At 66.6% G+C, this 56641-nt stretch carries 54 protein-coding genes (1 of these 54 cut by a window edge); 28 read left to right on the top strand and 26 right to left on the bottom strand.

Features of this window, described 5'->3' with window-relative positions; genetic code table 11:
• Positions 1-371, bottom strand: partial view of a DUF1707 SHOCT-like domain-containing protein gene (locus FS507_RS13935; RefSeq protein WP_145943391.1) — the 5' portion only. It extends 232 nt beyond the left edge of the window; only the first 371 of its 603 coding nucleotides appear in the window; it begins with the start codon at positions 369-371; its stop codon lies off the left edge, out of view.
• Between the two features lie 56 nt (positions 372-427).
• Here FS507_RS13935 and FS507_RS13930 point away from each other — a divergent pair, with 56 nt between their 5' ends.
• From FS507_RS13930 to FS507_RS13910, 5 genes are all read left to right on the top strand, one after another.
• A complete protein-coding gene (locus tag FS507_RS13930) occupies positions 428-1588 on the top strand; it encodes a glycoside hydrolase family 76 protein (protein ID WP_145943390.1) in 1161 nt (386 codons plus the stop codon).
• Positions 1589-1684: 96 nt separating this feature from the next.
• Positions 1685-2722 carry a class II fructose-bisphosphate aldolase gene (gene fbaA, locus FS507_RS13925; protein WP_145943389.1) on the top strand — a complete coding sequence of 346 codons (1038 nt, stop codon included), beginning with the start codon at positions 1685-1687 and terminating at the stop codon, positions 2720-2722.
• Positions 2722-3195, top strand: coding sequence for a DUF3151 domain-containing protein (locus tag FS507_RS13920; RefSeq protein WP_145943388.1), 474 nt, complete (start codon positions 2722-2724; stop codon positions 3193-3195). The genes fbaA and FS507_RS13920 overlap by 1 nt, the downstream gene beginning before the upstream one ends.
• On the top strand, positions 3196-4185 hold the full coding sequence (locus FS507_RS13915; protein ID WP_145943387.1) for an endonuclease/exonuclease/phosphatase family protein: 990 nt from the start codon (positions 3196-3198) through the stop codon (positions 4183-4185).
• Positions 4186-4386: 201 nt separating this feature from the next.
• Positions 4387-4815 (top strand): hypothetical protein, encoded by a 429-nt coding sequence (locus FS507_RS13910; protein ID WP_145943386.1) that lies wholly within the window; start codon positions 4387-4389, stop codon positions 4813-4815.
• Positions 4816-4828: 13 nt separating this feature from the next.
• Here FS507_RS13910 and FS507_RS13905 read toward each other — a convergent pair whose 3' ends face one another.
• A complete protein-coding gene (locus tag FS507_RS13905; RefSeq protein WP_313958079.1) occupies positions 4829-6352 on the bottom strand; it encodes an MFS transporter in 1524 nt (507 codons plus the stop codon).
• The gene (locus FS507_RS13900) at positions 6349-6984 is read right to left on the bottom strand and encodes a TetR/AcrR family transcriptional regulator (RefSeq protein ID WP_222121434.1); all 636 of its coding nucleotides are present in this window, start codon (positions 6982-6984) and stop codon (positions 6349-6351) included. The genes FS507_RS13905 and FS507_RS13900 overlap by 4 nt, the downstream gene beginning before the upstream one ends.
• A 93-nt stretch (positions 6985-7077) precedes the next feature.
• Between FS507_RS13900 and FS507_RS13895 the strand changes: the two genes are divergently transcribed.
• Both FS507_RS13895 and FS507_RS13890 read left to right on the top strand, forming a co-directional pair.
• The gene (locus FS507_RS13895; protein ID WP_145943384.1) at positions 7078-8343 is read left to right on the top strand and encodes an FUSC family protein; all 1266 of its coding nucleotides are present in this window, start codon (positions 7078-7080) and stop codon (positions 8341-8343) included.
• A gap of 55 nt (positions 8344-8398) precedes the next feature.
• The gene (locus tag FS507_RS13890; RefSeq protein ID WP_260853493.1) at positions 8399-8875 is read left to right on the top strand and encodes a GNAT family N-acetyltransferase; all 477 of its coding nucleotides are present in this window, start codon (positions 8399-8401) and stop codon (positions 8873-8875) included.
• 4 nt (positions 8876-8879) lie between these two features.
• On the opposite strand, the gene FS507_RS13885 is transcribed toward FS507_RS13890, so the two are convergent.
• Positions 8880-9782 (bottom strand): hypothetical protein, encoded by a 903-nt coding sequence (locus FS507_RS13885; RefSeq protein WP_145943383.1) that lies wholly within the window; start codon positions 9780-9782, stop codon positions 8880-8882.
• A 108-nt stretch (positions 9783-9890) separates the two neighbouring features.
• Here FS507_RS13885 and FS507_RS13880 point away from each other — a divergent pair, with 108 nt between their 5' ends.
• Genes FS507_RS13880 through FS507_RS13870 form a run of 3 tightly spaced genes read left to right on the top strand, consistent with a single transcriptional unit; the run spans position 9891 to position 12075 of the window.
• Positions 9891-11177: an adenylosuccinate synthase gene (locus FS507_RS13880; protein ID WP_145943382.1), complete on the top strand. Its 1287-nt coding sequence runs from the start codon at positions 9891-9893 to the stop codon at positions 11175-11177.
• The gene (locus tag FS507_RS13875) at positions 11177-11704 is read left to right on the top strand and encodes a GNAT family N-acetyltransferase (protein WP_145943381.1); all 528 of its coding nucleotides are present in this window, start codon (positions 11177-11179) and stop codon (positions 11702-11704) included. Before FS507_RS13880 ends, FS507_RS13875 begins: the two co-directional genes overlap by 1 nt.
• The gene (locus FS507_RS13870; RefSeq protein WP_145943380.1) at positions 11704-12075 is read left to right on the top strand and encodes an MGMT family protein; all 372 of its coding nucleotides are present in this window, start codon (positions 11704-11706) and stop codon (positions 12073-12075) included. Before FS507_RS13875 ends, FS507_RS13870 begins: the two co-directional genes overlap by 1 nt.
• A 151-nt stretch (positions 12076-12226) precedes the next feature.
• Here FS507_RS13870 and FS507_RS13865 read toward each other — a convergent pair whose 3' ends face one another.
• The gene (locus FS507_RS13865; RefSeq protein WP_145943379.1) at positions 12227-13228 is read right to left on the bottom strand and encodes a zinc-dependent alcohol dehydrogenase family protein; all 1002 of its coding nucleotides are present in this window, start codon (positions 13226-13228) and stop codon (positions 12227-12229) included.
• 78 nt (positions 13229-13306) lie between these two features.
• Between FS507_RS13865 and FS507_RS13860 the strand changes: the two genes are divergently transcribed.
• The 3 genes from FS507_RS13860 to FS507_RS13850 all read left to right on the top strand — a co-directional run bounded on the left by FS507_RS13860 (position 13307) and on the right by FS507_RS13850 (position 16856).
• On the top strand, positions 13307-14116 hold the full coding sequence (locus FS507_RS13860; RefSeq protein ID WP_145943378.1) for a hypothetical protein: 810 nt from the start codon (positions 13307-13309) through the stop codon (positions 14114-14116).
• On the top strand, positions 14080-15099 hold the full coding sequence (locus FS507_RS13855; protein WP_145943377.1) for a nucleoside hydrolase: 1020 nt from the start codon (positions 14080-14082) through the stop codon (positions 15097-15099). The genes FS507_RS13860 and FS507_RS13855 overlap by 37 nt, the downstream gene beginning before the upstream one ends.
• A gap of 137 nt (positions 15100-15236) precedes the next feature.
• A complete protein-coding gene (locus tag FS507_RS13850) occupies positions 15237-16856 on the top strand; it encodes an AMP-binding protein (RefSeq protein WP_145943376.1) in 1620 nt (539 codons plus the stop codon).
• A 107-nt stretch (positions 16857-16963) separates the two neighbouring features.
• On the opposite strand, the gene FS507_RS13845 is transcribed toward FS507_RS13850, so the two are convergent.
• The 4 genes from FS507_RS13845 to FS507_RS13830 are packed head-to-tail and all read right to left on the bottom strand — an operon-like array spanning position 16964 to position 20727.
• Complete coding sequence (locus FS507_RS13845) at positions 16964-18004, bottom strand: phosphotransferase family protein (protein WP_145943375.1); 1041 nt, start codon at positions 18002-18004, stop codon at positions 16964-16966.
• Positions 18001-19230, bottom strand: coding sequence for an acyl-CoA dehydrogenase family protein (locus FS507_RS13840; RefSeq protein WP_145943374.1), 1230 nt, complete (start codon positions 19228-19230; stop codon positions 18001-18003). Before FS507_RS13840 ends, FS507_RS13845 begins: the two co-directional genes overlap by 4 nt.
• 41 nt (positions 19231-19271) lie before the next feature.
• Positions 19272-20036: an SDR family oxidoreductase gene (locus tag FS507_RS13835; protein WP_186314691.1), complete on the bottom strand. Its 765-nt coding sequence runs from the start codon at positions 20034-20036 to the stop codon at positions 19272-19274.
• A 31-nt stretch (positions 20037-20067) separates the two neighbouring features.
• Positions 20068-20727: a TetR/AcrR family transcriptional regulator gene (locus tag FS507_RS13830; RefSeq protein ID WP_145943372.1), complete on the bottom strand. Its 660-nt coding sequence runs from the start codon at positions 20725-20727 to the stop codon at positions 20068-20070.
• Between the two features lie 70 nt (positions 20728-20797).
• Between FS507_RS13830 and FS507_RS13825 the strand changes: the two genes are divergently transcribed.
• Together FS507_RS13825 and FS507_RS13820 are read left to right on the top strand one after the other, a co-directional pair.
• Complete coding sequence (locus FS507_RS13825) at positions 20798-21553, top strand: histidine phosphatase family protein (protein ID WP_145943371.1); 756 nt, start codon at positions 20798-20800, stop codon at positions 21551-21553.
• Between the two features lie 77 nt (positions 21554-21630).
• Positions 21631-22446: a histidine phosphatase family protein gene (locus tag FS507_RS13820; protein ID WP_145943370.1), complete on the top strand. Its 816-nt coding sequence runs from the start codon at positions 21631-21633 to the stop codon at positions 22444-22446.
• Here the strand turns inward: FS507_RS13820 and nhaA are convergent.
• The 5 genes from nhaA to FS507_RS13795 form a co-directional block, all read right to left on the bottom strand.
• Positions 22443-24248 (bottom strand): Na+/H+ antiporter NhaA, encoded by a 1806-nt coding sequence (nhaA, locus tag FS507_RS13815; RefSeq protein ID WP_145943369.1) that lies wholly within the window; start codon positions 24246-24248, stop codon positions 22443-22445. The genes FS507_RS13820 and nhaA overlap by 4 nt on opposite strands.
• A gap of 101 nt (positions 24249-24349) precedes the next feature.
• Entirely contained in the window at positions 24350-26224 is a 1875-nt protein-coding gene (locus FS507_RS13810) for a BCCT family transporter (RefSeq protein ID WP_145943368.1), read from the bottom strand.
• A 48-nt stretch (positions 26225-26272) separates the two neighbouring features.
• Entirely contained in the window at positions 26273-27052 is a 780-nt protein-coding gene (locus FS507_RS13805) for an SDR family NAD(P)-dependent oxidoreductase (RefSeq protein ID WP_222121433.1), read from the bottom strand.
• Positions 27049-27648 carry a TetR/AcrR family transcriptional regulator gene (locus tag FS507_RS13800; RefSeq protein ID WP_186314690.1) on the bottom strand — a complete coding sequence of 200 codons (600 nt, stop codon included), beginning with the start codon at positions 27646-27648 and terminating at the stop codon, positions 27049-27051. The genes FS507_RS13805 and FS507_RS13800 overlap by 4 nt, the downstream gene beginning before the upstream one ends.
• Before the next feature lie 55 nt (positions 27649-27703).
• A complete protein-coding gene (locus FS507_RS13795; protein ID WP_145943366.1) occupies positions 27704-28177 on the bottom strand; it encodes a PAS domain-containing protein in 474 nt (157 codons plus the stop codon).
• Between the two features lie 249 nt (positions 28178-28426).
• On the opposite strand from FS507_RS13795, the gene FS507_RS13790 reads away from it, so the two are divergent.
• The 6 genes from FS507_RS13790 to FS507_RS13765 all read left to right on the top strand — a co-directional run bounded on the left by FS507_RS13790 (position 28427) and on the right by FS507_RS13765 (position 33306).
• A complete protein-coding gene (locus tag FS507_RS13790) occupies positions 28427-29068 on the top strand; it encodes an ABC transporter permease (protein ID WP_038553267.1) in 642 nt (213 codons plus the stop codon).
• Positions 29065-30210: an ABC transporter ATP-binding protein gene (locus FS507_RS13785; RefSeq protein ID WP_145943365.1), complete on the top strand. Its 1146-nt coding sequence runs from the start codon at positions 29065-29067 to the stop codon at positions 30208-30210. Before FS507_RS13790 ends, FS507_RS13785 begins: the two co-directional genes overlap by 4 nt.
• Positions 30211-30212: 2 nt before the next feature.
• On the top strand, positions 30213-30980 hold the full coding sequence (locus FS507_RS13780) for an ABC transporter permease (protein ID WP_260853491.1): 768 nt from the start codon (positions 30213-30215) through the stop codon (positions 30978-30980).
• Positions 30981-30987: 7 nt separating this feature from the next.
• Positions 30988-31980, top strand: coding sequence for a glycine betaine ABC transporter substrate-binding protein (locus FS507_RS13775; protein ID WP_145943364.1), 993 nt, complete (start codon positions 30988-30990; stop codon positions 31978-31980).
• Positions 31981-32004: 24 nt separating this feature from the next.
• Positions 32005-32427, top strand: coding sequence for a DUF1801 domain-containing protein (locus tag FS507_RS13770; protein ID WP_145943363.1), 423 nt, complete (start codon positions 32005-32007; stop codon positions 32425-32427).
• Positions 32428-32529: 102 nt separating this feature from the next.
• Positions 32530-33306: a MarR family winged helix-turn-helix transcriptional regulator gene (locus FS507_RS13765; protein WP_145943362.1), complete on the top strand. Its 777-nt coding sequence runs from the start codon at positions 32530-32532 to the stop codon at positions 33304-33306.
• Between the two features lie 106 nt (positions 33307-33412).
• Here FS507_RS13765 and FS507_RS13760 read toward each other — a convergent pair whose 3' ends face one another.
• The 5 genes from FS507_RS13760 to metE form a co-directional block, all read right to left on the bottom strand.
• Positions 33413-34468: an endonuclease domain-containing protein gene (locus tag FS507_RS13760; protein WP_145943361.1), complete on the bottom strand. Its 1056-nt coding sequence runs from the start codon at positions 34466-34468 to the stop codon at positions 33413-33415.
• A 152-nt stretch (positions 34469-34620) separates the two neighbouring features.
• Positions 34621-35304, bottom strand: a complete 684-nt coding sequence (locus FS507_RS13755) for a LutC/YkgG family protein (RefSeq protein ID WP_145943360.1) — start codon at positions 35302-35304, stop codon at positions 34621-34623.
• Positions 35301-36800 carry a lactate utilization protein B gene (locus tag FS507_RS13750; protein WP_260853490.1) on the bottom strand — a complete coding sequence of 500 codons (1500 nt, stop codon included), beginning with the start codon at positions 36798-36800 and terminating at the stop codon, positions 35301-35303. The genes FS507_RS13755 and FS507_RS13750 overlap by 4 nt, the downstream gene beginning before the upstream one ends.
• Positions 36797-37621 (bottom strand): (Fe-S)-binding protein, encoded by an 825-nt coding sequence (locus FS507_RS13745; RefSeq protein WP_145943359.1) that lies wholly within the window; start codon positions 37619-37621, stop codon positions 36797-36799. Before FS507_RS13745 ends, FS507_RS13750 begins: the two co-directional genes overlap by 4 nt.
• A gap of 487 nt (positions 37622-38108) precedes the next feature.
• Positions 38109-40460, bottom strand: a complete 2352-nt coding sequence (gene metE, locus FS507_RS13740) for a 5-methyltetrahydropteroyltriglutamate--homocysteine S-methyltransferase (RefSeq protein WP_145943358.1) — start codon at positions 40458-40460, stop codon at positions 38109-38111.
• A gap of 432 nt (positions 40461-40892) precedes the next feature.
• Here metE and FS507_RS13735 point away from each other — a divergent pair, with 432 nt between their 5' ends.
• A complete protein-coding gene (locus FS507_RS13735) occupies positions 40893-42623 on the top strand; it encodes an NAD(P)H-hydrate epimerase (RefSeq protein WP_145943357.1) in 1731 nt (576 codons plus the stop codon).
• A 257-nt stretch (positions 42624-42880) separates the two neighbouring features.
• A complete protein-coding gene (locus FS507_RS13730; RefSeq protein WP_145943356.1) occupies positions 42881-43165 on the top strand; it encodes a hypothetical protein in 285 nt (94 codons plus the stop codon).
• A 23-nt stretch (positions 43166-43188) separates the two neighbouring features.
• On the opposite strand, the gene FS507_RS13725 is transcribed toward FS507_RS13730, so the two are convergent.
• Positions 43189-43503, bottom strand: coding sequence for a HigA family addiction module antitoxin (locus tag FS507_RS13725; protein ID WP_145943355.1), 315 nt, complete (start codon positions 43501-43503; stop codon positions 43189-43191).
• A gap of 331 nt (positions 43504-43834) precedes the next feature.
• On the opposite strand from FS507_RS13725, the gene FS507_RS13720 reads away from it, so the two are divergent.
• On the top strand, positions 43835-44629 hold the full coding sequence (locus FS507_RS13720; RefSeq protein ID WP_145943354.1) for an ECF transporter S component: 795 nt from the start codon (positions 43835-43837) through the stop codon (positions 44627-44629).
• On the top strand, positions 44626-45318 hold the full coding sequence (locus FS507_RS13715) for an energy-coupling factor transporter transmembrane component T (RefSeq protein WP_145943353.1): 693 nt from the start codon (positions 44626-44628) through the stop codon (positions 45316-45318). The genes FS507_RS13720 and FS507_RS13715 overlap by 4 nt, the downstream gene beginning before the upstream one ends.
• Here FS507_RS13715 and FS507_RS13710 read toward each other — a convergent pair.
• On the bottom strand, positions 45311-45766 hold the full coding sequence (locus FS507_RS13710) for a hypothetical protein (RefSeq protein ID WP_145943352.1): 456 nt from the start codon (positions 45764-45766) through the stop codon (positions 45311-45313). The genes FS507_RS13715 and FS507_RS13710 overlap by 8 nt on opposite strands.
• Positions 45763-46530: a class I SAM-dependent methyltransferase gene (locus FS507_RS13705; RefSeq protein WP_145943351.1), complete on the bottom strand. Its 768-nt coding sequence runs from the start codon at positions 46528-46530 to the stop codon at positions 45763-45765. The genes FS507_RS13710 and FS507_RS13705 overlap by 4 nt, the downstream gene beginning before the upstream one ends.
• A 31-nt stretch (positions 46531-46561) precedes the next feature.
• Between FS507_RS13705 and FS507_RS13700 the strand changes: the two genes are divergently transcribed.
• Positions 46562-47155 carry a GNAT family N-acetyltransferase gene (locus tag FS507_RS13700; RefSeq protein ID WP_145943350.1) on the top strand — a complete coding sequence of 198 codons (594 nt, stop codon included), beginning with the start codon at positions 46562-46564 and terminating at the stop codon, positions 47153-47155.
• Between the two features lie 24 nt (positions 47156-47179).
• Here the strand turns inward: FS507_RS13700 and FS507_RS13695 are convergent, their stop codons facing one another.
• The 3 genes from FS507_RS13695 to FS507_RS13685 all read right to left on the bottom strand — a co-directional run bounded on the left by FS507_RS13695 (position 47180) and on the right by FS507_RS13685 (position 52666).
• Positions 47180-47635 carry a hypothetical protein gene (locus FS507_RS13695; RefSeq protein ID WP_145943349.1) on the bottom strand — a complete coding sequence of 152 codons (456 nt, stop codon included), beginning with the start codon at positions 47633-47635 and terminating at the stop codon, positions 47180-47182.
• Positions 47636-47783: 148 nt separating this feature from the next.
• Complete coding sequence (locus FS507_RS13690) at positions 47784-50099, bottom strand: YhgE/Pip domain-containing protein (protein ID WP_145943348.1); 2316 nt, start codon at positions 50097-50099, stop codon at positions 47784-47786.
• Positions 50096-52666 (bottom strand): YhgE/Pip domain-containing protein, encoded by a 2571-nt coding sequence (locus FS507_RS13685; RefSeq protein ID WP_145943347.1) that lies wholly within the window; start codon positions 52664-52666, stop codon positions 50096-50098. Before FS507_RS13685 ends, FS507_RS13690 begins: the two co-directional genes overlap by 4 nt.
• An 89-nt stretch (positions 52667-52755) precedes the next feature.
• Between FS507_RS13685 and FS507_RS13680 the strand changes: the two genes are divergently transcribed.
• Both FS507_RS13680 and FS507_RS13675 read left to right on the top strand, forming a co-directional pair.
• Positions 52756-54756: a fructose-specific PTS transporter subunit EIIC gene (locus FS507_RS13680; protein ID WP_145943346.1), complete on the top strand. Its 2001-nt coding sequence runs from the start codon at positions 52756-52758 to the stop codon at positions 54754-54756.
• Between the two features lie 37 nt (positions 54757-54793).
• The gene (locus tag FS507_RS13675; RefSeq protein WP_145943345.1) at positions 54794-55945 is read left to right on the top strand and encodes an ATP-binding cassette domain-containing protein; all 1152 of its coding nucleotides are present in this window, start codon (positions 54794-54796) and stop codon (positions 55943-55945) included.
• Here FS507_RS13675 and FS507_RS13670 read toward each other — a convergent pair whose 3' ends face one another.
• On the bottom strand, positions 55946-56431 hold the full coding sequence (locus FS507_RS13670) for an Hsp20/alpha crystallin family protein (RefSeq protein ID WP_145943344.1): 486 nt from the start codon (positions 56429-56431) through the stop codon (positions 55946-55948). It lies immediately after the preceding gene.
• Positions 56432-56641: the final 210 nt, after the last annotated feature.

Here is a 56641-nt window from a genome sequence, read left to right as displayed (position 1 = left end):
ACCAGGGTCACCCCCAGGATGGCGCCGTCGATGGACTGCACCAGGTTCCCGCGTTTACGCAGGCTCTCCACCTCTGCGGCCTCCGGGTCACGCGGGGCCAGACCTGTACCGGCCCGGTCGACGACCGCCGCGTCCTGCCCCGGCACGGCGACCGCCGCCCCGTTTTCGTCGAAGGGTAGCCCGCCGGGGAGGTCGGTGAACAGGGGACGTATGTCGCCGATCGTCTTCGCTCCAGCGACGGCGCCGGACCGCTCGTTGAACTCGTGCTCGTCCAACCGACCGTCCGCGAAGTGCGTGCCCAGGGCACTCATCGCGTGGATCCGGTCGTTGTCGCTGAGGCGTAACCCGTCCGCACCATCGGCACTGTTCATGTGGTCAGGCTACCAATACGTGCGAAGAGTGACGGTGTGCAGGCACAATGTGAGCTATGCAGGAACGTTGGGATCATCGCGCCGATCTTGCCGAGCAGGCAATCACCGACCGCCACGGCGGACGGCTCTGGGGTGTGCCGCGAACCAACCTTGCTGTCGTCGCGTGGCCGCCGACCACCCGCGACAAGCTCTTCTACCACTGGCACTACTGGTGGCAGGCGCACTACATCGACTGTCAGGTGGACGCCGCCCTGCGTCGCAGCACCCGGCTGCGGCTCAGTTTCATCCGGCGCACCATCCGCGGCATGCGCATCCGCAATTTCGGGCGGCTCACCCGTAACAGCTACTACGACGACAAGGCGTGGCTCGCGCTCGCCCTGGAACGCGTCGAGCGTCTCGACCGCTACGGCAAGGTGCGTTACCGCAGTGCCCTGGAGCACGACATCTTCGACGGTGTCGACAGTCTCACCGGGGTCATGCCGTGGCGCGTGGGGGAGACGTTCTACAACGTCCCGACCAATGGTCCGGTCGCGATCCTCGCTGCCCGTACCGGACGGGTCGAGCTGGCCGAGCAGCTCGTCGACTGGGTCCACGCCAACCTGATCAACACCGACGGTCTGGTCATGGACGGGCTCAAGATGAAGCTGTCCGGGCCGGAGACGGTCCCGGAGATCCACGCCTACTGCCAGGGCGTGATGATCGGCGCGAACCTCGAGCTCGCCCGTGCGCAACGTCGCGCCGCCGGCATCGACATGGACGCCGTCGATCCTGTCGGCACCCAGGCGCTGACCCGCGTCCACCGTCTCGTCGAGGCGGTCTCCCACCACATGACCACGCCGAACTGGTCGTTGGACTGGAAGGCCCGGGGCGGCGACAACGGGTTGTTCAAGGGCATCCTCGCCCGGTACCTCGCCCTCGTGGCCACCTCGCTGCCCGGCGACGACCGGGCGAGTGCGGCGACACGGCGTCTCGCCCGCCGTATCGTCCTGCGCTCGGCGGAGTCGGTGTGGCGCTACCGTCTGGAGATCGACGGGTTGCCGGTGTTCCCCGCATCCTGGGGTGGGGACGCCGTCCTGCCACAGTCCGGTGGGCTGATGGGCGCTGCGCTGTCGGGCTCGGTGGCCGCGGCGGAGATCCCTGAACGTGACCTCTCGGTCCAGCTCTCCGGCTGGATGCTCATGGAGGCGGCGGCCGCCGTCACCCGCGACAGTGAGTGACGACTGACCGGTGGCAACTGACAGATCGGCCGGAGCACGGCATACTTGAACTGAGAACGCGGAACCCGCCCGTCGACCCCACACGGAGGAACACTCATGCCCATCGCAACACCCGCCGTCTACCGCGACATGCTGGACAAGGCCAAGGAGGGAGGCTTCGCCTACCCGGCCATCAACTGCACCTCGTCGGAGACCATCAACGCGGCCCTGAAGGGATTCGCTGACGCTGAGTCGGACGGCATCATCCAGTTCTCCACCGGTGGCGCGGAGTTCGGTTCCGGTCTCGGTGTGAAGAACATGGTCGCCGGTGCCGAGGCACTGGCACACTTCGCCCACCACGCCGCCAAGCACTACGGCATCAACGTCGCCCTGCACACCGACCACTGCCAGAAGGAGAAGCTCGACACCTACGTCCGACCGCTGGTCGAGATCTCCCGCAAGCGTGTCGAAGCCGGCGAGAACCCTCTGTTCCAGTCCCACATGTGGGACGGTTCCGCCATCCCGATCGACGAGAACCTCGAGATCGCCAAGGACCTGCTGCCCAAGTGCGCTGAGGCGAACATCATCCTCGAGATCGAGATCGGCGTCGTCGGTGGTGAAGAAGACGGTGTCGAGGCGAAGGCCGGCGACAACCTGTACACCACCGCCGAGGACTTCGAGAAGACCGTCGACGCCATCGGGGCCGGTGACCAGGGTCAGCGTTACCTGCTGGCCGCCACGTTCGGCAACGTCCACGGCGTGTACAAGCCCGGCAACGTGAAGCTGCGCCCCGAGGTCCTGGACATGGGCCAGAAGACCGCGGCGAAGAAGCTCGGCCTGTCCGAGGGCGCGCAGCCGTTCGACTTCGTCTTCCACGGTGGCTCCGGCTCCGAGAAGGAGAAGATCGAGGAGGCACTGCGCTACGGCGTGATCAAGATGAACGTCGACACCGACACCCAGTACGCCTTCACCCGCCCCATCGCCGGCCACATGCTCGGCAACTACGACGGCGTGCTGAAGATCGACGGCGAGGTCGGCAACAAGAAGGTCTACGACCCGCGCTCCTACCTGAAGAAGGCTGAGGCCGCGATGAGCGAGCGCGTCGTCGAGGCCTGCACCGACCTGCACTCCGTCGGAACCACGGTGTCGAAGTAATGGCGGAGCAGATCCGTAAGGGACGCGACCTCTTCGGCGCCGAGCACCCGGAGGTGCGCCTCCCCGTCGAGTTGGCGACGGCGGTCACCGGGTCGGAGTCCCTCGAGGAGCTCGAGACCCTGGCTGTGGCGAACCCCAAGGATTCAGGCGTGTGGGCTGCATTGGCCGCCTACCACCTGTCCCAGGGCAGCGCGGAGGGTGCGGGCACCGAGAAGGTCACCGCCTACGCCTGCGCGCGCACCGGCTACCACCGCGGGTTGGACGCGCTGCGCTCCAACGGCTGGCGTGGCACCGGCCCGGTGCCGTGGTCCCATGAGCCGAACCGGGGTGTGTTGCGCGCGGTCATGATGCTCGCGACCGCCGCCCGCACCATCGGCGAGGAGGACGAGTACATCCGCTGCCTCAATCTCGTCAATGACTGTGACCCGGGCGCCGCCGACGCCATGTCCACCGGCTCCGACCCCCAGTCGTAAGTGACGGTGCGGCGACTGCTGCGGTCCGTCCCGGCGGTCGCTTTCGTCCTGTTCCTGGTGTGGACCTCTACACCGCTGTGGCGCGTCACCGGTGCCCTCCCCGACCGCCTCGCCCGGTTCGTCCCCGCGGCGCAGGCGGTCTTCGCCGTCGGTGCACTCGGCGCACTTCTCTGCCTGATCGTGGTGTGCTGGCAGGCATGGCGTCGTCGCTCTGCAGCGCCGGCGGTACTCGCCGTTCTGCTCACCGCGGCTGTCGTCACGCCTGTCGGAATCGTCACGGCCCAGTCCGGGACGCCGGAGGAGGGGACCTCGGGGGAGTCAGGGGAGACACTGCGGGTGATGGCGCTCAACACCTACTTCAACGGCGCGGACGATGCGTCGATCATCGCTGAGAGCCGTCGTATCGACCCTGATGTCCTCGTCCTGTCGGAGACCTCGTCCGCCGAGGTCGACGCGGTCGAGAGAGGGACAGGGTTGACGTCGACGTCACCGGTCGATGACAGTGGACGGGCCTCCGGGACAGCTGTCCTGGTCCGGTCGGACACTCCGGTGTCCGACGTGGTCGAGGACCGCGGGCTGACCGGCCACCAGACCCCCTCGGCCCGGGTGTCCGTCCCGGCGCCGGTTGATGTCTACGGGGTGCACACCCTCCCACCTGCGTTCAGTGACCTGATTTCCCGATGGGAGGACAACCTCGGGACGCTCAAGGACTCCTTCGAGGGGAGCGATGTGCCGTTGGTCCTGGCGGGGGACTTCAACGCCACCGTCGCCCACCCGGAGTTCCGCGATTTCCTCGACCACACCGGGCTGACCAGGTGTGAAGGAGGCAGCGGGATACAACGTCTGACCGGTACACCTACGTGGCCTGACCGGTTCCCGCTGGTCCGGATCGACCATGTTCTCGTCCGGGGCGGCGCCTGTACCGACGGCGGCACAGTACAGGTTGAGGGGACGGATCACCGTGGGGTGTGGGCCGATATCTCGGTCTGAGCGGGTCAGGACTGTCCAGACCTGCGATGGTTACGGCCTGACCTACACTGGGCCTGGGGCCACAGGTCTTTCTCGGCAAGCTGGCGAATCTGCTGACGTCGTGAATGTCAACAGGGGGTTGACTAATATCTTGAAACGTACCGCGGTAATCAGGAAGTTCTACGACCAGTACGCAGACGAGCTAGGGAAAGGGTGGTGGCGATGATGCCCACATTCACCGTGACGGCAGAACGAGGCTCCGAACCGATGTGGGTCCTCGAGTGTCCCGACGTCGGCGCTGTTTCTCAGACTCGTCGCCTGGATCGCGCCGCCGACGAGATGCGCGAAGCAATCGCCTATCTGTCAGGGTTGAACCAGTCCGATATCGATATTTCCGTCAAGCCGATACTGCCCTCGGACGTGGCGGAGCTGAAGATCCAGGTGGAGTCCCTGCGAGCGCAGGCCGACGACGTCAATGAACGGGCGGCGCGTGCCAGTCGAGACCTGGTAGCCCAGCTGAAGCAGCAGGGCTATTCGCTGCGCGACATCGGGGTCATTCTCGGCGTATCACACCAGCGGGTTGCTACTCTGGCGGCCAGCGCACCAGCGCCGACGACGACGGATGACGGAAATGAGGTCCTCGCCGTCTGAGCTGTGACGTTACCTAGTGCGCAGCCTGCGTTCCTTTCGGCGTGATCACGAAGACCGCCGCCCCGACCAGGACCATGATCGCCCCGCCGATGATCCCGGCGAACTGCAGTGAGTCAGTGAACGCCTCCGCAGCACTGGTTGCCAGTGACGGCAACTGTGCCTCCTCGGCGATGTGCATTGCCGCGCCGAGGGACTCCCCGGCCGGATCAACCACCTCGCCCGGGAGGCCGAGGCCGGTCGTCATGTCGCGCAGATGGTCCCGGAACACCAGCGCCGAGACACTTCCCAGCACCGTGATCCCCAGCACCGCGCCGAGTTCATAGGAGGCCTCCTCGAGCGCGCCGGCGTTACCGGCCTTGTCCTCGGGGGACCCTCCCATGATCATCGCCGAGGCGATGGCCAGCGAACCGACCCCGGCTCCGACGAGGACCATTGCCGCGAGAATCGTCGTGTAGGTGACGTCCCCGGGGGTCAGCCCGATGTAGAGCAGTCCACCTCCGGCGAGGATCAGCCCACCGGCGAGCACACCGCGGGAGCCGACCAGTCGGCTCAGCGGTGGTGCGGCGATGGATGCGATGGCGGCGGCCACGGCGACAGGGATCAGCTTCACGCCGGTTTCGATCGGGGAGGCGCCGTCGACGAGTTGCAGCCACTGGGCGAGCAGCAGCAGAGCGGCGATCATCGCGAACGTCGAGCCGAGAGCCGCGATGATCCCGGCGGTGAACGGACGGTTGCGGAACAGTCGTAGTTCGAGCAGTGGCGAGTCGCTGCGCAGGCAGCGCACGGTGAACCAGGCGAGAACCGCCACCGCGAGGGCGAAGGCGATCAGTGCGCCCGGCACGGCGAAGGACGCCTCCTTGCCGAACTCCTTGACCGACCACACCAGCAGCACCATGCCCACCATGGACTGGACGGCGGCGAAGACGTCCCACCGTCCGGGGTTGGCGACGGTGGACTCGGGCAGCAGGACGATCCCGCCGATGATCGCCAGGCCCATCAGCGGGACATTGACCAGGAAGGCGGCATGCCAGCTGAAGTGCTCCAGCAGGACGCCGCCGACCAGGGGGCCGAAAGCGGCACCGAGGCCGGAGACGGCGGCCCAGATGCTCAGTGCGGTGGCACGTTCCTTGAGGTCGGTGAAGATGATGCGGATCATCGACAGGGTCTGCGGCATGATCATCGCGCCGCCTACGCCGAGGAAGGCGCGGATCGCGATGATCTGGTTGGCGGTGTCGGCGACGAGCACCAGCAGGGAGGCGATGATGAAGAAGCTGTAGCCCAGCATGAGCATCTTCTTGCGTCCCCACCGGTCGGCCACCGCGGACCAGGAGACCAGCAGGCCGGCGAGGACCAGCGAGTAGATGTCCACGATCCACAGCTGCTGGGTGGAGGTCGGCTGCAGTTCGGCGGCCATCTCGGGCAGGGCGATGTTGAGGATCGTCATGTCCATCGTGATCACCAGCAGGCTGGCGGTGAGCACTGCGGTGGCGGCCCAGCGGGCGGTGCGGGACATGCCGTCTGACGGGTGTGCGGTCACGGGGTCGGCTCCTGGTTGTCGGGCATCGCGAGCAGTGCGGTGAGCACGGTGGCGATGGTGTCGACGTCTGTCGGGTCGTCCGTCGGATCGTCTGTCGGGTCGCTATGGAGGGCGGCGTGGACGGTGAGTCCGTCGATGTAGGCGACGGCGGCGGAGGCGCGGGCACGTCCGACCTTCTCGGCGAGGAGGTCGGTGAGTTCGTCGGACCACTGCAGTGCGAGCCGACGCAGCGACGGGTCGGTCATCGCGGTGCTGATCATCGCCAGATTCGCACGGACCTGGCGGGCGTCGCCCAGGAAGTCCTGCATGACCCGGGCACACTGCATGATGATCTCCGGCAGGTCACCGGTGCTCTCAAGCAGGTCGGCGATCTCGGCGAGGTCCTCCTCGGTCTCGTCGGCGAGCACCTGGAGTGCCTCGTCCCTGAGATCGTCGATGCTGTCGAAGTACTGGGTGGTGGACCCCACGGCGACGTGGGCCCGTGCGGCCACCGCCCGGTGGGTGAGGGAGGAGGCGCCCTTCTCGCAGATCAGTTCGGTGGCGGCCTCCAGGATCGCCGCCCGGCGTCCGGCCGGGTCACGTTTGCCTGGTGCGGGCGTCGAAGGGGTGTCACCGTGGTCCGGTGTGGGCACGTCCTGTACCTTCCTGTTGATGTACATCTGTACATGTACATGTGTACATCATCGTCCGCGGGTCCGGCAACAGGACGTGTCACAATGGACTCCATGACGGACAGCAAGAAGCAGCGCGAGAGGCGGGCACGTGAACGCCCACGCGACCGGGCCCGCGCCGGGGTGAAGGCGGCGGCGGAGTCCCTGCAGCGGATCGCCGTCATCGAACGCGTCAACCGGATGCGTGGCAGCTCCGTGTTTGCGTTACAGTGCGCGGTGTCCGCAGGACTGGCCTTCTTCATCGCCCACAACATCGTCGGTCACGAACAGCCGTTCTTCGCGCCCATCGCCGCGGTCATCAGCCTCGGGGCCTACGGCGGGAAACGGGCCCGTCGTGGCCTCGAGATCGTTATCGGCGTCGCCGTGGGCATCGGTATCGGAGACCTGGTCATCTCCCAGATCGGTGAGGGGGCGTGGCAGATCACCGTGGCGGTGTTCGGTGCCATGCTGTTGGCCGTCTTCGTTGACAAGGGCCCCATCGCGGCCAACCAGGCGGCGAGTTCCGCCGTCCTGGTCGCCACGCTGATCCCACCGGGCGATCAGGCAGGGTGGGAGCGGATGGTCGACGCCCTCATCGGTGGCCTCGTCGGACTGCTCGTCGTCGCGGTGATTCCGAACAGTCCGTTGCGCGCGGCCCGGCGCGAGGTCGCCAGCCTCATCAGCAAGGCCGCCCTGGTGCTCGACGACGTCGCCCAGGGCATCGAGGACGGTGACGAGGAGCTCATCGGCGAAGCGTTGGCCACCGCCCGCGGTACCCAGGCGGGGGTCAATGAACTGATGTCCTCGGTCGGTGGCGGCGACGAGGTGGTGAACATCTCGCCGATCTACTGGTCCGCCCGCCGGTACACGCGGTCGATGAACCGCATCCTCACGCCGGTGGACAATGTCATGCGCAACTCGCGTGTGCTCGCCCGGCGGGCTGAGATCATGGTGGGCGACGGCGTGAAACCGGACGCGGAGTTGCCCCGCCTCATCCGGGACATCTCCGACGCCCTGGGCCACCTCGGCACCGTCTACGCCTCGGGCGGCACCCGGGGCACCCGTCAGGAACTCGTGGAGATCCCGGAGATCACCCGTCGTCTGCAGGTGCTGGCGGGGCGCGCCGACCTGTCCACCGCAGAGGGCGCGGGGCTGTCGGGGACGGTTGTGCTGGCACAGTGCCGCTCGATCATCGTCGACACCCTGCAGATCTGCGGCATGTCACGTGAGTCGGCCATGTCGGTGCTGAAGCCCACCGTCGAGGACCCGCGGTTCCCGCCGGAAGTCTGGGGCGGTGGTACCGGTGGTACAGACGGGGACGGCGGTGCCGACCGACCGTAGCCGAGCCGTCGGGTCAGGCGGCCGGTCGGGCACGGTCGTCAGATACAGTATTGGCATGGCAACAACCGCTCTGTCCGACATCACCGTCAAGCATTGGGGGGGCCTCGACACCACGGAGGTCTACGCGATCGCCCGGCTGCGCTCCGAGGTCTTCCTGCGCGAGCAGAAGGTCGAGGACGAGGAACTCGACTGGCGCGACCTGGACGACGGCACCCTGCACGTGTTCATCCGCAGTGGCCGGGAGGTCGTCGCCTACCTGCGCACACTGTCCGTCCCGGCCCTGTGGAACGTGCCCGGCACCGCGGTGGTCCGGCGGGTGCTGGGGCGGGTCGCGACCGACCCGAGGTACCGCGGACGGGGGTTGGCGGGACAGCTGATCGAGCGTGCCGTGGAACTGCACTCCGGTGAACCGATCGTGCTCCACGCCCAGACCTACATCACCGGTCTCTACTCCGCCTACGGTTTCGAGACCTACGGGGACGAGTACGACGAAGGCGGGATCCCCCACGTGTCGATGGTGCGCACCGCGTAGGGCGTCACCGCCGGACGAACTGCCCGTCGCGCAGGTGCCGGTAGAACGTCACCTTCGACGTGGGACGGGGATGGACGACCCCGTCGCGGACGACGGTGAGCTCCACCCCGCCGGCCTGCAATGCGCGTCCGGTCAGCACCGCCTGCGGATCTACGCCGCCGATCTCGGCGGGACGGCGGAACAGGCGGCGCCGGGGGACGTTCCGGGCGGCGTCGGCGTCCCACACCGACGGGGTGACCAGCCGGGTCGCGGCGAGGCCGGGGGCATCGACGGTGGGCACGAGCCGTACGCCGAAGGCACCCGTCCGCCCGTCCCAGGCCCGGCCCGAGGTGTTGGCGAACAGGGTCTGCGAGTCCACGATGATCTCCCCGACGAGTTCCGCACCGGTGTGGAAGATCTCCGCCGACCCCAAGGTGACCAGGCCGGAGTCGTCGCGGACGACCGCGGTAGGGCGGACCGGCGCGGTCATGGCGAAGTTCAGTGCCGCCACGCTCGGCCCACCTCCCGAGCCGGACACCATCGACAACTGCCAGTTCTGAGCGACAACCGAGGTCTCCCCGTCGTCGACCACCGGAACGAAGCCGACGGACATCCACATCGCGTCGATACGCATCAGGCGGGTCACCACCGCGGACAGTGCCGCGTCCGACCCGACCACGACCACCCGTACCGGACGGTCGGGGTGCTGCGGTGCGAACTGCGGGGCCCCCTGGTGGGGGACGTCCGGGGCGGCGGCGATCTCCTCGAGGCTGGGTGTGTCGTCGACCGGCAGGTGCGCGGCGGCGAGGTCGTCGAGGAGCCGCAGGTCGCGGCGTCCCGGCATGTCAGGCAGGGTGACAGCGTCGGCGACGAGGGCGCCGACCAGATCTGCGGCACGTGGTCCACACGCGAGCACAACGGTCGTCATGGTCCCCAAGAGTACGGGACGAAGATGCTGGACCGGCAAGAGCGACCGGCTACACTGTTCAGTTGGTCAACGTACTAGTAACCGGATCGGAAAGCGACGGCAGAGCTAATGACAGCAATCATCGTGGTCGGAGCGCAGTGGGGCGACGAAGGAAAAGGCAAGGCCACCGACATCCTCGGCGGTCGGGTCGACTACGTCGTCAAGCCCAACGGCGGTAACAACGCCGGCCACACCGTCGTCGTCGGCGGGGAGAAGTACGAGCTCAAACTCCTGCCCGCCGGTGTGCTCAGCGAGAACGCCGTCCCGGTCATCGGCAACGGCTGCGTCGTGAACCTCGAGGCCCTCTTCGAGGAGATCGACGGACTCGAGGCACGCGGTGCGAACGCCTCCCGTCTGCGGGTCAGTGCCAACGCCCAGCTGGTCGCGCCGTACCACCAGGTCCTGGACAAGGTCTCCGAACGCTTCCTCGGCAAGCGTGCCATCGGCACCACCGGCCGCGGCATCGGACCGTCCTACGCGGACAAGGTGTCCCGCATCGGCATCCGCGCCCAGGACCTGCTGGACGAGTCGATCCTGCGGCAGAAGGTCGAGGGTGCGCTGAACCAGAAGAACCAGATGCTGGTGAAGCTGTACAACCGCAAGGCCATCGACGTCGACGAGATCGTCGAGTACTTCATGGGCTACGCCGACCGGCTCACCCCGATGCTCATCGACGCCGAACTGGAACTCAACCAGGCGCTCGACGCCGGCAAGTCCGTGCTCATGGAGGGCGGCCAGGCCACCATGCTCGACGTCGACCACGGCACCTACCCCTTCGTCACCTCCTCGAACCCGACCGCCGGCGGCGCCTGCGTGGGCTCCGGTATCGGCCCCACCCGGATCACCAGCTCCCTGGGCATCATCAAGGCCTACACCACCCGTGTCGGCGCAGGCCCGTTCCCCACGGAGCTCTTCGACAAGTGGGGTGAGTACCTGCAGACCACCGGCGGTGAGGTCGGGGTCAACACCGGACGCACCCGCCGGTGTGGCTGGTACGACTCCGTCATCGCCCGGTACGCGTCCCGGGTCAACGGCTTCACCGACCTCTTCGTCACCAAGCTCGACGTGCTCACCGGCATCGGTGAGATCCCGGTCTGCGTGGCCTACGACGTCGACGGCGTCCGTCACGACGAGATGCCGATGAGCCAGACCGATGTCCACCACGCCACCCCGATCTACGAGACGATGCCGGCCTGGGACGAGGACATCTCCGGCTGCCGGTCCTTCGACGAGCTGCCGCAGAAGGCGAAGGACTACCTGAACCGCCTGGAGGAACTGTCCGGCTGCCGCGTCTCCTACGTGGGCGTCGGCCCGGGACGCGACGAGACCATCGTCATCCACGACGTCCTCGACTGATGTTCTGGCCTGAGCTGCCCGAACGTTTCCCGACCGGCACCGGCCGGGAGATGCGACGGGTGACCGCACAGGACGCCGCCCGCGTCGAGGCGGCCCTGCCGGAACCGGACCGGGCCGAGACCTTCCACTTCTTCACGTTCTCCCCGTTTCCGCTGGCGGAGTTCGTCGCCGACGACGCCCGCCGGACCTACGCACTGTGGGACGGCGACCGACCGCTGGCCAGCACCACCGTGTACAACGGTGACCGGTCCGCCGGCACCGTGATGCTCGGGTACACCTGGGTGATGCCCTCGGCGCGGGGCAACGGCGGGGCGGCCAACACGGAGATGAAGGAAGCGATGTTCACCGTCCTCCGTTCCGCGGGTGTCGGTGAGGTGTGGTTCCGTGCCGACGTCGAGAACCACCGCTCGTGCCGCTCGATGGAGAAGAACGGGGCGGAGCGCATGCACATCGAGAACGCGCCCCGGGTGTACCCCGACCGGGTGTCACAGTCGGTGTTCTACCGGAAGCGGCTCTCGGAGGTCTGATGGACGACCTGCACGCCCGGGTGGGGGAGGTTCTCGCCCTCATCAACGACGGCGAGGTGACCGGTTACGGCGAGATCGCCGCGGCAATCGGTGTGCCGCGGGGAGCCCGGGCGGTGGCGAGGGCACTGGCCACCGGTGATTTCGGCTGGGACCTCGCTGCCCCGGTGATCCCGGTCGGCCACACCCGCGGACGGGCAGGTCACCGCAGCTTCATCGTCCCGGAGATGGGGGAGGGGGAGAATTCCCGGTCGGCCGGACTGGCGCGGCGGGCGGTGTCCTTCACCCGGGACGGCGACACCCTGCGGATACCGACGAGCCAGTGCCTGGATGCCGAGGAGATCGCTGAACGGCTCTGGCCCACCGGTCGATGAGGATCTTGTCACCCAGCAACCCCGGAGGTTGGTCGCACCAACCTCCGGGGTTGCTGGGTGCTGCGAGGGTTAGCCTCGTCCTCCCATGTCCTCCCATGTCCTCCCATGTCCTCCCATGTCCTCCCATGTCCTCCCACCGTCACCCGGGCAGTCACGCCCACGGGTCGATGAGGATCTTCCCGCGGCCGGACCCGACACCCACACCCGAGGCGAGGAGTCCGGGCAGGCCGTCCAACCCGGTGGCGGCGGACACCGGGGTGTGCAGCAGACCTCGACGCTGCAGGTCAAACACCGGTGTGAACAGTCCGGGGAGATCCCGGCGGGGGACTGAGTGCACGGTGTCGCGCAGGCGGAACATCTCGACGCGCGTCCCACCCCGCCCGTCGAAGCAGTCCACGGCCAGCGGGGTGCCGGACAGCAGTCCGTAGAGCACCAGGGTTCCGCCGGGGGCGAGTGCGTCGACGAGGTCATTGCCGAGTGGCCCTCCGACGCAGTCGAGGATCACGTCCGGGCCCTGCGTGTCGCCGGGCCCCGTCACGTGCAGCCGAGATCGCCAGTCGGGGTCGGCGGTGCTGATCACCTCCGCCCATCTGTCCGGGTCCGCGACCGTGCTGCCGGGTGTTCCACGCACCAGGCCCACAGGACGGAGTGAGAACCGTTCCGTCAACAACTCCGCCAGGTGACCGGCGATCGCCGAGGTAGCGGCGGTGACCGCCACCGACCGGGCACTGCGGCAGTACCGGGACACCATCAGTGAGGCGGTCAGCGGATTGATGTAGGAGAAGCAGGCGGTGCGGTCATCGAGGTCAGCGGGCACCGGGACGCACCAGGAGTGGTCGACGGAACGCCGCTGCTGCCAGCACCCGGGGCCACCGAGGGGCAGTACCCGGCGTCCGACGAGATCGCGGGCGATGCCGGGGACGTCCCGTCCGACGTCCTCGACGACACCGACACCTTCGAAACCGGGGACCAACGGGAAGGTCGTCCGCGAGGGGTACGCCCCGGAGACCGTGACAGCGTCGGACGGGTTGGCTGTGGTGGCCGTCATCCGGACCGTCAGCTCCGTGGGCCCGGGTGCACCGGGCTCGGGGACCGTCTGCACGGTGACGACCTCGTGGAGCGGGCCCGGGCGGTCGGCGACTGCTGCTCTCATGGGCGGGGAGTGTAGTCGGGGGTAGTTCATCACCCCAACTGTCCAGAGGTGATACGCATCACCATAGAATGGGCGGACATGACCCTCGGCTTCCTCTTCTTCCGTCCTTGCGCAGGTGACAGCTACCGTCCCGACGAGGATCTCCGTGCCGAGGCGCATCGGATCCATGAGGAACTCGGTGACGACATGAGCGCGACGACGGACCCGGAGGCCTTCCGGCAGGGCCCCGGCGACCCGCACCCGGGGCGTCCCGCACCGCGGGGTGTCGCCGCCCTGGCGGCGTGGGTGAACGAGCACTGCGACGTCGGTGGGGGCGTGCGGACCGAGGCGGGTGACCCGTTCAGTCTGCTGGAGTTCCCGGTCGAGGTCGTCAACGATGCGCTGCATGTGGCACTGCCGTTCTCTGAGGCGGGGGAGACCGGGCGGCTGCTGCAGGACAGGTCCTGCGACCTGGGGCTGTGCATGGTGGATGACATGGAGCAGATCTGGGTGAATCCGACGGGTGTGGACCGCGGGCTGCGGATGCGTTCCTCCGTCGGCACCGTGACCACCCACATCGACGCGGAGAGCGTGCGCATGACCCTGACGGACGACGCCGACCGACGTCGACGCTCGGATGAGGGCATCCCCTATGTGGTCGTGGAGACCGGCCTGCCGGGCCGGGCGTCCCCGATGGAGGACACGCCGTTGGGGCACGTGCGGTTCGTCCAGGCGGCGTTGCTGGGCAACGGCTGGGTCGTGGAGTACCGGACGACCCGGTCGCACTTCCGGAGACATGTCGGTGACCTCACGTCCGCGGTCGAGGACATCGCCGCCTTCGCGGAGGGGGACGTCTCCTTCCTCACCCGCGGATGGGTCGACGCCACGGCGGAGACGGTGCAGCGGTGAGGGTCGTCGCTGACGTCGACACCGGGATCGACGACGCTCTCGCGCTAGTCTGGTTGGCGGCACGTCACCGCGCCGGGGAGGTCGACCTGCTGGTCACGACGTCTGCGGGGAACACCACCGCAGCGTTGGCGGCGCGGAACTCGGCGGAGGTCCTGGGCCTCTGCGGAGCGTCGGACGTGCCGGTCGTCGCCGGGGCCGCCGCGCCCCGCGTCCTGCCGTTGACGACGACCCCGGAAACGCACGGTCCCGAAGGGCTGGGCTACTGGATCCCGGGAGCCCGGGTCCCGGCGGCAGCTGACCGCGAGACGACACCGGCGGATGCCGTTGCCGCCTGGGTTCACGCTGAGCCGGACCACCTGCTCATCGCCGGACCCTCGACGAATCTGGCCTATGCGGTGGAGCACCACCCGGACCTGCTGCGTCGGACCCGGGTGACGCTGATGTGCGGCGCGTTCACCTATCCGGGCAACACCACCCCCACCGCGGAGTGGAACGCCTGGGTGGATCCGCACGCCCTGTCCTTCGCCCTGGAGAACTGGCCGGAGGGTGCCGCACCGCCGGTGATCTGCCCGCTGAACGTCACCGAACAGGTGGTTCTGACCCCGGAACGGTTGGCAGGGTGGACAGGGGGGACAGGGGGAGACTGCACCGACACCGACGCCGACTCCGGCGTCTTGCGGATGCTGCAGGACGCCCTGCGCTTCTACTTCGAGTTCCACGCGTCCGTGGGCGTCGGTTATGTCGCCCAGATCCATGATCTGGCGGCGGCGATGGTGATGCTGCAGGCGGTCGACGCCGAGTTCCGGGAGGCGACGGTCGCTGTCGAGACGGGGTCGGAGTTGCTGCGGGGGACGACGGTCGCTGACTGGGCGGGGGAGGACGGCGTCGGACCCTACTGGGGACGCGCCTCGAATGCCCGCATCCTCACCTCTGTTGACGTCGACGGGGTGTTCGGGCAGTTCGCCGAGTGCCTACGGTCCTGAGAGTGAATCTGGATTCGAAAAATGCTGCGAAACGGTCGCCGGACGGATAGTTTGGTCAGCAAAGATCATTGTTGTGATCGGTACCACTCGGCCCGTCCGAGCATGCAGAGAGATGCAGAGAGATCAGGAGAACCACAGTGCCCGTTGAGAGTCCGTACCAGCGTATCGACATCCCCGCGATCAGTGTTTATGACCAGGTGTTCGGCACCCTCGCTCCGGAGGAGACCGGGCGCACCGCTCTCACCGATTCGGTCACGGGCGTCACTGTCACCTACGGGGAACTGCGTGACCAGGTGGACCTGTTCGCCGGTGCCCTGGCAGCCCGGGGGACCGGTGTCGGCGACGTCGTCGCACTGCACTGTCCGAACACCCACGCATTCGCCGTCGCTTTCCACGGGATCATGCGTGCAGGCGCCACCGTGACCACCATCGGTTCGCTGAGCACGGCGGAGGACGTGGCCAAGCAGATCTCCATGGCCGGTGCGTCCCTGCTGTTCACCGTCGAGATGCTGGGCCCGAACGGTGCCGACGGTGCCCGCAAGGCAGGACTGCCGGACGACGCGATCATCGACCTCACCGACGGCGAGAGAGGTCTTGCCGCGATGCTGCAGCAGGGTCATCCGGCGCCGGAGGTCTCCTTCGACCCTGCGACCCACGTCGCCGTCCTGCCGTTCTCCTCGGGCACCACCGGCGTGCCGAAGGGCGTGAAGCTCAGCCACACCAACCTGGTGGCCAACATCCTCCAGACGCTGCCGCAGCTGGCGGAGAACGGGCAGAGCCGGGACTCCTCCGTGATGGCGGTACTGCCGTTCTTCCACATCTACGGGATGAACACGGTGCTGAACGCGACCCTGGCCAACCGGGCCCACCTGGTGACCATGCCGTCCTTCGAGCTGAAGAACTTCCTCGAGCTGCACCAGGCGCACCGGATCGACTTCACCTTCGTCGCTCCTCCGATCGCTGTGGTGCTCGCGAAGCACCCCATGGTCGACGACTATGACCTGGACAGTCTCACCACGCTGCTGTCCGGGGCCGCGGCACTCGACCATGCTCTCGCCGCTGCGGTGCAGGACCGGCTCAACGTCACGGTTGTCCAGGGGTACGGGATGACCGAGACATCACCGGTGACGCACACCGGCATCCGCGGGAAGACGCCCCTGGAGTCGATCGGCCTGCCGGTCGCGAACACCGAGTGCAAGGTCGTGGACCTCACCGATGACGCCCTCGGCGAGATCCTGCCCCCGGGCAACGAGGGCGAGAAGTCGGACGCCGGTGAACTCTGGGTGCGGGGTCCGCAGATCATGCTGGGCTACCTCAACAACGAGGAGGCCACCGCCAACACACTGGTCGGTGACGGCTGGCTGCGCACCGGAGATGTCGTGGAGTACGACCACGAAGGCAACGTGTACGTGGTGGATCGCGCCAAGGAACTGATCAAGTACAAGGGCTACCAGGTCGCCCCGGCGGAGCTCGAGGCCCTGTTGATGACCCACCCCGACATCGCCGACGCGGCCGTGGTCGGCTTCATCCGCGAGGAGGACGGTGAGGAGCTGCCCCGGGCCTTCGTCGTCGCCCAGATCCGCGACGGCAACCCGGTCGAGGTCGACAAGGACGCCCTGATGGAGTGGGTCGCCGAGCAGGTCGCACCGTACAAGAAGATCCGCATGGTGGAGGTCATCGCCGAGATCCCGAAGTCGGGGACCGGCAAGATCCTGCGTAAGGATCTCCGTGGCCTGCCGGTGAGCACCGGCAACTGAGCCCGGGGCCGTCGGGTCTGACGGCGGAATGCGAGTCTGGAGGCGATGAGTTGGGGTAACTCATCGCCTCCAGACTCGCATTCCGCCCCTCAGGTCGGCGCCGTCGGTCAGAGACCGACCCGGTCCGCCAGGTCGGTGGCCTTGCCGACCAACACCTCCACGACGGATGCGGGAAGCGCCGCCCCCGATGAGGCGTTCGCCGGTTCGTCGAGGGTACGTCGCACGACACCCTCCACGATGACCGCCACCTTCCACAGGCCCAGGACGTGCCAGTAGTCGAGCGCGTCCCTGGACCGTCCCGTACGGGAGAGGTAGTGCTCGGCCAGTTCCCCGGCGTCGGGGAAGCCGGGTTCCAGGGCGGCGTCGAACCCGGGCAGGTTGGGGCCGTCCGGCGTGGGCCAGTAGGCCAGTAGTGACCCGATGTCGGCCAGTGGGTCACCGAGCGTGGTGAGTTCCCAGTCGACCACAGCATTGACGTGGCCGGACTCCCGGTCGACGATGATGTTGCCCAGATGCAGGTCACCGTGCACGAGCACCGTCTCCGTCTGCTCGGGCACCGCGGCGCGGAGCCGCTCGGTCAGGGCGTCCAGCGCGGGCAGTTCCCGGCTCTTCGTCTTCTCCCACTGGCTGGACCACCGGCGCAGCTGGCGTTCCGCGTAGGGGCCGTGGGACGCCAGGTCGTCCAGCCCGGTGGCCACGAGATCGACCTCGTGGATGGTGGCCATCGCCTCGATCAGGCCTTCGCCTGCGGCGGAGCGGGCCGCCGGCGAGATCGACGCGGCGGCGTCGGGCGAGTTCAGGGACGTTCCGGGGATGACCGACATCGCCACCACCGGGACGTCCGAGACCTGGTGGGGCCCGGCGGCACCGTCGGGCCCGGTGATGCCGTGGATCGTGGGGACCGGCACCGGGGTGTCCGCGAGGCTGGCCATGATGTGACCTTCACGGGCGACATCGTGGGCGCTGGCGGTGAGGTGCCCGAGCGGGGGGCGACGGACCACGACCTCGTGACCCTTTCCGTCCGTGGCGAGGTAGGTCAGGTTCGACTGGCCGGCACCGATCCGGGTGAGGGTGAGTGGGCCGTGCGTGCCGGCGATCTCGGACAGCCAGCCGGCCAGGGCCTCCTCGGAAAACGGTGCGGTGCTCATCGGCTGGTCTCCCGGTACTTCTTGAGCTCCTGGCGGGCGATCGTCATCTTGTGGACCTCGTCCGGGCCGTCGGCCAGGCGCAGGGTGCGCAGTCCCGCCCACATCGACGCCAGGGGAACGTCGTCTGTGACGCCTTCGCCTCCGTGGAGCTGGATGGCCCGGTCGACGACCGTGAGCGCCATGTTCGGAACCAGGACCTTGATGGCGGCGATCTCCTGGCGGGCTTCCTTGTTGCCCACGGTGTCCATCATCCAGGCGGCTTTGAGGGTGAGCTGGCGGGCTGACTCGATGTTGATCCGGGCCTCGGCGATCCAGTCGCGGATGTTGTCGCGGTCCGCCAGCGGCTTGCCGAAGGTCGACCGGGAGAGTGCGCGGGTGCACAGCAGCTCCAGGGCGCGTTCGGCCATGCCGATGGCACGCATGCAGTGGTGGATGCGGCCCGGTCCCAGGCGGTCCTGGGAGATCCGGAAGCCCATGCCTTCGCCGGCGAGGATGTCCTTGTCGGGGACGAAGACGTTCTCGAAGGTGACCTCGGCGTGGCCTTCACGGTCGTGGTAGCCGAAGACGGTGAGGTTGCGCACGATGGTGACGCCCTCGGTGTCCGACGGGACGACGAGCATCGACTGCTGCTTGTGGGTCTCCGCCTCCGGGCTGGTCTTGCCCATGACGATCAGCACCTTGAGGTGCGGGTGCATGGCGTTGGAGGCGAACCACTTCCGGCCGTTGAGGCGGTAGCCGCCGTCGACGCGCTCCATCGACATGCCGATGTTCGTCGCGTCGGAGGAGGCGGTGCCCGGCTCGGTCATGCAGAAGGCCGAGCGGATCTCACCGGCGAGCAGGGGCTCGAGGAACTTCTCGCGGTGCTCGGGGGAACCGTGCAGTTCGAGGGTCTCCATGTTGCCGGTGTCCGGAGCGTTGCAGTTGCAGGCTTCGGGCGCCAGGTGGGGGCTGCGGCCCATGATCTCGGCGAGGGGGGCGTACTCGGCGTTGGTGAGCCCGGGGCGGTTGTCGGAGCCGTCACCCTGGTGTGGGTGGAAGAGGTTCCAGAGACCGCGGCGTTTCGCCTCTTCCTTGAGCTCACCCAGGATGGCGGGGAAGTGGTGGGGGTCGCCGGATTCCGCGATCTGCTGTGCGGCGATCGGCTCGGCGGGGTAGACGTGCTCGGTCATGAAGGCGTTGAGGCGGCTCTGGTAGTCCAGTGAGCGCTCGCTGAAGGTGAAGTCCATGGTGCCTTTCGGTGGTGTTGGGTGAAGCGGGCGGGGCGGTCTCAGTTGACGATCTGGCCGCCGTCGATCACCAGGTTCGACCCGGTGACCCAGGAGGTTGTCGGGGCGGCGAGGAAGCAGATGGCGTCGGCGATGTCGGCGGGTTCGCCGATGCGTCCGAGTGGAGTGGTGGCTGCGGCGGCTTCCTCGTCCTCCTTCCAGAGGGCCTCGGAGAGCTTCGTCCGGACGACGCCGGGCGCCACGGAGTTCACCCGGACTGACGGAGCGAGCTCATGGGCCATCTGCCGGGTGAGGTGCATGATGGCGGATTTCGAGGCGTTGTAGACCCCGATGCCGTCCTCGATGAAGAGGGCGCCGATGGAGGCGACGTTGACGATGGCCCCGGGGTTCTTGTCACCCAGCCCGGCACGGACGGCGGCACCTGCCCAGACGGCGGGACCGGTGACGTTGATGTCGAAGACTTTCTGCATCACGGCGCGGGACTGTTCGGTGACGGGACCATATGCCGGGTTGGTGCCCGCGTTGTTGATCAGGATGTCGAGACTGCCGAAGCGGGACACGGCGTCGTCGCAGACCCGTGTGGCGGCATCTTCCTCGGCGACGTGGCCGGCGAGGCCGAGGACGCGGTCTCCGGCGCCGGTCGCTTCGGCGAGGCTGGCGGCGGCTGCATCGGCGGCGTCGGCTTTGCGGGAGGTGATGACGACATTGGCGCCGGATCTGAGGAGTAGTTCGGCGGTGGCGTAGCCGATGCCGCGCGTGCCGCCGGTGACGACGGCCGTGCGGTCGGTGAAATCGTAGGTGGTCATGCCATGACGATACATTGAATCGTGATTCATTTCACGAACCGGGGGAGACGTCCTCTGATTCCTCCATTTCCTTCGGTTCCTCCAGGCCGAGAGTCCGGAACCAGATCGTGTCGGCGGCGGCGCACACCCGGCTGAAGGTCTCGTCCGTGTCGGGGAAGCGTCCCTCCACCCAGGTCAGGTAGGCCAGGCGTGACACGGAGGCGGAGAGTGCCGTGGCGATGAGTTCGGGGTCCTCGATGTCGACCACGGTCCCCTGGTCGAGGTAGCGGGTGAGGGCACGGGCGTTGCGCTCGATGAAGCCGTCGGCCCGTCGGGCACGGCGGGCGGCGACGGACTCGTCGGCCATCGACACCTGTTCCATGAGTGCCATCATGCGGTTGTTGCGGTGGTAGGCGGCGAGGTAACCGCGGTTGGCGGCGCTGATCTGCTCGGCGACGGGACGGTCCGCCGGGAGGCGTCCACCGGGGTGCCGCATCTGCTCCTCGACGTCGTCGAGGACGGCTCCGAGCAGCGCTGACCGGTCGGTGAAGTAGGTGTAGAGGGTGCCCACCGAACAGCCGGCCTCGGCGGCGACCGCGGTGAGTTTCGCGCCGTGGTAGCCGTCGCGGGCGAAGACGTTCTGTGCTGCGGTGAGGATCTCGGAGCGGCGACGTGCCGCGCGGTCGGTTCGGGACTCTCGCTCATTCGTCATGCGTGGATCGTATACGCTAGTGCGCAACAAGTTGAATCTCGGTTCAAAAATCGGGTGAGAGGACAGGTCCATGGCATTTCTCTATCTGGTGAGGCACGGTCAGGCCGGTGAGCGGATACTGACCGGTGACGGGCAGAGCGACTCCTTCGGTGTCGAACGGAGTTACGATGTCCTCAGCGACCGTGGGCACCGGCAGGCTGCGGCGACAGGGCGGTCCCTGGCATGCCGTAAGGCCCCCGGAACCTCAGTGCCCGTGATATCCGGTCCACTGAACCGGCAGAAGGATACCGCGGCACACGTCGTCGAGGAGCTGGGGTCGGAGCCACCGACGGTCGACGAGGCCTGGCGGGAGTTCGACACCGATGCCGTCGTCGCGCCGTGGCTGGCGGCGAACCCCGAGGTCGCCGAGCGGATGCAACGTCTGGTGGACGCGTCCAGCGACGAGAACCGTCGTGCACTCTCACGACTGACCGGGTCGATGCTGGAGGACGCCATGGCGTGGTGGATCGACCAGCCCGACTTCCCGGAGTTCCGGTCCCGGGTGCTCGGCGGTCTCGCCGCGGCCGCCGATACCGCGCGTGCCGAAGGCACTGCAGTGGCGGTGACGTCCGCCGGGGTCATCGCCCTGTGCGTGGTGGAGAGTTCCGGGGTGCCGGTGAACCGCTGGCCCACCATCGCAGGGAGGTTGTTCACCGCCTCGGTCAGCCTGCTCCGGGTACGGGAGGGGGACGGGCGTCACGGCGTGGAGCTGCTGTCGTTCAACGAGCACGCCCACCTCGATGAGCCCGACGCGGACGGACGGCGTCCGCTGCGCCGTTTCTCCTGAACCGCGGGGTGGGGACGACGGTTACGCTGGAGGACGGTAGAACCGGCCGTCGTGGTCGGAGAACGGGAGACGGACAGATGGCTTTGATCTACCTGGTGCGACACGGGCAGGCAGGCGCGGGCATGGGCGCCTACGACGACGGGAACGTGGAGAAGAGCTACGACGGTCTGACGGAACGCGGTCGGCGCCAGGCTGATGTCGTGGCACGTTCGCTCGTCGAGCGGCTCGGCAGCGACGGTGGCGACGGCGACGGTACAGATGCTACAGATGCACGGACGCCGAGGGTGTTCTGCGGTCCCCTGCACCGTCAGCACGACACGGCGGCGGCTGTCTCCTCGGCGCTGTTCCCGGACCGCCCGACCGTCGGCCCGGGTACCGGTCCGGCCACCGATCCGGCATGGAAGGAATTCGACTCGGACGCGGTCGTGGTTCCGTGGATGAAGCGCAACACCGAGACAGCGCGTCGGCTTCGGCAGGTCATGCAGGACGTCCGGCACGGTTCAGGCGACGTGGCGGAAGCGGAGTCGGCGGTGCGTGAGGTCCTCGACGGCGCGCTCGGGGAGTGGATCGACAGTGCCGGCTTCCAGGAGTTCCGGGAGACGGTGCTCGGCGGTCTCGGACGGGCCACCGCCGCCGCCAGGGAGGACGGGGCTGCTGTCGTCGCCACGTCTGCCGGGGTGATCGCCACCTGTACCGCCGCCGTGTCGGGTCTACCGCGACAGGCAGTTCCCTCCCTGGTCGGGCGGATTTTCAATGCGTCGGTCACGGTCCTGCGTGTCGCGGACGAGGCGGGACGCCACCGCGGCGGCAGCGCCGGAGTCGACCTGTTGTCCTTCAACGAGTACGCCCACCTAGACCGGCCGGATGCCCGGGGCGACCTGACGCTGATCTAGACCTGCTGCCGTACCGCCACCGACAGTGCGAGGCTGTTGAGCGGACCGTCGAACCGTGTGCCGTTGACGTAGACGACGGGATCGGATCCGACGTCCGCGTCCTGCAGGTCGAGGTTGTCGTCCTCGACCCGGTTCCGGTCGACCTGACGGGTGATCCGCTGTTCGAACGCCTCCAGGTCCAGTCCGACCCGCTCGGCGGAGGACCGGACCTTCTCGGTGTCGATGTCTTCCAGGACGGCCGCAAGATCGTCGTGCATCTCCCAGAACCTGCCTTGCGCACCGGCCGCCTCCAGGGCGAGTGCCGCTGTCTGCGCCGCATCCGTGGTCGTGTGGTGCCGGAACACGATCTGCACGTCGTCACCGACGGCGCGGTGCACTTCGCGCAGGGCGTCGGCGGTGTCGTGCCGGTAGGGGAGGTTCATCGCTGCGTAGACGACGACACTGGCCGGGGCATCTCCGGGCCCGCGGATGTGGTCCGTGTCCGGGTTGACCGCGCGGTTGAGGACGGTGCCGGCCGGGGTCGGGAGTGGGCGGAAACGGTCTCCGGCACGGAAGACCAGCCACGCCGCGAACAGCGCGAGCGCCGAGGCCACCAGGACACCGACACGTGCCTGATCAGCGACGGCATGGTCCTCGATGGCCAGGCCCACCACCAGCAGCGAGATCGTGAAGCCCATCCCCGACAGCACTGCGGCCCCGGCGACGCGGGGAATGTCGAGTCCCGGCAACCGGGACGACGGAATGAACCGGAGTACACAGGCGGCTGCGGTGGTGATGCCCACCGCCTTGCCGACCACGAGCCCGAGGATGACGCCCCACGTCAACGTCGAGGTGAACGCATCCCCCAGAGCCCGGGGACTCAGTGAGACACCCGCATTGGCCAGCGCGAACAACGGGACGACGAGGAAGTTCACATAGGGCGGCAGGACGGCCGACAACCGCTGGTTGAGCGGTATCGCGTAGGTGACCACCGACCGGACGCTGCGTGCCATGTCGGGTTGCGGAGCCTGTCGGAACAGCCGGAATGCCCGGGTCGCCAGCGCGATGTCACTTCTCCGCGGCGGGTAGACCGGCATCAACAGGGCGATCAGTACTCCGGCCAGGGTCGCGTGGACGCCGGCGGTGTAGAAACAGGCCCAGGTGTAGACACCGATCACGGCGTAGGGGAGGACCTTCCACACCTGCAGTCGCTGCAGCAGCCAGATCCCGACTAGACCGACGGCTCCGAGGGCCAGCGCCCCCACCTTCAGGTCATCCGTGTAGAACACCGCGATGACGGACAACGCCCCGATATCGTCGACCACCGCAAGGGCCAGCAGGAAGATACGTAGTCGCGGCGCATTCCGTGGCCCGATGAGCGCCAGCATGCCGAGGGCGAAGGCGGTGTCGGTGGAGATGACCGATCCCCACGCCGACGCGAAGTCTTCGCCGTGGGTGATGACGAGGAAGATCAGGGCGGGGGCGACGAGACCACCGACGGCTGCGACGACCGGGAGGATCGCACGCTCCTTCGTCCTCAATTCACCGAGAGTGAGCTCACGGCGGACATCCAGGCCGACCATCAGGAAGAAGAACGCCATCAGCCCTTCATCGACCCAGTCACTGAAGGTAAGCGAGAACGAGAAGTCCCCTACGGAGAACCCGACCTCCGTTCCCCACACAGTGTCGTAGCTGGTGCCGACGTTCGCCCAGACCAGGGCTGCCACGGTGGCAGCTATCAGGGCGAAGGCCGAGTAGGTCTCATTGTTCAGCGCACGTCTGACGACCGCCTTCCGGTGCAGGCTGCGACGGTAGTCGACCATGGGGATCCCCCTCCAGCCCTGACGGCTCAGTGTTGTGCGGATGAAGCATCATCGACTGTACGCCGGGCTATCCGGCCCGGTCGGAGGACTCGGAGGTCCCGTCAGGCACCGGGAGAGGTCTCCTCGCTCGTCGTGGCCTCCCCGTCCCCTTCGCCTTCGCCTTCCCCGGTCTGGTCGGCCGTGGCGTCGGTGTACCACTCGCTGTAGGCGGGGTCTGCGCTGTCGAAGTTTGCCCCGGCACCTTCGTCGGCGGAGACGGCGTCCACACCGAAGACGAAGTCGTCTCCGTGCTCGTCGATACCGCGTCGCAGGCCCTTGGTGATGGCGGCGCGGGCGTAGCGTCGGCGGATCGTCGCGGGGTCGGTCGAGAGGTCCTTCGCCCACGAGACCATCATGCCGACGATGATCAGCGCGAACGGCAGGGAGCAGGACACCATGATCGACTGGAGGCCGGACAAGGCGTTCTCCCCACCCGCCAACAGCAGGAACATGGCGATCAGTCCCAGAGCGGCACCCCAGACGATCGTCACGGGGCGCGAGGGCACGGGACGTCCGGACTGGGACATCGAACCCATGACCACCGTGGCGGAGTCGGCGGCGGTGACGAAGAAGATGATCACCGCGATGATCACGACGACCGACGTGACAGCGGTGAGCGGGAGATTGTCCATGATGTCGAACATCACGTTCTCCCCGGAACCTTCGATGCCGAGCCCCAGCCCGTCGAGAACCATCTTGATCGCCGTGCCGCCGAACAGGACGTACCAGGCGACCGAGATCAGTGAGGGGACCAGGACGACCACCACGACGAACTGGCGGATCGTCCGACCCTTGGAGATCTTCGCGATGAACAGGCCGACGAAGGGTGACCACGAGATCCACCACGCCCAGAACAGCATCGTCCAGGACGTCACGAACTCCTGCTCGACCTCACCCTGGCTGGCGTTGACCTGGATCAGCGACAGGAAGTTCTCGAAGAACGCGTAGATCGACGTCGGGAGCAGATCGAGCAGGAACACCGTCGGCCCGGCGATGAGCACGAACGCCCCCAGACCGATGACCAGCCCCATGTTGAGGTTCGAGAGGAAGCGGATACCGCGTTTGACCCCGGTGACCGCGGAGATGATGAAGACCACCGTGAGGACGGACATCGCGACGATGACGAAACCGTCGCCCTCCAGGTCCTTACCCGTGAGGATCGAGGTCCCCGTCCGGAGCTGCAGTGCGCCGATACCCAGCGAGGTGGCGGTTCCGAACAATGTGACGAGCACGGCGGCGACGTCGATCAGCTTGCCGAGAAGCCGGTTCGGGCCGTCCGGGAAGACCGGTTCGAACACCGCCGAGATCAGCGGCACCCGCCCGCGGCGGTAGGTGGTGTAGGCGATCGCGCCACCGACCAGGGCGTAGATGCCCCAGGGCAGACTGGCCTGGTCGAGAATGGACTGGGACATTCCGGGGAGGATCGCGTCGGGGGTCCCGCCCTCCGCGTCCGTGGCGGGGCCGGGGTCGAGGAAGTGCTGCAGCGGCTCCATCGGGCCGTAGAAGATCAGGCCGATACCCAGGCCCGCCGCGAAGAGCATCGATATCCACGACAGTGTGGAGTAGTCCGGTTCGGCGTCATCGGGTCCGAGCCGGATATGGCCGGTCGGGCGGAATGCGATGACGAACATGAACACCATGCAGGACACCGCGACCACACCGTAGAACCAACCGAGGTTCTTGACCACCCAGGTCTGCATCGTGGAGCCCACCGAGGCGATGTTGTCCGGGGCGAATGCCGCCCACGCGATGAACGCGACGGCGACGATCAGCGCGGTGACGAAGACGCCGACCCTGGTCGGGTACTTGGTCTGTGTCTCCTCGACGCTGATGCCCGGGACAAGGGCGGGGTGGACGGACTGCTCACCGGTGGCGGCACGTTTCACCGCCTGCCCGATGCGGGTGGACTGGGGTGGACGGGGGCCGGACTCGGCCATGGTCATTTTCCTTTCTCGGGTGCCCGGGGGAGGCTCCGGGCGGGGAGGTTACGGCAGGCTGAGTTGCGTGGTGCGACCTCCGTCCACGGTGTAGATCTGGCCGGTGACGAACCTGGCGTCCTCGGACGCGAGGAAAGCGACCACTCCGGCGACGTCCTCGGCGGAACCGGTGCGACGCAGCGGGTGGATGTGGTCCAGACGTCGACGGAACGCGTCCGGATCCTGCGCGCCGTCCACGTAGCTGCGGTTGAGGTCCGTGTCGATCCAACCCGGGGCGACCGCATTGCACCGGACGCCGTGGTGGCCGGCGTCCACCGCCACGGCGCGGGTGAGTCCGTGCAGACCGGACTTCGTGGCGCCGTAGGCGGCATGGCCGGGATTGGCGGCGTCACCTTCCACCGAACCGGTGTTCACGATGCATCCCCGGACGCTGCGCAGGTGCGGCAGTGCCGCCCGGATGAGCAGGAACGGGGCGGTGAGGTTGACCGCCAGGGCGCGGTTCCAGTCCTCGACGGTGGTCTCCTCGACCGGGGACTCCTGCATCATCCCGGCATTGTTGACGAGGATGTCCAGGCGCCCGGCCCGGGCCACGACCTCCTCGACCACCTGCGCAGGGGACGCAGGGTCGGTGAGGTCGGCACTGATGCTGTACGCGTCGCCGCTGTTCCGGCGCTGCGCGGTGTACACCGTCGCGCCCTCGTCGCGGAGCCGTCCGGCGATGGCCAGGCCGATACCGGAGAGCGCGCCGGTGACCAGGGCCACCCTGCCTTCGAACCGGCTGCCGGCGATGTTGGTACGTGTGTCGTTGTGAGTCACAGGGTCAGTCACAGGTCTGTGTCGTCCTTTCGTCCGATCCCCTCGGCGGCGAGGGCTGCCCGGGCTGCGTGCATCGCAGCCTTGTTCGCGGTCTCCACGCCCTGATGTCGCGCGGCCTGGGTCATCCCCTCGTGGAGCAGGAAAAGGGTGTCCGCCAGATGACTGTTGTCCCGGTCCGGGGCCACGTGGTCGAGACGCTGGCGGAACTGCCCGGTCATCCTGTCCTTGTGGGCGGAGACCACCGCGGCGACAGCGGCGCTGGAGGGGTACTCGGACAGTGCGTTCATGTACAGGCACCCGATGTTCGCCACCTGGTCGAGCCAGTCCCGCAGCCGGACCAGCGGGTGGAGGACGTGGTCCACGCCGTCCTGGGGACCTCCGGCGAGCCAGACCCTGTACGCGCGGTCACGGTAATCGAGTGCCCCGACCACCATTGATTCCCGGCTGGGGAAGTACTTGTAGAGCGTGCGGAGCGAGACACCGCTCCAGTCCCTGAGCTCGTTCACCGATCTCCCGGCGAATCCCCTTTCGGCGAAACCGCGTTCGAGTCCGGCGGCGATGCGGTCACGGGCATCGGAGGGTTCGGGGAGCGGTGTGGCGGCAGTCACGACGAACAAGGGTAGAGCGATTGTTCTACTGGGGCAAGGTAGTGCCGTCAGGAAGTTAGTCCCCGTCTGCGGTCCGGTCGGCGAGCTGACGCTCGTATTCCTTGAGCAACCTGCGACGTTCGCGGTCGGCGTTCCACCGTTCGGTGACGTCCCGCAGGATCGCGGCGACCCCGTCGATCCGTCCCTCGGGATCCTTGAGGATCACGATGGAGAACTCCAGCGAGATGCGGCGGCCGTCCTTGGTGACGCCGGGCGCGGACAGTGGTGATGCGCCGTATCTTGTGACGCCGGTCTCCATCACCCGGTCCCAGCCCTGCCAGTGGGGCGTACGGAGCCGTTCGGGAATGATCAGCTCGAGGGACTGTCCCACGGCCTCGTCGGGCCGGTAACCGAACATGATTTCAGCACCGTGGTTCCACAGCCGGATCGTTCCGGAACGGTCCGCGTAAATCACCGCGTCAAGCGTCGATTCTTCGATGATTCGTCGCGGAATTTCCGACGCGGGAGCTTTTCTGTCATCGGTGTCCATGGAATTCTCCTCACCAGGCGACATTCTATGTTTTGTTAGCGAATATACGCCACCGGACGGTGTGGCCGGTAACAGGTGGCAGTCGGGAGGGGGCTCGTCGAGGTGGCGCCGGAGGAGCGATTCTGCAGCGTACGGTTTCGTGGTGCGGCCGGTGGCCCGGTTGCGGTATCGGACGCGCCCGCCTACCGTTGATCCGGTATGTGATCCACAGCACTACTGTTCATACTGCCGACGAATCGACGTGAACCAGTGAATGAATTCATCTCCTCACGATGGACGGACATTCTCTTCCGTTCTTATCAACATGCGAGTCTGGTGATTCAGGCTCTGATTCTCGCCACCGTCGTGGCACTGGTGATCGCCGTGATCGTCACGCGGTACCGGGGCCTGTCCCCGGTGGCTAATGCGGTGTCGGCGGTCGGGTTGACGATCCCGTCCCTGGCACTGCTCGGCCTGGTGATCCCGCTGGTCGGTATCGGTACGCTGCCGTCGGTGTTCATCGTCGTGTTCTTCGCCGTCCTGCCCATCCTGCGCAATGCGATCGTCGGGCTGCAGCAGATTCCCGCCGAACTCATTGAGGCGGCGCGTGGGCAGGGGATGAATGCTGCGTCGATCCTGCTCCGGGTCCGGTTGCCGCTGGCATGGCCGGTGATCATGACGGGCATCCGGGTCTCCACGCAGATGTCGATGGGGGTGGCGGCGATCGCCGCCTACGCCCTGGGGCCGGGGCTCGGCGGGTACATATTCACCGGGCTCAGCCAGATCGGCAGCGCCAACGCACTCTATTACACCCTGGTGGGGACGATCGGTGTGATCATCGTCGCGCTGATCCTGGACGCCGTCCTCGTCCTGCTGGGCCGACTGACAACCTCGAAGGGGCTCCGCGCATGACGAACGACCGACAGAACTCAGGTGCGGAGATCGAACTCTCCGGCATCACGAAGCGCTATTCCGGACAGGACGTCGCCGCGGTCGAGGACCTCAACCTCACGATCCCCGCCGGCGAGACCGTCATGTTCGTCGGGCCGTCCGGCTGCGGTAAGACGACGTCGTTGAAGATGATCAACCGGCTGATCGAACCGTCGGAGGGGATCATCAGGATCGGCGGCGAGGACGTCACGAAGAAGAACCCCACGGAGCTGCGGCGCAGCGTCGGTTATGTCATCCAGGGTGGGGGTCTGCTGCCGCACATGACCGTCGCCCAGAACATCGGCCTGGTGCCCGGGCTGCTGAAATGGGAGAAGAAGCGGATCACCGACCGCGTGGACGAGTTGCTCGACCTGGTGGGACTGGACCCGGCGACGTACCGCGACCGTTTTCCGCGTGAGTTGTCGGGTGGACAGCAGCAGCGCGTCGGCGTGGCGCGCGGGCTCGCCGCCGACCCGCCCGTCCTCCTCATGGACGAGCCTTTCGGCGCCGTGGATCCGATTACCCGGCAACGTCTGCAGGACGAACTGATCAGCCTGCAGAATGAGCTGCACAAGACGATCGTGTGCGTCACTCACGACATCGATGAGGCGGTGAAGCTCGGCGACCGGATCCTGGTGCTCAGGGAGCAGGCGCGTATCGCCCAGTACGACACCCCGGACCAGATCCTCGGCAACCCCTCCGACGACTATGTGGCTGATTTCGTGGGTTCCGGGTCGAAGCTCAAGCAGCTGTCCCTGCTGCGTGTGGACGACGTGGGGGTCGACGACTTCCCGACCTGCACGGTCGGGGAGGACTCCGCCGAGGTCGTGCAGCGGGTCACGGGCCAGGGGAAGGACAGCGTCATCATCCTCGACGGGCGCGACCGTCCACGGGACTGGGTCTGGCTGCGCACCCTGCAGTCCCACAGCACGGTTCCGGCGCCGGACCTTGACCTGGAGACCACGGTGGAGCGGCGGTCCACCGTCAACGACGCACTGGACTCCATGCTGGTCTCCAGCCACGGCGGCGCCATCGTGACCGACCGCGGCCGCTACGCCGGAGTGATCTACTACGAGGCGGTCACCGAGTACATCCGTGCCCTCAACTCCGACGGAGGGCAGTAGACATGGCACGCACGGCAGGTTCGTCAGGCATGGTGCGCCGGATGTCCGGGGAGGACAGGCTCCTCATCATCGGGATCCCTGTCCTGGTGGTCGTCGTCTTCCTGGGGTGGGTCGGCTGGCGGCAGACCGCGGACCTCGGTGACGTCGAGGCACGCGCCCTCGCCTGGGACAGTGTGCTGACCATGGCGAGGCAGCACATTGTGCTGGTGATTCTCTGTGCGGTGCTGGTCATGGTCACTGCCGTGCCCGCCGGTATCCTGCTGACCCGACGGCGCACACCGGTGCTGTCGATGCTGACCACGCTCATCGGCAATATCGGCCAGTCGGCCCCCGTTATCGGTGTGATCGTGCTACTGGCCATCTGGCTGGGATTCGGTACACCCACCGCCGTGCTCTCGTTGAGCATCTACGCGTTCCTGCCTGTGCTGGCGAACACCGTCACCGGGCTCACCGGCGTTGACCGTACTCTCGTCGAAGCGGCCCGGGGCATGGGTATGTCGCCGGTACAGGTGTTGTTCCGGGTGGAGTTGCCGTTGGCGTTACCGGTGATCATGACCGGGGCGAGGACCGCGCTGGTGCTGCTGGTGGGAGCCGGAGCATTCGCGACATTCATCGACGCCGGCGGGCTCGGCGCGCTGATCCAGACGGGGATCACCCTGTACCGGTTCCCCGTCCTGGTCTCCGGGGCGATCCTGATCGCGCTGCTCGCGCTGCTCGTTGAATGGGTGGGCAGGCTTCTGGAAGTCGCGCTGACCCCGAAGGGACTGTGATCGACCCATGACAACGACAAGAACTGATATTCCACGGGCCGGCGGACGAGTCCGGATCCTCGCGCTACTCACCGCGCTGTCGGCGATGTTGGTGTCGGCCTGTGGCCTCGGCACTGCCGGCGGCTACAGTCCCAGCGGCACGCTCTCCGGCGACCTGGAGGATGTCGACCTCTCCGGCGCGACGGTGGCGGTGGGGTCCAAGAACTTCACCGAGCAGATTCTGCTGGGCAAGATGGCGGTGATCCTCTTCCAGTCCGCCGGCGCGGACGTGCAGGACCTGACGAACATCCCGGGCTCCTCCAGCGCACGTCAGGCCATGATCGAGGGCGACGTGAACATGCAGTGGGAGTACACGGGCAGTGCCTGGACGACCTACCTGAACCACGATGACCCCATCCCTGACGAGCGGAAGCAGTATGAGGCCGTCCGCGACGAGGAGAAGGCCAACGGGCTGGTGTGGCTTCCTCCGGCACCGATGAACAACACCTACGGCTTCGCCACCACCAAGGAGGTCGCTGACAGGCTCGGTGTGTCGACGCTCTCGGACATGGCGAATGTTCCGCGTGCGGACCGTACGTTGTGCGTGGAGTCGGAGTTCGCGAACCGGAACGACGGGCTGATCCCGATGCTCGAGGCGTACGGTCTGTCCCCGGCGGATGTCGACCAGTCCTTGATGGACACCGGTGCGGTCTATGCCGCGACGGCGGGCGGCACCTGCAACTTCGGTGAGGTGTTCACCACCGACGGCCGCATCAAGGCGCTTGACCTGCAGATCCTCGAAGACGACAGACAGTTCTTCCCGAAGTACAACCTGTCGGCCGTCGTAGCTCAGGGCCTCATCGACGACTACCCGCAGATCGCGGACCTGTTCGCCCCGGTCTCTGAGAAGCTCGACGACGAGACCCTCATCGACCTGAACGCGCGGATCGACGTGGACGGTGAAGAGCCGACCGACGTCGCGTGGGACTGGCTCCGTGACGAGGGGTTCATCGAGGGGTAGGGCTGAGCAGGTAGAACTGGGGTCATGGCAGAGAAGAGCACTCCGGCGATGTCGCCGTCCGAGATTCCGTACACCGACGTTCTCGACCGCGTAGCCGGCCCTCGTCGTGCCGAAGCCGACGAGCTGGTGACGATGATGCAGGACATCACCGGTGAGAAACCGGTGGTCTGGGCCGGGCGCATCATCGGCTTCGGGCACCGCCACTACCGCTACGAGTCCGGTCATGAGGGGGATATGCCGGTAGCTGCCTTCGCTACCGGTGCTCGTCAGCACACCATCTACCTCGACAGCGGGTTCGAGGAACGGCGCCCGGAGCTCATGCGTGACCTCGGGAGGTACCGTGCCGGAACCGCCTGCCTGTACATCACCCGTCTGGCGAACGTCGACAGGGAAGTGTTGCGTGCGCTGGTTGTGGCGTCGATCGGGGACGGCAATGAGCCGGTGTAACTCGCAATATGAAGGTACCGCTTGACTTTGTCAGGTACCTGCGTAGTATGTCCTTCAGAAGGTACCTGAACAACAGGTACCGCACTATCTGAAGGAGCGGACATGGACGACATGACCAACGACAACACCGCAAGCGCCGACAACACCGGTGCCACCCCGGACCTCGCGGACCGCCTCACTCACCTGGCCATGATGCTGCGGCGCATGGACATGATGGGTCGACCGGGGCGACCGTTCGGCGGAATGCGCGCCGGGCAGGGCCGGGTGCTGCACATTCTCACGCTGCGCAGTCCGATGCCGCAGAAGGAACTCGCCTTCATGCTGGGCGTCCGGCCGCAGTCGCTCAGTGAGCTTCTCGGCAAACTCGAATCCGCCGGATTCGTCGAACGACGTCGGGACGAAACTGACCGGCGGACGTTCATCGTGGACATCACCGAGGAGGGCAGGAATGCTGCCTCTGATGTTCCGGAGACGGACGATCCGTTCGACGTCCTCACTGCTGAGGAACAGGAACAGTTCGGTGACATGCTCGACCGGGTCTCTGCCGCGGTGCGCGAGAAGTTCCCGGACGATCCCCGAGGCGGCGGCCGCGGTCGCGGCTTTGGTGGGGGCGGCCCCTTCGGTGGAGGGCGTGGATTCGGTGGGCATCGTGGCGGTAGAGGCCACGGTGGTCACGGCATGCCTGACGGCGATCCGGAGACGGGTGAGCGTGCCCACTGGCACGAGCACTGCCACCAGGACGGCGCAGAGTGGCCCGGCATGCGGGAGATGCAGGACATGGGCCGAATGGCGATGTTCCGCATGGGCATGATGGGCCGGGGTCGAGGCTCGGGTCGAGGTTTCGGACGCGGCTTCGGTGAGGAGCCGGGTTTCGCCTGATTCTCACTGAGTGACCGCAAGTGAGTACCGACCCAGCAACCCCGGAGGACGGTCACACCGACCTCCGGGGTTGCTGCGTCGTGGGGGTCGTGAGGGTCGTGGCTGTCTAGTGCCCTGCGAGCCGTTGTACCGCCCGGTGCAGTGCTTCCCCGACGGTACGGAGGACGCGGGCGGTCGACCGAATACCGTGCCGGGTGAACCGACAGACTTCCCAGCCGTCGTTCATCATCGCCTGCGTGAGCTGCAGGTCGGTCTCGCGCTGCTCGAGGCTGTCGTGGTGACCGCCGTCGTAGTAGAGAGCCACCCGAAGCTCACGGCAGGCCAGGTCGGGAACCGTGCCACCGGGGAGCGTCCGACCCTCGGCCTCCTCCCTGACCTGCGATTCCCATGCCAGTCCAGCCGGCAACAGCGGGGCGACGATGAGCCGTAGCGTGGTCTCCATCGGAGACTGCGCACCGTAGTCGCACATGTCGAGGACCTCTGCGACCGTCCTCGCGTCCACACGGTCGGCGGAGGCCGCGCCGATGTCCTCGTGGGTCAGGCGCGTGCACTGGGTGAACGCGTCCACGAACTGCACCGCGCGGTGGACCCGGTCGTTGATCCCCGGCAGTCGCTGGTGAGGCCAGGAGTGTCTTCCGCGCAGGATCGACCAGAGACACTGCGCGGCCGTCGTTGCCGGATCCACGACCTGCAGAGCCGGGAAGTGTGGGTCGGGACGGGTGACCGGCAGGCCGTGCGGTAACCGGCGGAACACCGGGCGGAGGGGGAGACGGGCAGCGGCCCGAGAGTTCGAGCTGCCCTTGGACCCACGGTCGGCGAGCAGGACGGTGGCCGCGGAGTCCGGCCAGTCCGGCCAGTCCGTCCAGAGCCCGTGGAGCGCTGCGGCTCCCCACTCACCGACGACCGCACCCGGATTGTTCATCACGTGGGCGCGGGCGCGGGTGACGGCGTCGGCCGGGAACCTCCCGAAAAGCCGGACGTCCTCCGGCAGTGACGAACGCGGGACGACGAGTCCGGAGGCCACGGTGACATAGGACCGGTCGAGCCTCCACCGGGTCACAGCACCGGAGGCCAACAGGTCACGGCGACGCTGCGGAAGAGTCCGGGGGAAGGCTCGGCGGGTATGCGCGGGGCCACGGTGCGTCGGGAGGGAACGGTCCATGGTGGAGAGAGACTCGGCACGGGTATGCCGGGGTTCCCTCGCGCCGGGACCTGGCACGCAGCAACCCCGGAGGTTGGTCACACCGACCTCCGGGGTTGCTGCGTCGGACGATGTGGCTCGGACGATGTGGCTCGGACAGCGTGCGCCGGACGCTATCCCGCGATAATCACGTCCAGCGTGCGGGGCCCGTGCACGCCCTGTACCCGGATCAGCTCGATGTCCACCGTCGCGCTCGGCCCGGAGACCATCGTCACCGGCAGTTCGTTCAGGCCGTCGGCGGTCAGCTTCGTGATGGCCTCGGGCACGATCTCCACGATGTCCTCGACCTTCACCACCACGATGTGATGGTCGGGTACCAGCGTCGTGGCCCGGCGTCCCGACTCCGGTCCGACAAGCATGATGGTGCCCGTATCCGCCACCGCCACGGCCGACGCTGTCACCACGGCATCGACGCTGTCGAGCGTATCGAGGTCCACCGGGGAATCCGCCGAATCATCGAGAACCTCCGCCTCCACGGCATCGACCCACGCGTGGTCCATTGACGTGGGAACCACAATGCGTGACTCGGCGGAATTCTCGCCGGCCTTGCCGAGGAAATCCCGGACCGCGGCAGCGATCTCCCCGGGCGTCCCACCTGTGCGCTCAACGGTGGCGTCGTAGTCCTCCAGACGGTCGACCAGCAGATCAACGAGAGCACCGGTGTCCAGCGAGCCGGTCGAACGGTACTGCCGGGGTACCTCCACGGCCCCGGTGCCGTCCTGCCCGTCGCGAAGACCCAGTGAGGAACGCACCCGCGCCAGGATCTCCGTCCGGGCATCACTGCGTGAGTCCGTCATTCGTCCTCTCCCTTCCGGTGTTTACGGAACCAGCTGCGGAAGGACTCCGCAGGCGGTTGGGGCACGTCCCGCGAGCTCGTCCATTTTCCGGCGAGTCCGGGCAGGGACGTCATCCCCCTGGAGGGGCTCACCTTGTGGACCAGGGGGAGGGCGCGTTCGGCGGCGCCCATACGGCGGCCGTCGCTCATCAGCCACTTCGCCCCGTCCAGGGCGGCATCCAACTGCGTCTCGGGGACGCGGCCGCCGTGGTTGACCTCCTGGTCCTCATTGCGCAGCCGGGTGAGCATCTCCGGGATGTTGATCTTCACCGGACAGGCGTCGTAACACGAGCCGCACAGCGAGGAGGCGTAGGGCAGTGAACCGTTCTCGGACTCGTCCACACCCGTCATCAACGGCGTGAGGATCGCACCGATAGGCCCGGGGTAGACCGAGCCGTAGGCGTGGCCACCGGTGCGTTCGTAGACCGGGCAGACGTTCATGCACGCCGAACACCGGATGCAGTGCAGCGCCTGCCGTCCGTGCTCGTCGGCCAGCGCCCGGGTGCGCCCGTTGTCCAGCAGGATCACGTGGGCGTTCTGGGGTCCGTCGCCGGGAGTCACCCCCGTCCAGAAGGAACTGTAGGGATTCATTCTTTCGCCGGTGGACGAGCGCGGCAGCAACTGCATGAACACTTCCAGGTCCTGGAACGTCGGGAGCAGCTTCTCGATGCCCATCACGGTGATCAGTGTCTCGGGCAGGGTGACGCACATCCGCCCGTTGCCCTCGGACTCCACCACCGAGAGCGTGCCCGTGTCCGCGATACCGAAGTTCGCACCGGAGATGGCGACCTTGGTCTCCATGAACTTGCGGCGCAGGTGCCGGCGGCTCGCTTCAGCCAGGTGCTCGGGGTTGTTGTCGAGGTCCGGGTCGACGTCCTCCATGCCGTTGAGGAAGATGCGGCGGATCTCGTCGCGGTTGCGGTGGATCGCGGGAACGAGAATGTGACTGGGCTTGTCGCCGCCGAGCTGCACGATCAGTTCGGCGAGGTCGGTCTCGAAGGCGTGGATGCCGCGGGGTTCGAGGTACTCGTTGAGCCCGATTTCCTGGGTGGCCATCGACTTGACCTTGATGACCTCGCGGGTGCCGTCGTCAGTGAGCGGGGCATGGGTGGTCACGAGGTCCTCGACGATGCGGTTCGCCTCGTCGGCGTCCCGCGCCCAGTGGACGTGTCCGCCGCGGGCGGTGAACGCCTCCTCGAACTGCTGGAGCAGCTCCGGCAGACGGGCCATCACGTCCTGTTTGACGGCGGAACCGGCGTCCCGCAGTGCTTCCCAGTCGGGCATCTCGCCCACCCGGGCGGCGCGTTTTCCGCGGATGGTCTGGGTGGCGTGCTGCAGGTTGCTGCGCATCTGGACGTTGCCGAGTTCGTGCTCGGCGACCTCGGGGAAGGGGTGGGTCTCGAGCAGGTTGCCACTGCCCGGGACGGTCGGCATGCCGAGGACGGTACGGGAGCTCATCGCAGTGCACCTCCCGTGACCGTGGCACCCTCGTCCTCCAACAGGAGCGGGTTGTCCTTCGTGGACGCCAGGATCCGGGCGAGGTGCACCGAGGTGGGGACGGTCCCCTCTCCGGGGACGAGTCGTCCGGTGCGTGACAGTCCGCCGCCGATGTGCATCAGGCAGGACACGTCGCCGCCGGTGCACACGGATGCACCGCTGGAGATGATCGCCTCGACCTTGTCGCCGAGCATGGCACCAGAGACCTGCGGATTCTTGACCGAGAACGTGCCACCGAAACCACAGCAGATGTCCTCGTTCTGGATGGTGCGCAACTCCAGCCCCTCCACCGAGGCGAGGAGGTCACGCTGCCGGTCGCCGAGCCGAAGCAGCCGCATGCCGTGGCAGGACGGGTGGTAGGCCACGGTGTGGGGGAACCAGCTTCCCAGGTCAGCGGAAGCATCGGTCATGCCCTGGATGTCGGTGAGGAACTGACACAGCTCATAGGTGCGGTCGGCGATGTCCGTGGCACGGGACGCCAGCGCGGCATCCCCGTTGTAGTCGGCGACCATCGGGTGCTGGTGGCCCAGGGATGCCACGCAGGAACCGCTGGGAGCGATGGCGTAGTCCCAGTCCGATTCCTCGAACGCGCGGACGTGGTTGCGGACCACGGGATAGGCGTCGGTGAATTTTCCCGAGTTGATGTGCATCTGACCGCAGCACGCCTGACGCTCGGGGAACACCACCTGGTGCCCCAACCGCTCGAGGATGGTGACGGTCGCTTTCGCCACTTCTGGGTACATGGCGTCGACGATGCATGTCGCGAACAACGCGATCTTCATGAGAATCGTCCCTCGTCTCAAGTCGTGGAATACAGCAGCTCTTCTCCAGCTCTGCTTCTGCCGGGGACGCCCGGGGCACGTGCGGTAGTCAGCCGACGTTGAAAGAGGCATCCGGGGCGTCCTGCCGTTCCACTGTAGACCCGCCGACGGGAGGTGTGGACGAGGCGGGGGAGGGCATGTTTATGCAGATAACACAGCGTGGTCTGACCACAGCTGGTCACAGCTTGGGCCGCTGAGACTGAAATGGACCGGCACGGGGGAGGGGCCTGAGACCGGAGCAACCCCACAGGTCGGGGATACCGGCCTGTGGGGTTGCTCCTGACGGTGAACGGGTTACTGGGTCCGCACCACGGTCAGGTTGCCCAGCTTGTCGAACCAGGACCGCTTCTTCGGATCATCAGGTAAATGCGGATCTTCAGCATAGAGCAGCAACCCCAGGGGCTGGACAGACCAGCCTCTGGGGTTGCTGTGTGAGCTCAGCGAGAACCTATGCGTTGACGCTGGCGCGGGCCTTCTCGGCGGCAGCGACGAGCACCTTGATCGAGGCGGTGGTCTCGTCCCAGCCACGGGTCTTCAGACCGCAGTCCGGGTTGACCCACAGCTGACGGGCCGGCACGGCCTCGAGAGCCTCGGCGAGCAGGGTGTCGACCTCGTCCTGCTCCGGGACACGCGGCGAGTGGATGTCCCACACGCCCGGACCCACGCCCAGCTCGAAGCCGGAGTCGCGCAGGGCGTGCAACACACGCATACCGTTACGGGACGCCTCGATGGAGGTGACGTCGGCGTCCAGGTCGCCCACGGTGCCGATGAGCTCGTTGAACTCGGAGTAGCACATGTGGGTGTGGATCTGTGTCGCGTCCTCCGCGCCGGCGGTCGCCAGGCGGAAGGAGCCCACGGCCCAGGCCAGGTAGGCGGGCTGCTGGGATGCGCGCAGCGGCAGCAGCTCACGGATGGCGGGCTCGTCGACCTGGACGATCTTCGCACCGGCGTCGGCCAGGTCCGAGATCTCGTCACGCAGGGCCAGGGCGACCTGGTCTGCGGTGGCACCCAGCGGCTGGTCGTCGCGGACGAAGGACCAGGCGAGCATGGTGACCGGGCCGGTGAGCATGCCCTTGACCGGCTTGTCGGTGAAGGACTGTGCGACCTTGAACCACTCGACGGTCATGGCCTCCGGGCGGGTGACGTCACCGAAGAGGATCGGCGGACGCACGCAGCGGGAACCGTAGGACTGGACCCAGGCCAGGTCGGTGGAGTGGTAGCCCTCGAGCTGCTCGGAGAAGTACTGGACCATGTCGTTACGCTCGGGCTCACCGTGGACCAGCACGTCCAGGCCGAGAGCCTCCTGGCGGTCGATGACGTCCTTGACCTCGTTGACCATGGCCTCGTGGTACTGCTCAGGGGTGAGCTCACCCTTGCGCAGCTTGGCGCGGGCCTGGCGGATCTCCGTGGTCTGGGGGAAGGAGCCGATCGTGGTCGTCGGCAGCGGCGGCAGACCGAGTTCTTCGTCCTGCACCTCGCGGCGCTGGTCGAAGGGGTTACGGCTGCGGTCGGCGTCGGTGACGGCGTCGGTCCGGGTACGCAGCGCGCTGTTGCGGGTGCGCTCCGAGTTGCGGCGGGATGCGACGGCCTCATGGGCTTCGGCGACGGCGGCCTTGTCGTCCTCGGTCTCGGTGCCGTTGAGCAGACGGGACAGGACAGCGACCTCGGCGACCTTCTCGGCACCGAAGGCGAGCCAGCTGCGCAGCTCGGCGTCGTCGTCGAGGCTGGTCTCCTGGGCGAGGGAGTAGGGGACGTGCAGCAGGGAGGACGAGGTGGAGACGCCGACGGGGCCGCGCTTCGCGAGAGCCTTCAGGGTCTCCAGGGCGCGGGCCAGGTCGGTGCGCCAGATGTTGCGGCCGTCGACCACACCGGCGAGGATTTCCTCGGTACCGGTCCAGGAGGGCAGCAGGTCGGCGTCGGCGACGTTGGTGTCGTCGGCCTGACGCTCATCGGTGCGGCCGGTGACCAGGTCGACACCGAAAGCGGCGATGCCGATACCCGACAGGGTCTTGACGGCCAGGTCGCCGTCGCCGAAGTAGGTCTGGACCAGCAGGTTGGTGTCGCCTGCGGCGTCGACGAGCTTCTCGTAGCCGGCACGGGTGCGGGCCAGGAGGTCGGCCTTGCGGGCGTCGTCCTTGTCGACGTCGGTGACGAGGTAGGGCTCGTCGAACTGGACCCAGGTCGCGCCGCGCTCGGCGAGACGCGGCAGCAGGCGGGCGTAGGCCTCGAAGATCTCCTCGAGGTGGCTCAGCGCGTCCGAACCGTCGGTGGTGCGGGCCAGTGCCAGGTAGGTCAGCGGGCCGATGATGACCGGACGGGCGGCAGTGCCGCGAGTGATCTGGTCACCGAGGTCGGCGAGCAGGGCGGCGTCGTCGAGACGGAACTCGGTGTCGGCGGCGAGCTCGGGCACGATGTAGTGGTAGTTCGTGTCGAACCACTTGGTCATCGCGCTGGCGGGCAGATCCGCGGTGCCGCGGGCGGCCGCGAAGAGGCGGTCGATGAAGGCGGGCAGGCCGTCGTTGCCGTGGTCGTCGATGTCGGCGACACGGGTGGGCAGGGCACCGAGCAGGGCGGAGGTGTCCAGCATCGAGTCGTAGAAGCTACGGCCGATGGTGGGGACGGAGTCCAGGCCGGCCTCGGTGAGGTTGTCGGCCTGCTGGTTGACCAGCTGGGTGGCGACGGTGGCCAGGTTGCGGCCGGTGGAGTCGTCCTTCCAGTAGGTCTCGAGGGCCTTCTTCAGCTCGCGCTTCGGGCCGATGCGCGGAACCCCGGCGACGGTGGCGTTGATCTGTGCGGTCACAAATGATCCTTCACATGTGGATGTACGGTTCTCGCCGTCGACCGGTGAGTCACATGTGGCACAGGGCGGTGCCCCGGAACTGACGTCGGTGGACGGCAGACCACATGCTGCGGACCGTGCACCCTGAGGGGCACCGACGCACCGGTGCCGGTGCTTCGTCCGCAGGTTCCGCCTCGTCCGGGGCTCCAGGAGGGGAACTCGACTCTCGTCGACTGCTTCGCGACCAAGGTAACCAGTAGACCGCTTAGTCTGTCAAGTCCGTCACGTTATCGGCGTCCTGTCGCCTGTTGCATCGCCTGTTCTGCCCCTGGGCATCTGAGTCACCGCTCAGGTCAATAATCGACGATTTCGTGACCCCAGGGGTGACTCAGCTGACAAGAGCTGGGCTCGACGGGGTTCTGGACGCAGCGCACCTCGCGTAGCGTCGGGTGGATGTGGACCGTCTACACGGGAGAGCAGTACCGCGCGGCATTGGAGGAGTGGGACCGGAGGGAAACTGGAGCACGCGGGAGCGGCCGTCACTTACATCAGCACGCGGATTACGGCGAAGTGGCGTACGCGGTTGCGGACTGCGTCGAGGCGAAACTGAGCGCAGAAAGCCGCCCACGTCCCGTCGTGCTGCTGGTCGGTGCCGGAGGAAATGGTCGAGATGGCCTACGCGCGGGCACCGAACTTCTGCACCGCGGATACCGGGTGGAGGTGGTGTTGTTCCCCGAGCCGGGGGCTGATGACGACATCGAGTACCTCGGAAGGATCGAGCTGCAGGAGAAGTGGCGGAACGATGTGAATGATGACTCGCGCGAGCAGTTGGCGACCTTCCTCGCCGTCGGTGGGAGTATGTCGCGGATGACAGGACAGGAGGAGGACCGGCAGGACTGCGTTGTCGTCGATGCAATCAGCGGACGTGGGATTGACGGTCCTCTGCGGGGGCCTGCGATCGAGTGGGCTGAATTCTTCTGGGGTGGTCGGAAAGTAATAGCGGTCGACTTGCCCACCGGAATTGATCCTGACAACGGTAGCGCCAGAGGTAACGGATTCTTTCCGGCGTCGACAACCGTCGTTATCGGTGGTCTTCGTGCTGCCCACGTCCTTCACGAAGACTGTGGACGTCTCGTATTCGTCTCGGGTGGGATGGTCCATCTATTGCAGACAATCGAACAAGGCAGTCAGGCAGCTGGCTCTGAACAGGGTGTCTTGCCGGACGAGCATTCTTCCGTGCGGGTTCGCTTCGGATACCTCGCCCAGGATCCAGGTGAGGACGATCCTCTCCCCGGATTCACGAACCACCCCGACGGCTGGGAACGGGGCGACTCCTCGCCCTGGTGCCGTCAGATCCTCGGGACACTTGGCGGTGACGCATACGACCGGCACCTGCGGGAGGCTGCGGGGCCTCCGACGCGCTGGAATCCTCGCGAGGAGTCCCTGGTGGGGGTTGCAGGTCACCCCGTCAGACGCCCTGGAGCAGCGGCGGTGGTGGCCGCCGGTGCCCTGGGTTCCACAGCGTGGGGCGTTGTGGCTCATCCATCGGCTGCTGTGGCAGTGTCCCAGCATTTTCCCCAGGTAGAGGTGGTGGCTGATCCCGGGAAGAGTGGGACGAGGGGAGCGTCCTGGGTGGTCTGCTCCGGCGCGTCCGGCGCTGACTTCACCGCCGCTGCATGCCTGATCATCACCCGGGACGCTGTGCTCGACTGGATTGCGGACGGGATAAAGCCGCCGGATTTCGTTGACGATCAACAGATAATTGCCCTCGTGGACCGGGACACGGCGGTGGAGGCCCTGACCGCATGGGGAGAGTCGAGGCGAACCGACATTGAGGACCAGAGTGTTGTCTGCCTGGCGGAGAGAATGGCGTCCAGCCTCGACTGCAGGGTGGTTCTCAGCGGACAAACCACTGTCTATGTCGAGTCGAATACGACGATAATCATCCGCTCCGGCGGGGGTGTCTCCGTGCAAGGGTATGAGGAACTACTGGCCGGAGCTGTTGCGGCTGCCGGCACGGGGGAATTCTCCTCCACCAATACTCTGATCGCTCTATTCGTCCTGCCGCGCGCAGTCGCCGAGGCTGCCCGACGTATTCCAGCGGTCGCGCCGATCGCACAGCATGTGGCTGAGGCCATTCCAGAGGCGTTGCGCGAATGGAGAGTTCCTCTTCATCGTGTATAGCGCTTCCCCGAGGCGATGGGTGACCTGGGTTACACTGAATGCATGTGAACTGAACCTGGCGCTGCGAATCACGGACTTACGGAGGGAAAATGGCTCGCCGGACCCGCCTGAAATGTCTATCGGGCCTGCTGGTCCCGTTGGTGCTCGTCGGGTGTTCCGTAGAAAACCGCGGTGACCCAGGGGACCAGGGCTACGCAGAGCCGTCTGTGACGGGGCCCGATGGAGTGAGGCCACCCGACGACGTGCCGCGCGAGGACATGACCGACGAAAGCATCGCCCCGTGGACGTCCTTCGAGCAGGTCGGTCCAGCGGCCCTGCGGGTGAGTTTCACGGCGGGAACCACCAGCTGTTACGGAACGCGTGCAGCCGTCCGGGAAGAGGCCGATGAGATCCTCATCGCGACGATTGTGGGTACCATTCCTGAAGCACATTCGGCCTGTCCCGACGTTGGGAGGGCCGCGACGCTGCTCGTCGAACTGGAAGAGGACGTGGGCGACCGCGAGGTCCGGCACCTGGATGGCGATGGTCTCCTCCGACGGTGAGTCGGGTTCCTGCCTTTTCGCTCTCAGGCCACGATCGGATTGATGGCGTCCAGTTCTTCGTGGTTGTGCTCTTTGGTCATCGCGATATCGTAGTCGAGCTGCAGATTCACCCAGAAGTGCTCGCTCATTCCGAATGCTCTGGACAAGCGAATCCCCGTGTCCGGGGTGATCCGGCGCTTGCCCTGGACGATCTCGTTGATGCGCCGGGGAGGGACATTGATTGCCTGAGCGAGTCGGTACTGGGAGATGCCCATGGGGTTGAGGAACTCTTCCAGGAGGATCTCGCCGGGTGCGACGGGGTCGTGAGCCTTACGCGGATCTCTCGTCGGGGTATCCATTCTTTCTCCTCAGTGATGGTCGACTAATCCGACCTGTTCGGCAGGAGCAGCTTGCGGTGAGCAGCTCGTTGCAGTTCCGGTGCCAACCTGCGGACTCTGTCGCGCTTCCACACGGACAGTGTTGTTGAGTCGGCGAACGACCGGATCGTGATCCATGATAATAACGCGCGGCGTTACGTCCGGCAAGAGGTAGCGTGACCCCCACTTGCCCCGACCGCCACGACTCGGCAAGATGTGAACAGTCACGGCCCGCTCCCCGAGGTGACATAGGGGAGCAGCCACGGCGCCGCACCCCCGCGCGCCCACGTCCGCCCCACCCAGGAGCCAACCAGTGCGTCCCCTGTCACGAACCCTGCGCATCACACTGATCTCGATCGCCGTCGTCATCTACGCGGTGACGTGGCTCTACCTCGTGCTCAACCAACCGGAGGACTCCGACTTCTCCTCCATGGCGGACTCCGCATCCACGACGATCGCCCTGGTCGGCTTCCTGGTGCCCACCGTCATCGCCCTCATCGCGGTGTTCCCCACGCTTCCGGTACGCACCCTGGCGTTGATGCCCGTCGCGCTGGTGCTCAATATCGTCGTCGGACAGGTCGTGGGGACGATGGGCCTGCCGATCCCGCTGTACCTCGACTCCTTCGGTACCGTGCTCGTCGGTGTACTTGCAGGTCCGGCTGCGGGGCTGGCGACGGGTGGTCTCTCGGCGCTCGTGTGGGGGACGTTCAACCCCACGATCGTGCCGTTCGCCGCCGGCTACGCGCTGATGGGGCTGGCGGCTGGGTTGGTCAGGAAGCTGTTCCGTTCGTCCTGGTGGAAGGTCGTTGTCGCCGGACTCGTCCTGGGGTTCCTGTCTGCCCTGGTGTCCGCACCGGTCGCGTCCTTCATCTTCGGCGGTACAGCGGGAACGGGAACGGGCCTGCTCGTGAGCTTCTACCAGTCACTCGGCGCGTCCCAGACCACGGCGGTGTTCCTGCAGTCGTGGACGTCCGACCCGTTGGACAAGGTCATCGTCTTTCTCGCGGTCTGGGTGGTGGTCCGGTCGTTGCCGGAGCGGTCCCGCAGGACGTTCGACCCTGATTCTGCGCCGACACAGCCGACACAGACGCCGCCTGCGACCGTATGAGCCCGCTGACTCCGCTGACCGCGGCGGCCTGCGCCATCGTCACGGTCATGGTGCTTCACAATCCGTGGGTGTCGGGCGCCTTTCTGCTGGTCGCGGTAGTGCTCTCGTTCGCAGGACGTCGCCAGCGTCGCGCACTCACCACCGGCCTGGTGCTGTCGGTGCCGGCATTCCTGTCGTATGCGCTGATCTACGTGCCCTTCGGCGACGTCGAGGTCGCCAGGGTGTTGATTCCGGTCACGTCGGACGGGGCGTGGATCGCCTGGGACCTGGGCCTGCGGTTCGCCGCGATGACGTGTTCGGGGCTGGTGATCGGCAGCTTCGTGGACGCCGATGCGTTGATGCGACGCCTGCAGCTCAGCGTTCCCGCGCCGTTGGTCTACATGGTGGGGACGGTGGTGCGGCTGTTGCCGATGGCGCAGCAGTGCTGGAGGACGATCCGGCAGGTCCAGGCGTCCCGGGGTGTGGAGGTGGACACATGGCGTTCCCGTGGCGCCACCGTCCTGCCCCTGGTGGTCGGCTTGATCGACGATGCGTCGCAGCGGGCCCGCCCGTTGCAGCGGACGGGCATCGGTGAGCCGGGGCCGCGGACACTGCTGATGCCGGTGGCGGACTCCACGTCGCAGCAGGTGTGCCGGTGGTTGATGGTGGTTGCTGTAGTTGCGGTGATTGTTGTCGGGGCGATCATGTAGCCGATGGTGGGTGTGTGAGTAGCAGGGAGGAGAGCGGTATCCAGTCATCACCGTCGACAACGTGGCGGGCCCAGCTGTACACAGGGGTGAAAGAGCTGCGTTCGGCGTTGTAGACGCCAAACAGGATGCGGGTTGACGGCCATCCTTCCGGCGAAGTCTTCATCACACCCCAGGATCCCGCGGCTTGTTCCACCAGATACTTCCCGAGGTAGAGGGTGAGTGCCTCGGCGGACACCCCGGCTTGGCCTGAGCGGACGGAGGTCTCGACCTTGTCGAAGGCGTCTGCGCTCCAGATCTCTTCGGGTCTCTGGGGTTCCTCAGATGCACCGAGGATGGCCAGAATTGTCGGGTCCACGGGACCTGCGGATGACTCCTCGAGTTCTGCGATCTCGGAGGAGAACACGGTCTCCAGAGAACTGCGACCCTCGTCTGTGAATGGGTTGGTCATGAGATCGTGTGTTCCTTTCCTGTCTCCACGGTGCCTACCGTCGTCCACATACCGTCCTGCCCGAGGGCGTGGTGGCGGACATCCAGTCCGGCGGCCCGCAGCTGATTCGTCACCCAGTCAGAGGACAAGCGGAGTTTGGGGTAGCTGCTTTTGTGGAGCTCCCATTCGGATCCGTTCCAGATGTGGACGAGGTCGTTGACGATGGCGGTGTCGTCGTCCGGGTAGTCGAGGACGCACATCATGATCCGGTGAGAGTCGCTTCTCGTCGGAAGAAACCGGTCGAGTCCGGCGAGCGGCGTACTCATGTCACGGTAGGTCAGTACGAAACTACCCCCAGGGGAGAGTGCACTCCGGACTTCCGCGAACAGTGTGGTCACTGTCTCCCGGTCAGGCAGATGCAGGAGCGTGTCCCGCATACAGACCACGGCATCAGCGGTGCCGCCGTGAAGTATCTCGGGCAGTGCAGTGAGCAGATCGTCCTGCACAGTCCGGATCCCCGTCCGCTCACCGACATTGGCTTCGAGCTCTTCCAGTAGTTGTCGACTGGTGTCGACGCCGACAACGTCGGTGAAACCGAGGTCGGACAGCGCGTAGGTCTGCGGGCCCGGCCCACAACCGAGATCCACAGCAAGACGTCCTCCGTCCAGACCCAGTGTGCGCAGAAAATGTTTGTCGGACGCGGCGAGTGTCTCCACATCGCCGCCGAGCATCCATGTGTAATGCTCGGCGAGAAGCGCATCGTAGTGTTCACGGGGGTTGACCATATAGGGGAATGCTCCTTACTAGACTCGCATCATGACAATTATGCATCCGGTTGAACTCTCAGGTGAGAGAGTCCGCTTGGAGCCGCTGTCCTTCGAGCATGAGGAAAGCCTTTCAGCTGCGGTGAAGGACGGGGAGTTGTGGAAGCTCTGGTACACGAGCATTCCGTCACCAGACGAGATGCGACAGGAAATCGCCCGGCGGCTGACGTTGCAGGACAGCGGACAGATGATCCCCTATGCCACCCGGGATCTCAGTAATGATCGAATCATCGGGATGACAACCTTCATGAGTATTGACGCGACGATTCCTCGGCTGGAGATCGGGTCCACATGGAACGCCGCCAGTGCTCGTGGCACGGGGACGAACGTGGAGTCAAAGCTTCTCATGCTCACACAGGCCTTCGAGGTATGGGAATGCTCCGCTGTTGAGTTCCGGACATCCTGGCACAACCACCAGTCCCGGACTGCTATTGAGCGACTCGGTGCCAAGCTCGACGGTGTGCTGAGACAGAACGTGAGAACTTCCGACGGATCGCTTCGAGACACCTGCGTGTACTCCGTCATCGCAGCGGAGTGGCCACAGACCCGTAGTTCGCTGCGATTCCGGCTGAGGCGGCCTCTCTGAGGCCTGCTGTCCGTGCAGGTTAGTTCATTCTTCGATCCCCAACCGCACTAGCAGCCCCAGCAACCGGCGAATCAGTGAGCAGACCCCGGAAAACACCAGGCACATGCCGACGATCCACAGAAGACCGCCACCAATGTTGGGCCCCGTGGGGGCCATCCAGAGTGGAATCCACAGCACAATCCCCGCGACCAGGGAGATGAATGGCGGCCATCCCTGCCGCGGAAACATATTGTCACTGACGACTGAGATGAATACCGCAGTACTGGGCGCCCAGGTCATCAGGTCGTTGATCCACTCAGCGGTGTAGTCTCCGCTGGATCGCCCGATCGGGCCAAACGCCCCGACCCATGCGGCACCGGCTGCACCGGTGACACCCAGGACGAGGAGTCCCAGCTCGAGGAGAGGCAGGCGCTCCAGAACAAGCGCCAACAGAATCCGGGGCCGGGGGACTCTGCGAAGATGGTTCGTCTCTGCAGCCATTGCAGCTCCTCATATCGTGTCCCCGCGACACTACCCACGGAAACACCGCAGCGCTGCCCGCCATCTTGAGGGCTCCGGTCACGAGCAGGCCGGAAAACTGACCGGAGCCCTCAAGGCCGGCGCCCAGTCTGTCCGTCTGAGCGATGCGCTACTGCATGATCTTCGTCGACTCGATCGCTTCCGTCGTCTTGCGGTTGTAGCCGTCCAGGAGTCTCCGCAGCAGGAGCCCGAGAATGAGCATCGGGATCGTGAACAGCAGCAGCAGACCCAGTTCGATCCACAGGTCACCCTGGTAGACACCGGCGATGGCCGCGCGTATCGCGTCGATCGCATGGGTGGCGGGCAGCCATGGGCCGATGTTCTGGAACCACTGGGGCAGCAGCTCCAGGGGGTACGCACCGCCGGCGCCGGACACCTGGAACACCAGCAGGAGGACGGAAATCGCCTTGCCTGCACTTCCGAACGACAGCACCAGCGTGTAGACGATCAGCATGAAGACCAGCGAAGTGACCCATCCACACAGCAGTAGGAGAAGTGGGTGGGCTGCGTCGATCTGGACGAAGAAGATGAGGCCGAGCACCGCGAGCGTACTCTGCGCCAGACCGATGCAGGCGAAGATGCCGAAGCGTCCGAAGTAGGCCTGCGTCCGGGTGTATTCGCTCGCCTCGGTATCGTCGGAGGCAGCCGGAGCCTGTGCGGGGGTGTTCGCCACGTCAGTCGTGTCAGCGGCTTCGTTCGAATCAGCTTCGTCAGCTTCGTCAGCGTCCTTGGCGTCCTTGGTCCCGAGGCGGGCTCTGCTCTGTTTCTCCGGAACCCCGGTGCGGACGAGCACCGAGGTGAGAACGGCACCGATCCACAGAGCGAGGGTCAGGTACAGCGGAGCCATCCCGACACCGAAGCTTGCGACGGGGAACACCGCTTGGCGGTCAACGTCGATCGGCGCCGCCAGTTGCGATGCCAGTGCCTCCGGGTCTGAACCCACGATGTCGGCGAGTCGGGAGAAGTCGCCGGTGTCGCCGGCGGTTGACAGGGCTTCCTCCAGGTCGGAGAAGCGCTGCGCATGTTCGTCGAGCCGGTCGGCGAGGCCGGCCGTGGCGTCCCGGGTCCGTCCGAGGAGGTCCTGTACTGAGCCGGGGGAGTCGGAGGTGGACGACCTGATGTTCCCGAGATCCTCCCGGACGCTGGCGATGTTGTTGCCGAGGGAGTCCAGGGTGTTTCCGAGCTCCGAGAGCTGCGGTTTCAGGTCTTCCCGGTAGGACGTCACGGCGTCGCTCACCGCTGCCCGGGCCTGCGAGATCGCGTCCCGGCTCTCCTGGCGGGAGGACTGTGCCGACCCGTTGCCACTGGAGATGTTCTCCGCGGTCTGCGCGAAGCTGTCGTGCAGGTCCGTGCTCCGGTCAATTGCCGCGTCGAGCCGGGCGAGCACGCGCTCGTACCCGGGTTGGGCGACGTCGGGGATAGCCCCGGCGACATTGCTGTCGAGGGAGTCCCGCAGCGACTGGAAGAAGTCCACCTGCTGCTGGACACGCTCGGCGAGCGTGCGGAACGTGGACGCGGTGCTGTCGCTGGTGGCGTTAGCGCTGTCGAACAGTTCCTCCAGACGGTCACTCACCGCACCGTAGCTGTCGCCGGTGGCCTGCAGTGCGGTCTCCAGGGAGTCGGTCGCGTCACGGAGTGTGGAATCGAGGTCGGTGGCCGCACCGGATCCGCCGCCGATGCGGGTGGACGGGTCGTCGAACTGGTCGCCTGCGGCACTGATGATGCTGTCCGCGCCCTCTACCAGCGGGATGGAGGACTCCACCAGGCCGGACAGGGAGCGTACCGTCTGGGCACCGGAATGCAGGCGCGTGCTGACATTCGCCACCCTCGACTCGACGCGTTCGATGGCAGCCTGTGTGTCGTCCTGCTCGAGGTAGTCGTCGAGGGAGGACACCAGTCCCAGTCCCACACTGCTGAGAGTCCGGGTGAAGGTCTCGTTGATCTGCGAGATCATGCCCTCGGCGCCCTGCGAGGTGATCACGGTGGAGAGCGCGTTCTTCTTCTCGTTCGTGTAGAGGTCGAGCTTCGAGGGCTCGGTGCCTTCCACGTAGAACGTCAGCATGTCCGTGCTGAAAGACGGGGGCAGGACGATGGCCGCGTAGTAGTCGCCGGCCTTGGTCCCCTCGATCGCCTTGTCTTCGCCGGTGATGACCCAGTCGATCTGGTCGTTCCTGCTCAACTGGGACAGCACCTGGTCACCGAGGTTGATGCGCAGGGACGCCAGGTCACTCTCGTGGCCCTCATCTGCGCTGGCGACGGCGATCTTCAACTGGTCGGTGTTCCCGAAAGGGTTCCAGCTGGCGAGCACGTTGAAGGTGGAGAACAGCAGCGGGATGATGACGAGTCCGAAGACCACGATGGAGGTCATCACGTTGTTCTTGATACCGCGCAGGTCGTTGCGCAGGATGCTCAGAGCGTTCTTCATGCGTTGTCTCCGTCCAGGGAGTACGTCTTCGGACGCGCGCTCTGCGTGTCGGCGGCTTCCTGGAGTTGCTCCTCAGAGAGGTCGGACAGTTCCTGGACATGGGCGAAACTCTGCTTGACGTACTCGAGGGCGGCGATGACCCCGATGATCAGCAGGCACCAGAGACAGACCAGGCCGAAGATGACGGCCTTCTCGTCGGTGTAGATCCGGGCGAGGACACAGAGGATGACGATCCCGACGACACCGGTGATGATCGCGGCGCGCAGCAGCGTCGGGTAGTTCTCCCGGAGCGGCTTCCACCGGTTGTCGATCTCGTTCCGGAAGGCGTCGCGGTCGCGCATGGCGTGGATGACGTCTGTCAGACGGTAGCTGCTGCCCACGACCTCCACCTGGTCGTTGACGACGAGGCCCGACGCCGCATGTTGTCGGTTGACCATCCCCTTCACATTCGACAGACCCCTCCGCAGGAGCGTGCCGAGGACGAACGAGAGCACCGCCATGACCAGGAGCGTTCCCATGGCCTTCCAGTAGTGGTTGCCGTAGAACCCGCCGATGGTCTCGCGCAGGGCGTCGATACCGTAGGTCAGCGGGAGGATCGGGTGCAGGGCCTGGAAGAAGTCCGGCGTCATCTCGATGGGGTACATGCCCGAGGCACCCGGGATCTGCAGGAAGGCCAGCACCACCGCGATCACGCGCCCGATATTGCCCAGCGCGGATATCAGGGCGTAGACGATGCTCAGATAGCAGAGCCCGATGGCGACACAGGTTGCGATGAAGGCGACCGGGTTCACGGTCTGGACCCCGATCACCAGGTTGCCGACCGAGACGACCACACCCTGGCAGGTACTCAGGACGGCGAGGAGGATGAACCGGCCGCGGTAGGCCTGGGCGACCGTGAGTTTCTTGAGTCGTGCCGTGTCCACCTCTGTCCGGAAGATCACCATGAGCATGAAGGCGCCGATCCACAGGGACAGGTTGGTGAACAGTCCTGCCATACCGGAACCGTAGTTCGCCACCGGGTAGACGGCGTGGCTCTCCACCTCGGCGGGGGTGGCCATGAACTCCGAGATTCCGACGGAGTCCAGGTTGGACACCGTGCCCAGGATGCCGTCCCCCGATGACGCACTCAGCGCCAGCACGTCCGCCCGGGCGGTCTTCAAGCCGTCCTCGATGCCGGACAGGTCGTTCTTGAAACTGCCGAGGACGTCCTGTGACGTGCCGATCTGCCGGTCGACACCGTCGAGGAGGGTGATGGACTCACCCAGGAGGGTCCGTTGCGAGCTTAACGCGGAGGAGAATGCGCCGGCGGTGGAGTTAACCTGGTTGATGGCCGAGTTCAGGGCCGGCAGCGAGTCACTGACGGAGGTACGAAGCCCCTGGGCCCGGTCGCGGGTGTCGCTGGTGGCTGCCGCCAGCGCGTCCGCAGCCGCGTCCACGGAGGAGACCGTGTCGGACGCATTGCCCTGCAGACCGGAGAGGTCGTCGAGCAGTTCCTGATTCGTGGTGTTACGTTCCTGCAGCTCGTTGAGTGTGTCCTGCAGCGGCCCGGAGACCCCCGGGGTCACGGCGGCGTTGTCCAGGAGCGACTGCAGCTGGCTGATCGCCTGGTCTGCCTGGCGGACGATGCCGGAGGCCTCACGGGTCGCGGTGTCGAGACCGGAGCCGGCCCGTTCGAGTTCCCCGGTGACGGAGGAGATCGCGGCGTTCGCCGAGGCCGTCCCGTCCGCAAGCGCAGTGGTGCCCTCGATATACGCCGATGTCGCGGCGTCGGAGAAGGACGACACCTGTTCCTGGACCTCGGTCATGATGGACTGCACCTGGTCGAGTGCGGTGGTGGCGTCGCCGAGGGTCGCGTCGACGGAGCGCAGAGCGTCCTGCGTGGCGGCGATGGTCGGACGGGCGCCGTCGAGCCGTTCCTGGACCCGGGTCACCTCGTCCTGGGCGGACGCCATCGTCCCGGCGGTCTCGTCGAAGGCGTTGGCCGTGCGGTCACCTGCGTTGCTGAGCCGGTCGCCGAGTGATCCGCCGGCGTCGCGGAGCTGCGTTGTCACGGCCTCGGAGACCGTCTCCTTGAACACCGAGGTGATCGTCGAGTCGAGCGTCGTCGCCCCCTGATCCGTGATCTTCGGGGAGATGGCGCTCTTCTTCTCGTTGACCTGGTACTGGATCGTCGGTTGGGAGTAGGTCCCCTCGAACATGCTGAGGATGTCGGAGGAGAAGCTGGCGGGGACGGTGATGCTGGCGGACACGTCCCCCTTCTTGAGCGCGTCCTCCGCCTCGTCCTCGTCCATGAACTGCCACCCCAACTGGTCGTTCTGCTCCAGTTGGTCCATCATCTGACCGCCCACGTCGATCGGTCCGGTGATGTCGGAGGTGCCACCCTCATCCTCGTTCACGACGGCGACGCCGACGTTCTGGGTATTGCCGTACGGATCCCAGAAGGCGGCGACGTTGACCCAGGAGTAGAGCGCAGGGGTGATCAGCACGCCGATGACGATCACCCAGACTTTGGGGGTGCGCAGGATGCGTCCGACGTCACGTGTGAAGATATTCCAGCTTACGGCCACTCGGTGACCGTAGCACTTGGCCGGGGCCCGTACGGTAGCTGTGCAATTTTCCGGGCTAATTGTTACTACCGTCTACTACCCTCGGTCGCATGACGTCTCCGGAGACACGACCCCTCGTCCTGGCGATCACCGCGTGCCCGACCGGCATCGCCCACACCTACATGGCGGCTGAGAACCTCGAGGCGGCCGCAGACACAGCCGGCGTCCGCGTCCGGGTGGAGACCCACGGTTCGATTGGCGTGGAGAACGCCTTCACCGCCGACGAGATCCGTGACGCGGCGGCTGTGGTCGTCGCTGCGGACATGAAGATCGACACCGCCCGGTTCGCAGGTAAGCCGCTGGTGTCGACCGGCGTGGACGACGGGATCAAGAAACCTGCGGAGTTGTTGCGGTCAGCGCTGGACGCGCCGAAGAGCAGTGGCGACGACGCTGCCGGTGTGGACGGCAGCGGCCCCGACGATGCTGCCGGCGACCGGTCCTGGATCCGCCGGTTCGGCGACGACCTCTACCGGGCGCTGATGAACGGCGTCTCCCACATGATCCCGTTCGTCGTCACCGGCGGCCTGATGCTTGCCGTGGCACTCTCGCTCGGCGGTGAGCCTACGGCCGAGGGCCTCGTGATCCCGGAGGGGACGTTCTGGGACACGCTCAACCAGCTCGGTGGTCTGGCGTTCTCCCTCATGGTCCCAGTGCTGTCCGGGTACATCGCGATGGCCATCGCCGACCGTCCCGGCCTGGCACCCGGGTTCGTGACCGGGCTGGTGGCCGTAACCGGGGACCTGTACGGATCCGAAGCCGACGCCGGATTCCTCGGCGGGATCGTGTCCGGCGTGCTGTCCGGCTACGTGGCCCTGGCGATCCGGAAGATCCCGGTCCACAAGTACATTCAGCCGATCTGGCCGATCATCGTCATTCCCGTGGCGACCACGCTGGTGGTCGGCGGCCTGTTCATCTACCTGCTCGGCAAACCCATCGCCACGCTGTTCGAGGTGATGACCGAAGGTCTGGAGGGAATGCAGGGATCGTCTGTCCTGCTGCTCGGGGCGATCATCGGCGCGATGATCGCGTTCGACATGGGAGGCCCGCTGAACAAGACGGCGTTCCTCTTCGCCGGTGGTCTCATTGCGACCGGTAATGCCGCACCGATGGGGATGGCGGCCGTCGCCATCGCCGTCCCGCCGATCGCCGCAGGGGTGACGACGCTGCTGGCGCGCAACCGGTTCAACAAGGCAGAGCGGGACGCCGGAGTGGCGGGCCTCTTCATGGGTTTCTTCGGTATCTCGGAGGGGGCGATTCCACTCGCTGTCGCCCGCCCTCTGCAGATCATTCCCGCCAATGTCATCGGTGGCGCCGTGGCCGGTGCGCTGGCCGGCATGTTCGGTGTGAAGGACAACGTGATGCACGGTGGCCCGATCGTCGCGGTGCTCGGAGCGGTGGAGGGCATCGCGTGGTTCTTCCTGTGTCTGGTCATCGGCATCGTGGTGACCTCCGCAGTGTCCCTGCTGCTCATGGCTCTCACCACGGGCGCTCCGGAGGAGGGGAAGGGCCAGCACGCCGACACGGAGTCGGACGTAGAGCCGACCTCGTCCGATCTCATTGACACAGACACCGTCGTTCTCGACCTGGTTCCCGCGACCGGTCAGGCCGGGAGCTCAGAGGCATCAGAGGACGCAGCCGCCGTGATCCGTGCCCTCGCCGGTCAGGCGGAGACGCAGGGACGTCTCTCGGAGACGGAGGTCGTGGAGGCCGCACTGGCCCGCGAGGCACAGTCCACCACCGCGGTCGGCAACGGTGTGGCCATCCCGCACGCCCGGAGCGCGGCAGTGGGTGTTCCGACGCTGGCGTTCGGACGGCTGCAGACGCCGGTGGAGTGGGACGCCCCGGACAGCGAGCCGGTTGACCTGGTGTTCCTCATCGCGGTACCGGACGACGCGGGCAAACAGCACCTCAAGGTCCTCGCGAAGCTCGCCCGAGCCCTGATGAAGGACGACTTCCGCGAGTCGTTGCGGTCGGCACCGTCTCCGGACGACGTGGTCAACCTGGTGAAAGGCCTTGGCGTGGAGGAGGTCCAGGGGCCGGTGACCGCGTGACACCGGGACTCAGGTCGCCCACTGGTACGGTCACCTCATGATCGACCGTTTCATCTGGGCGGCCTCCGGTGCCGGGCTGTCCGAACATGCCTGGGCTGCCGCGGAAGAATCCGGGGCGGCCTGGGTGGGCAACGATGCGGCGGCACATGTCTCGCTGCTGCGCTCCACCGTCCGTGAGGAACTCGCTTTCGGCATGGAGCAGCAGGGCGTCGCGCCGGAGATCATGGCTGCCCGGATCGATGAGGCGATGGGCACCTGGGGCCTGCGGCATATCGCCGAGCGGGAACCGTCGAGGCTCTCCACCGGGCAGACCCGGCGGCTCGCAATCGCTGCGGCCCTGCTTCGCGACCCCGGCTCGCTGGTGCTCGACTGCCCGACCGACGGGCTCGACGCCGCGGCAGTGGGGACACTCCGCGCCACGCTCGCAGAGTTCGGCGGGCCGGTCACCGTCTACGACAGGGTGCGCACTGTCCTGGCAGAGGACGCCAGGACGGAGGTGCGATTGGACGGGACGGAAGAGGATGCGCCGGCCCCGGTCCCCTCGTCCTCACCGGCGACCACCCCCGGAGAACCTGTGCTGACCATGGAGAATGCCAGCGTAACCCGTGGATCCTTCGTTCTCGGGCCCGTGAACCTGAACGTTCTCGGCGGCCAGGTGACCCACCTCGGCGGACCGAACGGCTCGGGCAAGACCACGTTGATGCTCGCCGTCCTCGGTCTCCTGCCACATGATGGAGCTCTCGACGCGCCTGTCGCGGGGTGGGCGCCGACAGGTATGGACGCCGCATTCTCCAGGCGAACCGTCCTCAAGGAGCTGGCTGTCGGCACCGACGAGGATCACGCCGAGGCGGCGCTGCGGTGGGTAGGTCTGGACCGGTGGCGCGATGCCCACCCTTTGGACGTTCCCAGCTCTCCGCGGCGCATGCTCGCCGTTGCTGCTGCCCTGGTACGGGGGCCTGGCCTGCTGATTCTCGACGAACCGACGGTCGGTCTTGACGCCGAGGGGTACGCGTGGCTGGCCCGGGTGATGCGTGGTTATGCCTCTGGCGAGTACCACGCACACCTGTCCACGGTGGGGATCCCGGCGTTATGGCACGGGGACAGGCCGGCGGTGTTGTGGTCCTGCCACAATGCGGCATTCGCCGACGCGGTCAGTGACCGGTCGGCGATGCTGGGCAACCAGGCCTGATCAGGCGTCGATCTCCTTCGGGGTGTCGTCCCCGGAGCGTCCGACGGTGATCTTGCGGCTCTTGGACCGCTCTGCCACCGGGAGGGTGACAGTCAGGACACCGTCGGTGTAGTCCGCGGTGACCCGCTCGGTGTCGACACTGTCGCTGACCGTGACCTGGCGACGGTAGGTGCCGGTGAAACGCTCGTTGGCGATCCACTTGTGGTTGGCCTCGGTGTCTTCGGTGTCTGCGCTCTGCGTCGGTCCGGTGGTGCGCTGGGCCGAGATGGTGAGCACACCGTTGTCGATGTCGACGTCGATGCTGTCAGCGTCCACGCCCGGAAGATCCGTGGTCAGGATGTAGTCGTCGTCCTTGCGGACCAGGTCCATCGGCATGAACCGCGGTGCCTGGTTCCGGCTCGCGGCACCGAGTGCACCGGACTCCCCGAAGATCTCACGGGCGACGGAGTCGAGCTGGGCGAACGGATCGAAACGGAAGGTGGCCATGGTGGGTACCTCACTCCTTCATCTGTCTGCTGAACTTGCGTACACTAGACTCAACTACGTGCCCCAGGGTTTATTCCACTGGACTCAACTTTGGGGAGAGTTTTTTTCTGGGGGTGTCTGGACCGGCAGTGGCAGAGCTGTCGGCGCAGTGGCGTAGATGATGGTTGGTGTGGGAGCCGGTGTGACCCCCTAAGTGGCTGACCCCGAGCC

It is taken from the genome of Corynebacterium glyciniphilum AJ 3170 (genome assembly GCF_007673095.1).
In the GTDB taxonomy this organism is placed as follows: Bacteria; Actinomycetota; Actinomycetes; order Mycobacteriales; family Mycobacteriaceae; genus Corynebacterium.
The sequence above is the reverse complement of the archived record's forward strand: the minus strand, read 5'-3'. Positions and strand labels throughout refer to the sequence as shown.

Coding starts and splice junctions, on each gene's coding strand:
- FS507_RS13845 (WP_145943375.1), bottom strand. CDS start 18,004: ATGAGCACCGCACCGTTTTCCGAGGAGGCCCTGGCCGGCTGGCTGTCC.
- FS507_RS13730 (WP_145943356.1), top strand. CDS start 42,881: ATGACCGACGAAAGCATCGCCCCGTGGACGTCCTTCGAGCAGGTCGGT.
- FS507_RS13690 (WP_145943348.1), bottom strand. CDS start 50,099: ATGAAGAACGCTCTGAGCATCCTGCGCAACGACCTGCGCGGTATCAAG.
- FS507_RS13825 (WP_145943371.1), top strand. CDS start 20,798: ATGGCATTTCTCTATCTGGTGAGGCACGGTCAGGCCGGTGAGCGGATA.
- FS507_RS13700 (WP_145943350.1), top strand. CDS start 46,562: ATGACAATTATGCATCCGGTTGAACTCTCAGGTGAGAGAGTCCGCTTG.
- FS507_RS13675 (WP_145943345.1), top strand. CDS start 54,794: ATGATCGACCGTTTCATCTGGGCGGCCTCCGGTGCCGGGCTGTCCGAA.
- FS507_RS13710 (WP_145943352.1), bottom strand. CDS start 45,766: ATGACCAACCCATTCACAGACGAGGGTCGCAGTTCTCTGGAGACCGTG.
- FS507_RS13760 (WP_145943361.1), bottom strand. CDS start 34,468: ATGGACCGTTCCCTCCCGACGCACCGTGGCCCCGCGCATACCCGCCGA.
- FS507_RS13780 (WP_260853491.1), top strand. CDS start 30,213: ATGGCACGCACGGCAGGTTCGTCAGGCATGGTGCGCCGGATGTCCGGG.
- FS507_RS13835 (WP_186314691.1), bottom strand. CDS start 20,036: ATGACCACCTACGATTTCACCGACCGCACGGCCGTCGTCACCGGCGGC.
- FS507_RS13795 (WP_145943366.1), bottom strand. CDS start 28,177: ATGGACACCGATGACAGAAAAGCTCCCGCGTCGGAAATTCCGCGACGA.
- FS507_RS13775 (WP_145943364.1), top strand. CDS start 30,988: ATGACAACGACAAGAACTGATATTCCACGGGCCGGCGGACGAGTCCGG.
- FS507_RS13745 (WP_145943359.1), bottom strand. CDS start 37,621: ATGAAGATCGCGTTGTTCGCGACATGCATCGTCGACGCCATGTACCCA.
- fbaA (WP_145943389.1), top strand. CDS start 1,685: ATGCCCATCGCAACACCCGCCGTCTACCGCGACATGCTGGACAAGGCC.
- FS507_RS13715 (WP_145943353.1), top strand. CDS start 44,626: ATGAGCCCGCTGACTCCGCTGACCGCGGCGGCCTGCGCCATCGTCACG.
- FS507_RS13865 (WP_145943379.1), bottom strand. CDS start 13,228: ATGAGAGCAGCAGTCGCCGACCGCCCGGGCCCGCTCCACGAGGTCGTC.
- FS507_RS13830 (WP_145943372.1), bottom strand. CDS start 20,727: ATGACGAATGAGCGAGAGTCCCGAACCGACCGCGCGGCACGTCGCCGC.
- FS507_RS13735 (WP_145943357.1), top strand. CDS start 40,893: ATGTGGACCGTCTACACGGGAGAGCAGTACCGCGCGGCATTGGAGGAG.
- FS507_RS13890 (WP_260853493.1), top strand. CDS start 8,399: ATGGCAACAACCGCTCTGTCCGACATCACCGTCAAGCATTGGGGGGGC.
- FS507_RS13785 (WP_145943365.1), top strand. CDS start 29,065: ATGACGAACGACCGACAGAACTCAGGTGCGGAGATCGAACTCTCCGGC.
- FS507_RS13755 (WP_145943360.1), bottom strand. CDS start 35,304: ATGACGGACTCACGCAGTGATGCCCGGACGGAGATCCTGGCGCGGGTG.
- FS507_RS13895 (WP_145943384.1), top strand. CDS start 7,078: ATGACGGACAGCAAGAAGCAGCGCGAGAGGCGGGCACGTGAACGCCCA.
- FS507_RS13695 (WP_145943349.1), bottom strand. CDS start 47,635: ATGGCTGCAGAGACGAACCATCTTCGCAGAGTCCCCCGGCCCCGGATT.
- FS507_RS13920 (WP_145943388.1), top strand. CDS start 2,722: ATGGCGGAGCAGATCCGTAAGGGACGCGACCTCTTCGGCGCCGAGCAC.
- FS507_RS13725 (WP_145943355.1), bottom strand. CDS start 43,503: ATGGATACCCCGACGAGAGATCCGCGTAAGGCTCACGACCCCGTCGCA.
- FS507_RS13840 (WP_145943374.1), bottom strand. CDS start 19,230: ATGGACTTCACCTTCAGCGAGCGCTCACTGGACTACCAGAGCCGCCTC.
- FS507_RS13910 (WP_145943386.1), top strand. CDS start 4,387: ATGATGCCCACATTCACCGTGACGGCAGAACGAGGCTCCGAACCGATG.
- nhaA (WP_145943369.1), bottom strand. CDS start 24,248: ATGGTCGACTACCGTCGCAGCCTGCACCGGAAGGCGGTCGTCAGACGT.
- FS507_RS13765 (WP_145943362.1), top strand. CDS start 32,530: ATGGACGACATGACCAACGACAACACCGCAAGCGCCGACAACACCGGT.
- FS507_RS13880 (WP_145943382.1), top strand. CDS start 9,891: ATGACAGCAATCATCGTGGTCGGAGCGCAGTGGGGCGACGAAGGAAAA.
- FS507_RS13820 (WP_145943370.1), top strand. CDS start 21,631: ATGGCTTTGATCTACCTGGTGCGACACGGGCAGGCAGGCGCGGGCATG.
- FS507_RS13810 (WP_145943368.1), bottom strand. CDS start 26,224: ATGGCCGAGTCCGGCCCCCGTCCACCCCAGTCCACCCGCATCGGGCAG.
- FS507_RS13930 (WP_145943390.1), top strand. CDS start 428: ATGCAGGAACGTTGGGATCATCGCGCCGATCTTGCCGAGCAGGCAATC.
- FS507_RS13670 (WP_145943344.1), bottom strand. CDS start 56,431: ATGGCCACCTTCCGTTTCGATCCGTTCGCCCAGCTCGACTCCGTCGCC.
- FS507_RS13875 (WP_145943381.1), top strand. CDS start 11,177: ATGTTCTGGCCTGAGCTGCCCGAACGTTTCCCGACCGGCACCGGCCGG.
- FS507_RS13750 (WP_260853490.1), bottom strand. CDS start 36,800: ATGAGCTCCCGTACCGTCCTCGGCATGCCGACCGTCCCGGGCAGTGGC.
- FS507_RS13885 (WP_145943383.1), bottom strand. CDS start 9,782: ATGACGACCGTTGTGCTCGCGTGTGGACCACGTGCCGCAGATCTGGTC.
- FS507_RS13770 (WP_145943363.1), top strand. CDS start 32,005: ATGGCAGAGAAGAGCACTCCGGCGATGTCGCCGTCCGAGATTCCGTAC.
- FS507_RS13860 (WP_145943378.1), top strand. CDS start 13,307: ATGACCCTCGGCTTCCTCTTCTTCCGTCCTTGCGCAGGTGACAGCTAC.
- FS507_RS13855 (WP_145943377.1), top strand. CDS start 14,080: ATGGGTCGACGCCACGGCGGAGACGGTGCAGCGGTGAGGGTCGTCGCT.
- FS507_RS13870 (WP_145943380.1), top strand. CDS start 11,704: ATGGACGACCTGCACGCCCGGGTGGGGGAGGTTCTCGCCCTCATCAAC.
- FS507_RS13680 (WP_145943346.1), top strand. CDS start 52,756: ATGACGTCTCCGGAGACACGACCCCTCGTCCTGGCGATCACCGCGTGC.
- FS507_RS13705 (WP_145943351.1), bottom strand. CDS start 46,530: ATGGTCAACCCCCGTGAACACTACGATGCGCTTCTCGCCGAGCATTAC.